Here is a 57,671-nt window from a genome sequence, read left to right as displayed (position 1 = left end):
GGTGTGTACTATTTAGCCAGGTAAGCCTGTTTTATCAGGTGAAAAAACAGACCACAGAAGTGGAACTGTTGCTGTTTTGGGATAATCGTCAAGACCCGGAGAACCTACAGATTTAGGAGAACGAGCTATGACGCTGATGTAGCATAGTATCATCCTAATCGATTCCCTTGATGGCGTTCTTAATATCATTTTGATCCAGGTGCTCATAAATCTGAGTAACCTGAACCGAAGAGTGTCCCATAATCTTTTGAACAATATGGATCGGCACACCCTTGCGAAGCAGGTCCGTAGCGCAAGAATGCCGGAGACCGTGCAGGGTTACAGAGTTGGGGACTTTCTTAGCCAGCTTGACAAACTTCTTGAAGGATCTGGAGAGTGCTCCCGGTGTCATTCCATGGAAACGGTTTAATCCCGTTGAGCTGGGAAATACATAGCCATCACTGGATTCGCCTTGATCTTTATGCCACTGCTCCAGCCACGGTTTAAGGGGCTCGCGAATGGGGACCACTCGTTCTTTCCCCGACTTGGTGATGTTACCGTTCGAATTGGTGATGCGTATATGTCCCAGGTCGTCCGGATCCTTGGGATTCCCTTTCAGGTCCACATCATTCCAGGTCAGGTTTGTCGCCTCGCTTGCCCGGAGTCCACAGTAATACATGGTGTTGATCATCGGCTTGAACCACAGGCGCATTTGGTGAGGTTTGGTCACAAATCCCTTTTTCTTTTGCTCCTCGTAAAACTTGTCGAAGGCTTTAAACACTTCGTCCAGCTCTTCACGTGTCAGGGTTTTCTGAGCGATTTTCTCCGGGATCTTGGGCGGTTTTATATCTTTGGTGATGTTTTCCTTCAGGATTCCCTTTTTGTGCATCCATCGGAAGAAAACTTTGTAGTGGCGCAGGTAACTGGCCTGGGTTGCTACAGCGATATCTTTCCTAAAGCAGAATTCACGGATATCCTGCTCGGTGATCTCCGTGACCGGCATCGTTTTGCCCAGGTAATCCATCAGCATGTTCATGTGTCGCCGGTAGTTGTCCTTCGTCTTGGCGTTAGCCTGACTTCGCTGCTCAATAAATTGATTGGCCGCTTTATGCAGCGGGATGTATCTACCGCGTAAACTCTGTCGCTTCTTCTCGGCTTCCTTCTGAGGCGTCCACCCGTTAAACGGATCGATCTCACCGCGATGGTATTTGTCTTCATATTCAATCTGTAACCGCTGTGCCTCTCTTTTGAGGGTAGTACCCAGGCTAAAGGCTTTCCGTTTTCTCTTGCCATTCTCAGTTTTGAAAAAGCGAATGTAATATACGTCACCTCTTTTCTTAAGACTTGCCATAAAATTTTGAAATTAGTTATGGTTGGTGCGAGCATCCTGGTGGGTACAGTTTGTACCCACTGAAAAGAAGTGCAGAGAACAAATCAAATTGAACTGTACATCAAGATGAATTGTGGTAACTGCCCAACTTTTGTACCCACTGGTGTACCCACTATTTACGAAAACCGGGAATAAAAGGGAAGAGCCGTCACAAAGAAAGTTTCTTGATGGCAGGGTAAAACACCTCTAAAAATGCCGTTTAAATGGGGATAAGGGCAATTTTAGAGGGGTTGAAAGGAGGGAAAAGAAAAGTGGGCCCGGCAGGATTTGAACCTGCGACCAATCGATTATGAGTCGACTGCTCTAACCACTGAGCTACGGGCCCTGAAAAAGGCTTCTAAATTAACGGTTTTTAGCTCAAAACAAAAGTACCCGAGGCCGGACTCGAACCGGCACGGAGGTTTAGCCCCCAAGGGATTTTAAGTCCCTCGCGTCTACCAATTCCGCCACTCGGGCACGTGAATCACGCATTTGTCGGGCAGAGACTTCGGTTGAGTATACGCTTTAGCTTCCATACCGTACTTCCTATGACCCTGACGAGCCTCATCGGGAACGATTCGAAAACCAAGTTCTGCCAACACTATTTAAATGAGCAGTAAAATTTCGAGACTGCAAATATAAGATATAAAGAATTACTTCTACAATGTAATTTCGTGATTTTACTGATCATGTATACCGTGGAAACATACTTGATAAGAGATAATTATCAGGGTTGTACACCTGTTAAATCCTCTGCGAATGGATGGTTGTTTATCTGGCAACAGTTTGACCTTCTTGCGACTGAGGCTCATATGAGTACCAACGAATGTTTTGAGGTCTTCCATCGGGTAGTTCAGGTTTTCTCTCCATTCGTGAAGCAGGTGGAACCGCTGTAAATCTGTATTCTCAAAATATAGTGAATTTCATTGTTGAGACGGTTGATGAAATGTTATGTTGGGCTTTCTCAAAAAGAAATATCCAAAACACGATGAATAGCCGGTATTTGTTGGAATATCAAAAAAGTCCGGGGGGTTGTGCTTGAAATTTAACCCAAAAGATCAATTTTAAAACAGGAAAGCTTCAATTTTGCTTCAAAATAGTTCCTTATAATTCGTTGCATGAAATTATTGATAGTTGAAGATAATAAAGATCTGCTGGACAACATCCTGACCTATCTTGAGAGAGAAGGGTATATATGTGAGGCAGCAACAGACTACGAGCAGGGATTCGATAAGATTATGTCCCACAGCTACGATATCGTGCTGATCGATATTATGCTGCCCGAAGGCAACGGGCTGCAACTGCTGCAGGAACTTAAGTCAGTCAATAAAGAGGCCGGCTCCATTATCATTTCTGCAAAGAATTCACTTGATGACAAAGTCAAGGGACTCGAGCTCGGGGCCGACGACTACCTGACGAAACCCTTTCACCTGTCTGAACTGCATGCACGCATCAAGGCGGTGAACCGTCGTAAAAACCTGGGCGGCGACGAGATCATCCGGGTCAACGAAATTAAGATCAATACCGACACCATGGAAGTGACCGTGGATGGCGAGCCGGTAGATCTGACGCCAAAAGAATATGACCTGCTCGTTTATTTTTCAGCCAATAAAAACCGGGTGCTTTCAAAGCAGACCATCGCCGAACACCTGTGGGGAGACTATGTAGATCATCTTGACAACCTGGATTTTGTGTATCAACATATTAAGAACCTGCGCAAAAAAATGGTGAATGCCGGTGCGGGCGACTACATCGAATCTATTTACGGAATTGGATATAAATTTAAGATCGCACCCTGATGAAGCTGGTAAACAAATTTATTTTGATATACCTCCTGGTCACAATAATTGTGCTTTCGGCCGGGGGAATTATCTCATACTACCTTATTAAGGATGAGATCGACACCGAGCTTCGCTGGCGGTATATGGACCGCATCAACCGGGTCAGTTACCTGATTGAAGAGGGGCGCGGCCAGGATTTTGGATTCGACAGCACCCAGGTGGTCGAAAAGTTTCAAGACCGCAACCTGGTGATCAAGGAGCTGGAGGACCGGGTGGAAGAACGGGTTATCGCCTCCGACACCATGGCATGGCACCCGCACCTGAAGCGGATGGAGCATAATGTTAAAGTTTCGGCCTACCGCAATATTGACGGACGATCCTACTTTATTTCCACCTGGGGCGGGCTGGTAGAATCGGATGATATCATTGAAGCGGTAGTGAAAACGCTTTTATGGATCCTGGGACTGCAGGTCGTGGGTGCAGTGGGCGTAGGATTTCTGGTTTCAGGGCGGCTGTTCAAACCGTTCCGCGACACGCTGGAAAAGATCAGGGATTTCAAGCTTCACCAGCGCGAACCGATTGAGGCGGAGGAGACCAGCATCAAAGAGTTTGATGAGCTGAACCGATTTGTTAACGCCATGACCACCAAGGCAATTTCAGACTACCAAAACCTGAAGGAATTTGCTGAAAATGCCTCACATGAGCTGCAGACGCCGCTTTCTATTGCACAGGGGAAACTGGAGCTGCTGACCGAGACCGATCTCAATTCGGAGCAATTTAAGTACGTGGAATCGGCACAGTCGGCCATCCGAAAACTTTCCAAGCTGAGTGAGTCGCTGGGATTACTTACCAAGATAGAAAATCATGAATTCAGCAATTCCCAAAAGGTAAACTTTACAAAGCTGGTCAAAGACAGCCTGGATACGTTTGATGAGTTGATCACCTTAAACGGGGTCAGCGTCACATCCGAGCTGAATGAAGAGGTGGAAGTGCGGATGCACCCGGTATTGGCGGATATACTCTGGACCAACCTGTTTCAAAATGCGATAAAACACAATGTGACCGGGGGCGGCATCGATATCAGCCTCAATAACGAGCGTCTGCTTATTTCCAATACCGGCAAGCCGCTGAAGGTCGATCCCAGTGACCTCTTCAAACGGTTTAAAAAGGCGGATCAAAGCACCAGTTCCATCGGACTGGGCCTCTCCATTGTCAAGAGGATCGCCAACCAGTCCAACCTCGATATCTCTTACACCTATACTGACGAGGATCATCTTCACACGATCCGGGTGGATTTCCCCACCAATGATGAAAGTCAGTAACCCGTATTTCTGCAATTATCCAGGTTGTACTCTCGTAACCTGTTGGCAAGCAGTTCGTTGTAAGATATTTAAACTGTTCACCAAGTCGCCGGCCGACGAAGGGTTGAGCTCTTTTGCAACCATGTAATTCTCCATGAGGTATGAGGGTGTACAGAGTATCAACCGATCCGCCGGATAGCCCCTGAACTTGTGATTCATATTGTTATATTCCGTCGAAATATTTATTTCCAACAGGGAAATTCTCCCATACTTGCAATACGCAATGCGAAAAAAGCGGGTATGTCTCAAAGGAGAATTTAACTTTAACATTAACCTCAAAAAAACAGGCGGCTTACGGCCATTTAAAATCAAGGAATTTATGGGATTATTCAGGAAACTTGGTGAATGTCAGCTAACGAATTATCTGTATCCGGTACTGCTGTTATGGTTTCTGCCTTCGGTTTTATGCGCGCAGGGCAACCAGCCAAAAAAGGAAATTGAAGCTCATCAACTGGAGTCGGATGCCGATTTTGTGTTCGATGGCCATGTGAACGAAGATTTTTGGCACCGGATTGAACCCGCTTCGGGATTTCGACAGCAGGAGCCCAACGAGGGAGCAGCCGCAACCGAGCGTACCGAAGTGCGGATCGCCTACGACGAGGAATATTTGTATCTCGGGGTGATTTTATATGACAGCAACCCCTCGGGGATCAAAGCGTACCAGAAGAGACGGGATGTGCGCATCGTTTCTGATGAACGTTTTACCTGGATTTTTGATACGTTTAACGACCAGCGGAGTGCCTACTTCCTGGAAATAAATCCGAACGGCCTGCGCACCGACGGGTTGATCAGCACCGGTCAGGGCAACGAAATCAACCTGAACTGGGACGGTATCTGGGATGCCCGGACCGTGATCGGGGAATTTGGCTGGTCGGCGGAAATCAGAATTCCGTTCCGGACCTTTAATTTTGATGCCGACAGCGACCGCTGGGGGGCTAACTTCATGCGGGTGATACGCCGTAAAAATGAAACGGCACTCTGGACCGGCCATCGCAGAAACCAGGGGATCGACCGGCCGCAGAACGCCGGGGTCCTAACCGGATTGAAAGGGGCTTCCCAGGGTTTGGGCCTGGAGGTCGTACCGTTTGGAATTGTAAATACCAGCGAAGAACGGTTGCCCGGCGGCAGTGGAACCGATACCGATACCAACGTGGATGGCGGCTTCGACGTTAATTACAGTATTACTCCCAGTCTGAAAGCATCAGTGACATTTAATACCGATTTTGCGGAAGCGGAAGTAGACCAGCGGCAGGTGAACTTGACCCGCTTTCCACTGCAGTTCCCCGAACAGCGTGACTTTTTCCTGGAGGGGGCCAATATCTACGAATTTGCCCCGAGCAGCAGGGTTAATCCCTATTTCAGCCGGCGAATTGGCCTGCAGGACGGAGCGCCGATCCCGATTACCTACGGGGCCCGGGTTCTGGGCAATGCAGGAAATTACAACATGGCGCTGCTGCATGTGCGAACCGGGCAGAAGGGTTCGGTAAAACCGGAAAATTTTTCGGTGGCACGCATAAAGCGAAATGTCGGTTCAGAAAGCACCGTCGGAATGATTTACACCCGCCGGTCAACCCAGGAGAGTGAATCGCTGACCCCGGCGCTGCGAGACCGGCACACCCTGGGCGTGGATATGGAACTGGGGACCTCGAACTTCAGGGGAAGTGACAACCTTCAGTTTCAGGCCTTTTTTGTGTTTCACAACTCTCCCTATCTCGCAGATGACGGCACCAATATTTGGGATCGCTCCTCCAGGGGATTTCGGCTGAACTACCCGAATCAACCCTGGGCGGGCCATGTATCCTACCGCGAATTTGGCCGCGCATTTGAACCCGCGGTAGGCTTTACCCCGCGCAACGCCTTTCGGCGGCTGCAACCCTCGGTCGAATATTCACCGCAGTTTACCGAGAGCGACCTGGTCCAGCAGATCGACTGGGAATTCCGGTTTGAGCATCTGACTGATCTCGATTTTGAGCTGCTCACCCAGGAACACCGGCTTACGCTGTTTGATATCACATTTATGACCGGCGATGTGCTGGAGTTTGATGTGGCCCGCAATTTTGAGCGCCTGGTAGAACCGTTTGATATAAAGCGGGATGGATCCATTGTTATTCCGGTGGACGAATACGTGACCTGGAGTGCAGAAGCGGCCCTGGAAACGGCTTCATACCGCAGGGTTTCTGCCGAGTTGAACTTTTCAAGCGGGGGCTTCTGGTCCGGCACTCAAACCGAATACGGGGGGGAGATAACGGTACGCCCATATCCGGGAATTGAGCTGGCGCCGGAGTACATTCATACCGATGTGGATCTTGCCCAGGGGAACTTTTCAACGGACCTGTTCCGGTTTGAGGCCAATATCGATTTGACGACCTCTCTTTTTATTACCAGTAATATCCAGTATGACAACCTGAGCGACCGGCTGGCGATGAACAATCGCCTGCGCTGGATCATAACGCCGGGTTCCGACATGTACCTGGTATACAATCACAGCTGGATCGGCGACCCGATGGATCGCTTTTTACGGCAGCAGTTCCAAACGCTCCAGCGCGCGGGGGCCATAAAGGTGAGCTATACGCACCGTTTTTAAACCGGTGGTTCCCTTTAATTATGCCGGGGTTTCATAACAAAAAAGTCGGGAACGCGGCCTTCCCTGTGCCGTTTAAATATTTGGAAATCTAGCTTAGTGAACTTAAACTAACGCAAAGCATTAGTACCCATGATACCAATTTTAAATAAGGAGAATATATCTATGGATAACATAAAGAGAGTACTGACAGTCTTGGCCGGCGTATTGCTTATCAGCTCTATGGTCCCGCAGAACGCAGAAGCCCAGTGGGGAATCGGGGCTTCGTATGAAGTAAGGGACGAGGAACCTCAGAACGGATTTGGGGTGCGCATTGAACGCGGAATTTTGAACAAATTACCGATTGTTCAGCTGGGACTCCGTGCCCACTTCAGCAATTTCAGCGAAGAAAACCAGGTGGACTACCAAAACAGGACCGGCTCATTCAGCCAGGAAATCAAGGACTATGATTTTGGACTGACAGCTCTGGGCGGGGTCTCCGTCGGATTCCTCAAGCCATACGTGGGAGTGGGGCTGGGCTCCAATACGGTTGATATGGATGTGCCGGACGACGCCTCTGTAGAAGCCGTGGAAGAGAGCAGCTTGTACTGGAACGCATTGGTCGGCGCTGAGGTAAGTGCCATCCCCTTGTTGAAACCGTTTGTGGAATATCGCTACACGAACGTAAACAAGGATTTTTTCCAGGATGCCCGTGACCTGAATGTGCCGGCCCCGTCATCATCCAACGGTCGGATTGTTTTTGGCGTGCTGCTAAAGTTTTAGACGGTTTCCAACATTTACCGGGAGGCGGACGTTATCTACTACGTCCGCCTTTTTTGTATCATCCCTTATGACCCCGAGGGGGGAGGTGTGGCAAGATAGGCGCAGACTCAATTGGTATTTAAATGGATAGATGGTTTAATTAAATTCTTGAACGATGTTCGTTGTTGTACAACTATAGAAATGAGATAGAAGAGTCGATTATAGATGTCTGAGGTCAAAACGACATATAGCCAGGATCTGGATGCATACGAGCTGGATCCCGCACAGCAGGATGATCTGAATCAGCTGCTGGAGCTTTGTCATCAGCATATCGAATCTACCGACGACCAGATGGTGACCAAGGCATTCAAGCTCTGCTACCTCTCGCACAAAGGGGTAAACCGGGCCTCGGGTGAGCCTTTTTACTACCACCCGGTGTCGGTTGCCAAAATTGTGGCCTCCGAGATCAATATTGACGATGTATCGGTTGCGGCCTCTCTTCTGCATGACACGGTTGAAGATACCGAGGTTACCCTCGACGATATTGAACGGGAGTTCGGGGAGGTGGTGGCTCACCTGATTGACGGCGTCACAAAGATTTCAGGCGTATTCAAGAGTCGCGATACAAAGCAGGCCGAGACGTTCATGAAGCTTCTGTTGTCGATGGCCGAAGATCTGCGGGTGGTGCTGATCAAGTTTGCCGACCGGCTCCACAACATGCGCACAATCCAGCATCTGCCGCGAGAAAAGCAGCTCAAAATCGCAACTGAAACCCGGGAGCTCTATGCTCCGCTGGCTCACCGGTTTGGCCTGTTCAATATCAAGAGCGAACTTGAAGATCTCTGTTTCAAGGTTATAGATCCCAACTCGTACAAGTTTATCGCCCGCAAGCTGAGGGAGAAGAAGGAGGCGCGGGAGGCGTTTATCGAAGAGTTTATGCAGCCTATAGAAGAGGAGCTGGCCAAAGAAGGATTTAAATTTGAGATCAAAGGGCGCCCCAAGCATATTTATTCCATCTTCAAGAAGATGCAGCGGCAGCAGAAGCCGTTTGAGGAGATTTATGACCTGTTTGCAATACGGGTAATTTTGGAGGATCCGCATAAAAAAGAAGATTGCTGGAGGGTCTATTCCATTATTACAGACTGGTATACTCCCATCCCCAAGCGTTTTCGGGATTTTATCTCGGTGCCCAAGGCCAACGGGTACCAGTCGCTGCACACCACGGTGATCACTAAAACTGGCCGCAAGGTAGAGGTGCAGATCCGTACCCGGAAGATGGATGACATTGCTGAACGGGGGCTGGCCGCCCACTGGAAGTACAAGGAGGGCAAAGATGGTTCAGAAACCCTCGACAAGTTTGTGCACTGGGTGCGGGATGTGCTTGAAAATCCGCGTCCGGACGAGGCCAAGGAGTTCGTAAAAGATTTTCAGCTCAATCTCTACCAGGATGAAATCTACGTGTTTACCCCGGACGGGGAGCTGCGTACCCTGCCACAGGGTGCGACCCCGATCGATTTTGCTTTTGATATTCACAGCGAGGTTGGGGAACGGGCCATGGCGGCCAAAATTAACGGCAAAATGGCCCCGTTGCGGCAAAAGCTGGAGATAGGTGACCAGGTTGAAATTATTACCGGCAATAAAATCAACCTGAATCCCGACTGGATTAATGACGTCGTCACACACAAGGCGAAATCGCGCATTCGCCAGTACATCAAGCAAAAAGAGCGCAAAGTGGCGGAAGAGGGCCGCGAATTGTGGGAAAAACGGGCTGAGCGGGGCAACATCGAAATTAATGAACAGGAACTGATGCGTGTAGCCCACAAGCACAACTTTGATACCACCCAGAAGATGTTTTACGAGATCGGCCGGGGCCTGTTCGATGTAAACGAGCTGTATGATACCGCTAAACAGCTTACCAGCAAGGGACGTATTGAAGAGGATGAAAAGGATACTCCCGAACAGCGGCCCCTGAGCGAAGAGGAGATCCAGGAAACATATTTTAGTGCGGCCCGTTCTGTAAGTGACAGTAAATCACTGGTTATAAACGGCGAGTTAACCGATGTCAAATATTCGTATGCCAACTGCTGCAACCCCATTCCCGGCGACGACGTGATCGGATTCATAAGTCGTGACGGGGATGTTAAAATACACCGTTCCAACTGTAAAAATGTGCATCATCTTATACAAACTGACGGAGAACGCGTAGTGGATGTGGCATGGGCCAAAAATATCGATACGAAATTTCTCGGCGCCGTGAAGATTATCGGTGAAGACCGGGTCGGACTTGTCAACGATTTGACAGACGTGGTTTCCAAGTCACTCAAGACAAATATGCAAAGTATAAACGTCAGCAGCGACAGCGGAATGTTTGAAGGATTACTTACCGTGTATGTAGATGATATTGAACATCTTGATAAGATCATCTCGAAATTACTTAAAGTGGAGGGGGTTAAGAGCGCATTCAGATATGAATAAATTCTAATGATTTTAGGGATATTTCCCCGCGATTTTATTTTTATATCTGTAGTAAAAACAATAAGTTTCCTCTCGTTTTTTTAAGAATATTAGAAAAAATTAAAAAACGAACTAAATACTAACTCCGGAAATCTTGACCGATTTTTAATCATGATTACATACACAAAAAGAGATCTTGTTCGTCGAGTGGCTGAAGATATGGACGAGCCGATGGTTCAATCTGAACCATGGGTGGAGGCTGTACTGGTGGCAATTCGAGAGACTATGATGAAAGCTGATCCTGAGTGCAGGATTGAATTGAGGGATTTTGGTGTTTTTGAGGTAAAGAAAACCAAGGCCAAACCCAAAGCTCGCAATCCCAAAACAAATGAGGTTATTTACGTACCCCCTCATCGCAAAACACATTTTAAACCCAGCAAGTTGATGAAGGAATTTCTGAAGCAACCGCTGGAAGAAGAGGAACCGGAAGAAGCCGAAGGCTAAGTGTTGACAGAATACGGTAGAATAATTGGAATAGATGTAGGAACGAAGTGTACCGGGCTTGCCCGCACGGATTTATTGCGCACAAGTGCCAACCCCATCGGTACCTATGACAGTCGCCAGGTTTTTGATGAACTGGAGCGGCTTATATACAGCAAGGATGAGCAGGTGATTAAACTGGTGGTCGGCTGGCCGCTGACACCTGATGGCAATGAAGGAAATGCTACCGAGCGTGTTGAAAAGTTTATCACCAAGCTGCGTACACGATTCCCCAATATAGATATCGAGAAAATGGACGAGCGGTACACCTCCAAGGAAGCGGTCCAGGCGATGATCGAGGCGGGTGTCCCCAAGATGAAGCGTCGCGAAAAAGAGCGGATCGATCAGGCGGCGGCCGCCATTATACTGCAAAAATACCTTCAAGTATCGGAGTACTGATATGGCAATTTTACCAATCGTCACATATGATGATGATATTCTTCGGGAGGAGGCCCAGCCGGTTACTGAAGACTCAGAAGAGCTGCAAGCGCTGGTCGATGATATGTTTGAAACGATGTATAATGCGGACGGAGTGGGCCTTGCGGCTCCCCAGGTTGGCAAGCTGTTGCGGGTATTTGTAGCGGATGTGGATCCCATGATAGAGCAGGATGAACGGGATATCCCGAAATACGGACCGCTCGCCATGATAAATCCCGAAATCGTTGAAACCAGTGCGGAGGAGCTCGAAATGGAGGAGGGCTGTCTGAGCATACCGGGCGTCAATGCCGCCGTAAAACGAGCAGCCCGTATAAAAGTCCGTTATTTGGATCGCGATTTCAAAGAGCAGGAGCTCGACCTGGACGGGTGGCCCGCGCGGGTGGTACAGCACGAGAAAGATCATTTGGATGGCGTGCTGTTCCTGGAACACCTTTCTTTCTTCAAGCAAAAGCTGCTGAGTGCCAAGCTCAATGAGATTGCAAAAGGGCAAAAGGAGACCGAATACCCCCTGGCACCCAAAACGCAGCTCCGGGAAAAGGGATAAACGCCTTCCGACAGTGAACCTGCCTCATCCCGAATGATGCCTGACCGTGGAGCCGCCCCGGGCATATCATAAGGTTCGTGAAACAAAAATGTGAAGATGGCCAGATCTGTCACTCCTTCTTAGATTGCGCTCTATAATTATTTGAAAAACGATCCGGTCCGGAATTTCGAAAATGTCGAAATTGAGCAAAAACACGGTTTTGCAAAATTTTCTTAAAGGGACCTTTACAGAACCTGCTATTTTGCTGGGAGGTAGCTTACCACCGACCGTATCGACCTTTTAAACGGGAGTACAACTCCCTCAGAACGAGGAATTGAGGATTATTGTAAAATCTTCTTAAAATAAATAAGTGACCAATGCGAATAGTGTTCATGGGATCCCCGGAGTTTGCCCTTCCCAGCCTTGAAAAACTTCATGCTTCGGCACACGAAATAGTGTCGGTGGTCAGCAATGTGGACAAGCGGCGCGGCCGGGGGGGAGGGGCCAGTCCCACTCCCGTAAAGGCGCGGGCTCTGGAAATGGGTCTGTCGGTGATTGAAGTTCAGGACCTGTCGGCGGCCTCTTTTGTTCAAGAGCTGCAGACCCTGAATGCTGACCTGTTTGTGGTTGTGGCCTTTCGCATTCTTCCCCCCGCTGTTCTTGACATTCCAGCGAAGGGGGCGATCAACCTGCATGCTTCCCTGTTACCCAAATACCGTGGAGCAGCGCCTATTCACTGGGCGATCATCAACGGGGAGGAGGAGACCGGGTGCACCGTTTTTTTCCTGAATGAAAAGGTTGATACCGGGCGCATCATCAAGCAGGAGCGCACGCCGGTGGGTATCAATGAAACGACGGGAGACCTCTATGAAAGACTCAAAGTTCTGGGTGGCGATCTTTTGCTGGAGACGGTCAATGAAATCGAAAACGAAACCTACAGTACAGAGGTCCAGGACCACAGCAAGGCCACGCCGGCCCCGAAGTTGCATACAGAAGACTGCCGGGTCAATTTCAAAGAGCCGGCGATCAAGGTGCACAACAAGATACGCGGTCTGAGCCCGTTCCCAACCGCCTGGGCAGAACTGGATGATCTGAAGTTTAATATGTACCGGTCTGAGCTGGGGCCGGATAACGAGTCGCTAAAACCCGGAGAGCTCCGGATGGTTAAAGACAAGCTGCTTGTTGGATGCGACGACGGCACGGTGGAGCTTAAGGAGGTGCAAATTGCAGGCAAACGCCGGATGAGCGGCAAAGATTTCATGAACGGTTACAGCGGAATAGGTGTACTACACTAGTGAACGATCTCCTGACCGAATAGGGCAAATATCCGGGGATATAGTCGCGGATATTCGTATCGTAATCCGTTTTTAGTGAGAGAAAAAAGACTGACGCGGGTTTATTCCCTTTGATGAAGGAAAAACACGAGTTTTGACACGGTACAATTTTTTTGGATTCTATTGTATTCTGCTTGACTAATTACCCAGATATTTGGATATACCTGTCGACTTGTATTACCGCATAAAATTGATACTAAATTTTGTTTATTATGGCACTTTCACCACTACTTCAGGCCGCGAAAGAAGGCAATTTATCCCAGTTGAAAAAAAGGTTGAGTGAAGGAATAGATATTAATGAAACCAGTAAAAATGGTTCCTCAGCCTTGATTTTGGCCGCCCAGGAGAACCAGGCTGAAATCGTCAGGTACTTGTTGGAGAACGGGGCCGATCCCAACCTGTCGACTTCCATGGGGGCGACGGCGCTGAACCGGGCGGCGGAGAACGGCAATATTGAGATCCTGCAACTGCTGCTTGATCACGGCGCGGAAGTAGTGGGAGGGGTACCTCTGGTTGTGGCGGCACGTGAAGGGCATCTAAAAGCCGTGAAACTGTTAGTTGAGCATGGTGCGGATGTCAACGCCAGGCAGCGATGGGGGCAAACCGCGCTCATGCAGTCTGCGCGAGAAGGCCACTCAATGATTGTCAAATTTTTAATTGAGAAGGGGGCCAACGTAAGGCTGCGCGACCGAAATGGAGATACTGCGCTGTCTATTGCGCTGGATAACGACCAGCAGGAAATTGCCAACCAGCTCAAGAGGGCGGGGGCTACCGAGGTCAACAAAAAAGTGAATGCCGGAAACCCGGATGACGGGGAAGATGATGAGGATGTTGCGTCCGACTTTGAGGATATCCTGGATGACGACACAATGCCCGGGGATGTAGACCTGGATGATGAATGACACCACCTCTTTCTGGTGTTGGAACCTGCTGTGAATTAATGTAAAAGCGGGGAACCGACCAATTTGTAATACAAAATAGTTATTGAAAATTGAACAATGGAATGATACTTTTCGACCGACTTGCACGGAAAGGATATTGATTATAATGATTTACTCAGGAAACGAACCAAGAATAAAGGATAAGAAAGGTTATACTATTTATGGCTAAAACTAAGGTAGGAATTAACGGATTTGGACGCATCGGGCGCCTGGTGGCTCGTTCTATACTGGCCTATCACGAAGATGAAATTGAAATTGTGGGCATTAATGATCTGACCGACGCGAATACGTTGGCCCACCTTTTCAAATACGATTCGGTTCACGGAACTTATCAGGGCGAAGTAAGTGCCACCGAAGACAGTATTACGATTGATGGGCACAAAATTGGAATTTCTTCTGAACGCAATCCCGCAGATCTGAAATGGGATGAGCGCGGAGCGCAAGTGGTGGTTGAATCCACTGGTTTTTTCCGTACCAAGGAAGACGCCTCAAAACACCTGGAGGCCGGGGCTGAAAAAGTAATTATCTCTGCACCTGCCCGCGGCGGTGATGTTAAAACCATCGTGCTCGGCGTCAATGACGATGAGATCAACGACGATACCAAGGTATTTTCCAACGCCAGCTGTACCACCAACTGCCTGGCGCCAATGGCCAAGGTACTCAACGACAGCTTTGGTCTGACCAAGGGATTTATCACAACTATTCACGCCTACACCAGCAGCCAGCAGATTGTTGACGGTCCGCACAAAGACCTTCGTCGTGGCCGAACTGCCGCGCACAACATTGTGCCAACCACCACCGGAGCGGCCAAGGCGGTGGGGCTCGTACTTCCCGAGCTGGACGGCAAGCTGGACGGCAGCGCGGTCCGCGTTCCAGTGCCGGATGGATCACTGACAGATTTTACGGCAACCCTGGAAAAAGACGTGACGGTTGAAGAAATTCACGAGGCGTTCAAAGCTGCTGCCGAAGGACCGATGAAAGGGGTGCTGGAGTATACCGAGGAGGAGTTCGTCTCAACGGACATTCTGGGTAACCCGCACTCATGCATCTATGACAGTGGCTTTACCAAGGCCGAAGGAAACCTGGTTAAGCTCCTCGGATGGTATGACAATGAAGCTGGATATTCCGCCCGAACAGCTGATTTGATTACCAAAATCAGTTAATTTAATTTTCTTTACTGGTGCGGCAAACTCGTGGAGTGGGCCGCACCTACTACATATATCGTTATTTAGATCGGGACGTAGCGCAGTCCGGTAGCGCACTTCGTTCGGGACGAAGGGGTCGCTGGTTCAAATCCAGTCGTCCCGACTAATCATACAAGGTCAGGCTTTCGGGTCTGGCCTTTTCTTTTACAATGTAACCCTGGTATCATGATCGATTGGAAAAAAATACACAGCTACGCCCTGAAGGGAAGTCCTGAACCGCCGCGCCGTGTGGAGAAAACGGAAGAAGAGTGGAGGGAACAGCTTTCTGAAGAACAGTTCATGGTTACCCGGAAGAGCGGTACCGAAAAGCCATTTTCCGGTGAATACTGTGAATCGCACAGGCCGGGACTGTACGCCTGTGTCTGCTGCGGTACGGAGCTGTTCGATTCTACCGAAAAGTTTGATTCAGGAACCGGCTGGCCGAGTTTTACTGAGCCCGTTGTAGACAATGTGGTTCGCTACGAAGAGGATAACAGCCACGGCATGCACCGTATAGAAGTGCTCTGCAATGTTTGTGATGCCCACCTCGGCCACGTTTTTCCAGATGGACCGGAACCTACCGGCTTGCGATACTGCATAAATTCGGCCTCTCTCAAACTGGTAGAATAAAAAGTGCGACGCACCTTTACGGTACGTCGCACATGTGGTAAAGCATATAAAAATAGTAGTATGCTTAATATTGCGGCACGCTTTCATCAATCTCCTCAGACCAGGCCAGGATACCGCCTTTTAGATTATAAAGGTTGTCGAAACCGTATTTCTCCCTGAGTTTTTTGATCGCATCTGCGCTGCGCTGACCGCTGCGGCAGTGTACCACGACTTTCTTTTGGCGATCGATTTTGTCAGCCTGGTCAAGAATATGATCCAGGGGGATCAGCTCGCCGCCGATTTCCGCAATTTCTGCTTCATAGGGTTCGCGCACGTCAATAAGTTGGACGTCCTCCCCGTTGTCAACCCAAGACTTGTATTCGGCGACGGTTACTTCCGGTACTTCAGATTCCTGCTGCTCATCTTCCTCTTCACCCAGCGGCGGCAGCCCGCAGAACTCCTGGTAGTCGATCAGTTCCGTAATTTCGGGATCGTCTCCGGTAAGAGGATTATCCGGGTTTTTCTGCACTTTTACAGTGCGGGTGCTGAAATTGAGCGCATCAAACAGAAACAACTTTCCGGCAAGAAGCTCACCAATACCGGTAATTACCTTGATTACCTCGCTGGCCTGTATACAACCGATGATGCCGGGCAGCACTCCCAGAACTCCGGCTTCCGCACAGCTGGGCACCAGGCCGGGAGGCGGAGGTTCAGGAAAAAGGTCGCGGTAATTGGGGCCGCGGTTCCCCTCCTTGTCCAAGTAATTAAATACGGAAACCTGGCCTTCAAACTGAAAGATGGAACCGTGCACGTTGGGTTTGTCCAGCATAACACAGGCATCATTTATCAAATACCGGGTGGGGAAATTGTCCGTGCCGTCGGCTATAACATCGTAATCTTCGATAATTTCGAGCGCATTGTCGCTTGTTAGGCGCGTTTCATGCACGTTGATGGTGATATGGGGATTAATCTCCCGGAGGCGCTCTTTGGCGACCTCCACCTTTTTACGTCCAACATCAGACGCACCAAACAGCACCTGACGGTGCAGGTTGCTCGCTTCAATAACATCAAAATCCACAAGGCCGATGGTACCTACGCCCGCGGCTGCCAGGTACTGCAGCATCGGGGCTCCGAGTCCACCGGTTCCGACTGCCAGCACGCTGGCGGCTTTTAATTTTTTTTGTCCCTCCATGCCAAATTCGGGGATGGAGAGATGCCGGCTGTAGTGCCCCAGCTCTTCTGGTGAAAATTCCATGTTTTGCCAGTCTTTCATAGCGGTTATTTCCTTAATCCTTCAACTCACAGTTTGTAAATAGTAATAAATTCAGCAATCAGCATTCCCGGTTTATCGATTCATGATTCAACAACCGCCCGCGATAGCGGGAACAATACTGACTTCGGTATCCTTGGCCAGTTCAACAGAGCCGTTTTCATTGGGATCGACTTCATCATCTCCGATATAGACCTTGATGAATGAGCGGACATTCCCGTCATCATCCAGCAGATTGCTTTTTACATCGGGATATTCTTCTATAAGCTGTTGTATGGCACCCGAAAGTGTATCCTCGGTTGTGATGAAACTGCGATTTTGGTCAGTAAATTTTCGCAACGGGGTTGGAATTATAATCTTAGCCATGATTGAACATCAGTTTTTTAAGTTATCTGGTTTTCTTTAGTCTCGTGAATTTCAACAGTTTCTTCCTCAAACTGACGCGAATCGTTCAGTTGCCAGGACCGCGTATTTTCCGCTTCTCCTTCCCGGACAGAAACAATGATATAGGAAAAATAGGGCATTGCCACTTTCCGGTCGTGCTCGGAGGGTTCGGCCGGATGATCGGGATGAGAATGGTACACCCCCAGCAGATCCAGGTCGTTGTTAATGGCAAAACGTTCGGCATCGCGATAATCTTTTGGGTCTATTTGAAAGCGCCGGCGTTGATCACCCTCCCGGGCATTGTTGACTCGTTGGGCCAGCGTGATCTTACGCACACTGTCTTCGCGTCCGTAGAAGAACCCGCAACACTCGTTGGGATAATATTCTTCTGCATGCTCCAGCATTTCGTTTAACGCAGTTTGTTCTATAACGACCTTCATTCGATATTTTATTGCTGTTTGAATAGTTGATTCATGACTTCACCATATTTGCTGCCGTCATCGGGAAAGATAGTTACAATGACTCCCTCATCCAGCTCTTCTGCAAGGTCCAGCGCCCCGGCAAGATTGGCCGCAGAAGACGGGCTTATAAGCAATCCCTCTTTACGGGCTACCATTTTGATGATTTCGTGTGCTCGTTCAGTAGAGACAGTGCGCATCTGGTCGGCAACCGAATCATCATAAATGCCCGGCGTATGGGCTGTTTCAAGATGTTTCCAGCCTTCCAGTCCATGCATGGCCAGTTCCGGTTGCAGGCCGATCAGTTCGATTTTACTGTTGTACTCTTTTAGGCGCCGTCCGGTACCGGTAAATGTACCGGTCGTGCCGAGTCCGGCAACAAAATGGGTGACCTCATATCCAGACTGTTCGAGAATTTCGGGTGCGGTGGTATAGTAATGAGACTTCCAGTTACTCGGGTTGCTGTACTGGTCGGCGTAATAATATTTTTCCGGTTCCTCCTCAAACAGGGCCTCGGCGATTTCCTGCGCTTCGTCGGTACTGCCGGTACGGGAAGTGTATTTGATGTTTACCCCCAGTGCCGTAAGGATCTGCTTGCGTTCCTCTGAAGCGTTTTCAGGCAGGCACAACGTCACAGGAATACCCAGGGCGGCCCCGATATGTGCATAGGCGATACCGGTATTTCCGCTGCTGGCATCAAGCAGGTGTTTATCCGGCGTTAAATCGCCTCTGCGTATGGCATCCCGTACAATGCGATACGCGGGACGGGCCTTGACACTGCCTCCGAATTGCTGCCACTCCAGCTTGGCAAATACCTTGACGTCGGTATTTGGATTGACATTGGAAATAGGGAACAGGGGGGTACCCCCGATAAAGGAGCTCAGCTTGTCACTGCGTTGACCGAGATCTTTGTCTGAGTGTTCTAGTAATTTCAGAGCGTTCATAATTAAATCAAGTTGTTGCTAATTTATTGCCAGAATTGCTAAATACAGGTTCCTGCGTCCACTGCTCCGTGGAATCTGATGTTGTTACCGGTAATGTGGATGGAAAATGCAGGGCAGAGTCTATTCCGGTAACGAGATACAACAACAGCAACAACAACACGCGCAGTGATTACGTGGCTGAAGGAGGGAGAATAATTTGTTCTGTACTGTTGTCACTGTATCCATAATTATTTTGCTGACATTTTATAATGTCAGATTGCGTTAAAAGTAAGAAAAAAAAAGATATATACAATGGGTAAAACCGGTGGTAAAGACCAGATCGGTAGTTATTGCTTTATTGAATCAATTGCCTGCATGCAGTTTTGATGCCATAAACATGGCAATATCATTCAAAAGAGCATAATAAAACTCCCGAAAACAGTAACGATGGGATAAAAAAAATCGTTCAAATGGGTACCGCAGTGGGCAACGCGTGTAAAAGTTTAAAAATTAATGTTGATTTATACCGGCAGGGTTGTTATCCTAGGCTTGCAGATAAGCAAAGACCTAATTTTTTTGCAAATGAGTTCACAAAATTACATTCACAACTTTTCAGTACGCGCACAGATGGACATCTGCTGTAGCTGTTGTTGTATGAATACTGCAAAAGGTAGTGGATGTAATATGCTTACATAGGTGTAAAGAAACTGAACCAAAGCCCACTACCTGAAGCAGGTGGTGGGCTTTTTTGTTTTCTGCCCCTCCATCCTGCTTCAAACGGGTTTTGTAAAATGGCAATTCAACCCTAACTAATAAAACAGATAAATCAATCATGTCAGAAGTATTAACTAATAGTAAAGTACTCGTATCAACCGATTGGGCCGCCGACCATCTTAACGATGAAGGTGTCCGTTTCGTAGAAGTGGATGTTGATACGGAAGCGTATGAATCGGGACATATTCCCGGAGCCGTAGGATGGAACTGGAAAGAGGAGCTGCAGGATCAACTGCGCAGAACGATCGCTTCAAAAGAGGATTTTGAAGCACTGTTGCAGAATTCCGGCGTATCCAATGACACTACGCTGGTGCTCTACGGAGATAACAATAACTGGTTTGCCGCGTGGGCTTACTGGCTGCTAAAATATTACGGCCACGAAGATGTAAAAATTCTCGATGGCGGCCGTAAGAAGTGGGAAGCTGAGGATCGCGAACTTACGACGGAGGTTCCGGAGTATGAGAAAGCAGACTACACCATTACCGGTGCCAAAGAGGAATACCGTGCATACCGTGACGATATCAAGGAGCAGCTCGAAAGTGATAACTTCGGCCTCGTGGATGTACGCTCACCGGATGAATTCCAGGGCAAAATTCTGGCACCTCCGGGTCTGAATGAGCTTTCGCAGCGAGCGGGCCACATTCCGGGCGCTTCCAATATTCCCTGGTCAAAAGCGGTAAATGAAGATGGTACCTTCAAGAGCAAGGAAGAGCTGAAGGAGATCTACGAAAACGAAGGCATAACGCCAGATAAGGATATTGTAGCTTACTGCCGCATTGGGGAACGCTCGGCTCATTCCTGGTTTGTACTCAATGAGCTGCTCGAATATCCGAATGTAAAAAACTACGACGGGTCATGGACCGAGTGGGGCAATCTTATTGATGCTCCGATTGAACGGTAACCATAACTTGCTTTTAAACTGATAAGAACATCCTTTATGCCAAGACGAAAAAAGACAAAAAGTAAGATTGAGGTCATAAAGGAGAACAGCGATTATCTGCGGGCGCCTCTTGCTGAAGAAGTGGGAAACGATTCTTCCCACTTCGGCAAGGAGGCTATCCAGGTGCTGAAATTTCACGGCACCTACCAGCAGGATGATCGCGATCTCCGGGAAGGCAGAGACCGCCATTATATCTTTATGATCCGCGGCCGGCTGCCCGGCGGCAAAATGACCGCTGACCAATATCTGGCTATCGACGACATAGCTGATAATTACGCCGATGGTACCCTGCGTGTCACGACACGACAGGCCTTTCAACTCCACGGCGTAATAAAACAGGAGTTAAAAGAGACGCTGCAGGAGATCAACAATTCGCTCATCACCACCCTGGGGGCCTGTGGCGATATTGTGCGGAATGTAATGGCCACGCCCGCCCCCGATATCGACGGGCGGCAAAAAAAGGTGCAGGATTTTGCCGATGAACTTTCTGATATTCTTCTGCCCGCCAGCAAGGCCTATCACGAGGTGTGGCTGAATGGAGACAAGGTCTATTCCGGGAAGGAAGAGGTTGAGGAGAAAGAGCCGCTCTACGGCCACAGCTACCTTCCCCGAAAATTCAAGATCGGGATTGCACTGCCGCGTGATAACAGCGTTGACATCTATACCCAGGATATCGGCCTGGTCGCCCTCTTCGATGACCGTAATGAAATTGAAGGGTTTAATATTACAGTCGGAGGCGGCATGGGCATGAACCACCGCAAGGAAAATACATTTCCGCGCCTGGGAGATGATCTCGGGTATGTTCCCAAAGAGAAGGTGGTCGAGGTTGTCAAGGCGATTATCGGCATCCAGCGGGATCACGGCAACCGGAAGAATCGCAAGCAGGCCCGCATGAAGTATCTTATCCACAAATGGGGGCTGGATAAATTTGAAGAGGAGCTGGTATCACGCCTCGGGTACGAGCTGGAACCGTTCCGCGAGCTTCCCCCGTTTGATCTCGACCTTTATCTCGGGTGGAATCAACAGTCGGATGGCGATTGGTTCCTGGGGCTTTCCATTGAAAACGGCCGTATAAAAGATGACGGCGCGCTTCAGTTGAAAACGGCGCTCCGAAAAGTGGTCCGAAAATATAACGCCGGGGTTCGCTTGACGCCCAACCACAACGTAATACTGACCGGCTTTGACGAGGACGAAAAAGAAGAGGTAGAAGATATTTTTCACGATCACGGGGTTCTGCTGCACGATGAAATTGCCAACGTGATCAAATATTCGATGGCCTGCCCGGCACTGCCTACCTGTGGATTGGCCATCACCGAATCTGAACGCGCGCTTCCCGATATTATCCGGGAGCTGGATAGCGTGCTGCAGGAACTCGGCCTTGAGGAGGAAAAGCTTTCCGTACGCATGACGGGATGCCCCAACGGTTGTTCCCGTCCTTATGTAGCCGATATCGGCTTCGTGGGTCGTTCCCTCGACAAATACACGATCTTTATCGGCGGCAATCCCGAGGGAACCCGGTTGAATAAGGAGTACAAGGACTTGGTAGACCGCGAAAACCTGGTCGACGAAATCCGTCCATTGCTGAAGCACTTCAAAGAAAACCGGTCCAACGGTGAAACCTTCAGCGATTTCTGGAACCGGGTTGGGATAGAGGAAACCGAACAAGTTCCCGCATAACATGAATAGATTTAATTATGAGTGAACAAAAATACCCGGCGTACGGCAAAGTTTATCTGGTGGGAGCAGGCCCGGGCGATCCGGAACTGATCACGGTGAAGGGCTCCAACATTTTACAGGAGGCCGATGTGATTGTCTACGACCGCCTGGCCAACCCGGAACTGCTTTCCATCACCTCTGAGGAATCAGAGCATATCTACGTGGGCAAGAGACCGGGTAAACCCTCAGTTTCTCAAAAACAGATCAACCATATTCTGGTGACCAAGGCACGTGAAGGTAAAAAGGTGGCGCGACTGAAGGGGGGAGACTCCTTCGTTTTTGGTCGCGGCGGTGAAGAGTGCATCGCTCTTAAGGCAGCCAATGTTCGATATGAAGTGGTGCCCGGAATCAGTTCGGCCCTGGCCGCCCCGGCCTATGCCGGCATCCCGGTGACCCATCGCAAGGTGGCCCGTTCATTTACGGTGGTCACTGGCCACACAATTAAGAAAAGCGATTCTTTTGAGAACTGGTGCCACCTGGTCAATTCCGACACCCTTGTTATACTGATGGGAATGCGAAATTTGCATAAAATCACCGAACAACTGGTCCGCCTGGGACGGAGCGAAGATACCCCGGTGGCTGTCATCCAGAACGCCACATACGGCGATCAAAAAGTAGTCAGGGGCACGCTGGAAACTATAGCAGAGGAAGCAGAGGGGTTGTCTTCCCCAGCCACAATTGTTGTGGGCGAACTGGCTTCCCAAAGCAGAGAGCTGAGCTGGTTCCAGGCCGATACCGGAGAAACAGGCGTTGCCAGGGAAGATCACATTCTTACAAATTTTGCAGGATAACCAACAACTAATGCAATGCAGGATTTAAAAGAGCCGATAACATTTTTACAACAGAATTTAACGCAGGAACTGCTAGATAACCTCAACCAGCAGTTCGAAGAGGCCAGTCCCGACCGGATACTTTCCTGGGGTTTTCAAACCTTTGGTACGGAGATGGTATTGGGTACGGGATTCGGCCCTTCGGGAGTATTCCTGATCGACCGGTTGCAACGAACCGGTATCGATATACCGATTTTTTACCTGGATACCCACCTGTTTTTCGAGGAAACATATGAGTTGCGGGACCGGCTGGAAGCCCGGTACAACATCGACATAACGCGGGTGAGTACCGACCTGTCGCTGGATGAGCAGGCCGAGCTCTACGGCGAAGAGCTCTGGAACCGGAACCCCAACCGCTGCTGCTACCTTCGAAAGGTGCGTCCCCTGCGTAACTACCTTTCAGATAAGAAGGCCTGGGTAACCGGGGTACGCCGCAGCCAGTCTGAAACCCGCAAGCAGACGAACGTGGTGGAATGGGATCCGGAAAATGAAGTGATCAAAATCAACCCGCTGGCCAACTGGACCGCCGACGAGGTGTGGAGCTATATCAACACCCGCGGGCTGCCCTATAATCCGCTCCACGATGACGGGTACCCCAGCATCGGCTGTATTCCATGTACACAACCGGTGGATGCCGAAGAGGAAGAAGATGAACGCGCGGGCCGGTGGAACGGTTCGGAGAAGACTGAGTGCGGCATCCATCTTCCGACCCAGAACTATAATAAAAGTATGACCGGTTCCTGATGGCATTACACCGATGAAGGTGGAAAAATAAAGACCTCTTTCGGCACATGCGATCCCCGGGTGAGTATTTTATATACCGCTCGGGGACGTATTTTGTATGAACAGCAATCACAGTTTACACCGCATAATCCCATGAAAATGTTCCCGATTTATCTGCGCCGGCTTGATGAACGAAAAACCGTACTCATCGGCGGAGATGAGGAAGCAGAAGAGAAGGTGGAACAGCTCCTGGAGCGTGACGCAAACCTGACGGTGATCAGCCCGCATATTACGGACAGGATGAAACAGCTTGCGGAACAGGAAAAGTTTACCTGGTTGGATCGCGAATACCGGGAGGGCGATCTTGAGGGGGCGTTCATGGCGATCGTCGCAGAGTATGAGGGGAACCTCAACGAACGCGTGTACAACGAGGCGGTTGAGCGGGATATCCTCGTCAATGTGATGGACGACTTGCCCCATGCCAACTTTGCATTTGGATCGATTGTACGGCAGGGACCGTTAACAATTTCTATTTCCACCAGCGGTGCGGCTCCCGCCCTGGCGGTGCGGCTCCGGCAGCGTTTTGAAGAGGAGTTTGGACCGGCGTATGGTCATTTCCTGAAGTTTACGCAGCGCCTGCGCAAGCCGATGGCGAAGGCGCATCCCGATTTTGAGTCCCGCAAAAATATATGGTATGCGTTGATCGATTCCGATGTTATTGAGTATTTTCGCTCGGATCAGCTTTTAAAAGCCTATGAGGAAACGGCACGTATTGTTGGAAGAGATGTAGTCGATGAGGCTTTAAAAGTGGAAAATACGCTCAAAGAAGATTAGATTAACCCATCAGTTTTTTTCGTTTTCAGAACATAAATTTGTAAACCTGTGTGCAGTTTCTGACGATATCATGCTGCATGTGGAAAGAAAATAATCTTAAAAAGATAATTATTACAAAGCATGGCTTATATAGTAGCTGAACCCTGCATTAATTGTAAATACACCAACTGCGCGGCGGTGTGCCCGGTCGATGCATTTCGTGAGGGCCCCAACTTTTTGGTTATCGATCCTTTTGAATGTATCGATTGCGATGCCTGTGTGCCGGAGTGTCCCGTAGAGGCGATCTATCCAGATGATGAGCTTCCAATGGAATGGGAGCACTATATTGATCTGAATGACAAACTGTCTGAAGAATGGATGGATCACCTGATCAACGAGACCACTGACCCGCTGCCGGATGCGGATGAGTGGGCGGAAAAGGAAAAGACGGTGGACATGATCGAAGACTGGGATTAACAGTTGAGAGACCCGGTTATACATTTCGTATCTCGACCGAATTATCCTGTATGAGATTTAAAACCCATCGGACGGCAATGAGCTGCTCGATGGGTTTGTTATATGAAAGAAGGTTTTAAAACCAGGAGTTTTATTCAGGCCAACGCCTGAGCATTTTTAAAACCGCAGTTTATAAGTCCATAAATGAGGATCTCGAATCCAGAAAAATGCTAAAACCGGGCCAGAAAACGATTTTCTAAAGTCCTCTACCAGGCGTTTAAAGAGAGTCCTAATTATATTAACCTGGGTTCGATATAACTTTCAGTTTTAACATTGCTTTTTGGGGCAGGCCTTTATTCTCCCCATCAGGGGAGCATCGCCCAAGGCGGGGGGGTATTCTCTATTTTAGAGGTACAGCTCCCACCCCAATCGCTAAAGCCTAAACCCACGTCACGCTATTGGCCACCCTTCAAGGAGAGACTGTTTTTTTTGCCATTCCAAGGTAACCAGGCATTCTGGTTGAGATAAATATGTCGAACTCAGGTTGTATCAGGCAAATAGAGTACAGTTGCCTGTGCCTGCTTTACATACTGAGAGCATTTTCTACATCCTCAATAATATCCTCGATATCTTCCAGACCCACTGCGATGCGTACCAGGCCGGGCGTGATGTTTACAGCGGCTCGTTCCTCATCGGTCAGCTTGGAATGCGTGGTGGATGCCGGGTGCGTGGCGATAGTCCGTGTATCGCCCAGGTTGGCGGAAAGTGACAGCATCTCCAGGTTATCAAGGAAGCTTTTAGCTCGCTCATAGCCACCCTCGATATTAAAGGCAACAACCCCGCCACCGGCGCTCATCTGTTTTTTGGCCAGCTCGTACTGCGGATGACTTGGCAGGAAAGGATATTTTACCCACTCCACATCCTGGTGGCCTTCAAGAAATTCGGCCAGGGCAAGAGCATTGGAGCAGTGGCGGTCCATGCGGGCGGGCAGCGTTTCAAGGCTTTTGGAAAACAACCAGGCATTAAACGGAGACATCGCCGGACCCGAATGGCGCGTAAAGTTTTCGATCTCATCGATATATCGGGATTTGCCGACGACAGCGCCCCCAATAGCCCGCCCCTGACCGTCAATGAATTTTGTGGCTGAGTGCACGACAATATCTGCACCATAGACCATCGGTTTTTGCAGGTAAGGCGTGGCAAAACAGTTATCTACAATCGTAATCAGGTTATGCTGTTTGGCCAGCTCGCAGGCCCACTCCAGGTCGATCAGGTCGAGCCCCGGATTCGAGGGGGTCTCCAGGAAAAGAACGCGTGTATTGTCCCTAATGAGCGATTCCCATCCATCGGGGTTGTCGATATCGGCGTAGGAGTGGCTGATGCCCCAGCGCGGGAAAATTGAGTTTAGAATCTGGTGACTCGAGCCAAACAGGGAGCGACATGCAAGCAGGTGATCATCCTGGTCGAGCAGAGCTGCCAGGCTGGAGAAGACAGCCGCCATGCCCGAAGCGGTGGCAATGCCGCTTTCCGCCTCCTCCATGTTGCACATCTTGGCGATAAACTCATTGGTATTGGGATTGGAGTAGCGGCTGTAGACGTTGCCTTCCATTTCGTTGGCAAACAGGGCCCGAGCGTGTTCCGCTGAATCAAATATAAAACTCGAAGTCATGAACAGGGGAGTAGAGTGCTCCCGCTGCTCACTTCGTTCCGTTTGGGTGCGTATCGCCTTGGTGCCGGTTTTTTTGGTAGAGTCTGACATAAAAAAGATGTTTATTGAATCGTGTAGCTGTGAGTGATCTCGGATGTTTTTTCCAGGGCTTTTGAAACGGAACAGTATTTATCGATCGACAGATTTATGGCCCGCTCCACTTTTTTGGGATCCAGTTCACCCTCCAAAATATAGTGCATATGGATAGTTTTGAATTCGGAGTAGGTTCCTGTTTTCTGGCGGTCTCCGTCAATTTCCACCGTGATATCTTTCAGCTCCTGTTTCTGTTTTTTGAGAATGCCGATAATATCGATCGTACTGCACCCCCCAATGCCGGCAAGGAGCAGCTGCATCGGACTCATGCCTCCTTCAATGCCCCCTATCGAGCGGGTCCCGTCAATCCTTATGGCTCCCCCTTCTTCATTTTGGGCTTCCATATGCAGTTCTTCCTCAAGCTTGTTAATCGTTATTCTCATAGAAAGTACGAGTTATTCTGGATTGTAAATAAAGTCAGCAGGAAAGTAATAAATGGCCATGGGCATAGAAAGGAAAATACTAAAACATGTACCAAACACAGTACGCATTGTTCAGAGTAAGTTGGAGCCTCATCCCTGTATCGACTGCACCGTAGTGCCGGGAAATTTAACTAATTGGTCTGAAACAGCACCAGGTAAAACAGATCGACAAGTGAGACAGAAAAGAAATCTACCCGACTATCAATCGGGTAGATTAGGTCAGCTAATAGTGGACATCCAGTGATAGATGTCCTCGTGAGTTGAATATTGTATGCCGGTTATCGTATCAAAAAGCTTCTTGGCAAAGGGCCCGATTTCATTTTCATCTGTCACCAGCGTATTTCCCTGGTGGTGGATCGACCCGACCGGGGAGATGACGGCCGCCGTACCCGTTCCGAAGACCTCTTCCAGCGTTTTATTTTTATCCGCCTCAAAGATTTCGTCGATGGTAATAGGTCGCTCATGAACAGGAATATTCCAGTGTTCCGCCAGCTTGATGACCGAATCCCGGGTAATGCCTCCGAGTATGGAGCCGTTCAGCGGGGGGGTGTGCAACTCACCGTCAATTTTAAAGAAGATATTCATTGTGCCCACTTCCTCAATGTATTTGTGCTCCTTGGCATCGAGCCAGATAATCTGGGTGAAGCCCTTCTGTTTCGCTTTTTGGGCCGGCAGCAGGGTGGGACCGTAATTGCAGGCTGTTTTGATAAAACCGGTTCCACCCTTGGCACCCCGAATATAATCATCCGATGTAGTCAGGCTTACCGGGTCAAAGCCCTCCTTGTAATAAGCTCCCACGGGTGAGGTCATAATCAACAGCCGGTAGTGTTCGGCGGGTCGCACGCCCAGGCAGGCATCAGTTGCAAATGCAAGGGGACGGATATAGAGGGCGTTACCATGTTTCTCCGGAACCCATTCCTTGTCGATGGAAACCAGTTTTTTGAGGGCCCTTTTTAGCAAACCGGTATCAACCTGGGGAATGCACATCCGTTCGCAGGAGGTGTTGAGCCGGTCCAGGTGCCGATCCATGCGGAAAAAGCGAATTTCGCCATCTTTTCCCCGGAAAGCCTTCATTCCTTCAAATACGGTTTGCCCGTAGTGAAGAGTCGACATCGCCGGAGAAACTTTCAGGTCTTCAAACGGGATAATCCGGGCATCCTGCCATTCTCCATCCGCGTATTGCAGGCTGAACATGTGATCCGAAAACAGGTCTCCAAATCCCGGATGGTCCAGGTCCACCTCATTCACTCTGCTTGAAGATCGCAGTTGAAGCAAAATTTTGGAGGAATTGGTGTCGGTATCCGTTTGTTTAGCGAACGTTTTGGCTGATGATTGTTTCATAAGAACGTGCCTGGTTGTAAATCAGGATTTAAGTGTTTCATGATAGCACTACCCATCTCGGATGTGCTGACCAAATATTCCTTGGGTGATTTCGTGTAGATATCGCCGGTGCGGAAACCGTCATCCAGCGTAGAGAGTATGGCAGCTTCAATTTCTTGAGCCGCTTCTTCCATATCGAGGGAGTGGCGGCAGAGCATAGCCACCGAGGCGATTGTGGCCAGTGGATTGGCCTTGTTTTGGCCCGCGATATCGGGTGCGGAGCCGTGAACCGGTTCGTACATGGCGTATTCCTCACCGATACTGGCGGAGGGCAGCATGCCGATGGAGCCGGTGATCATCGCCGCCTCGTCACTGAGAATATCTCCAAACATGTTGCCGGTCAGAATTACGTCAAATTGCTTGGGGTAGCGGACCAGCTGCATGGCACAGTTGTCGACCAGGACATGCTCCAGCTCGATTTCCGGCCATTGTTTAGCGGCTTCGATAACGGTTTTTCTCCACAACCTTGAGCTGTCGAGGACATTGGCTTTATCCACATTTGCCACTTTCTTTTTGCGGTGGGTAGCCATTTCAAACGCCTTGTGAGCTATGCGGGAGACATCCCTGGTAGTATATTCCATCGTGTCAACGCCGCGTTCTCCGTCATCGGTTTTCTCAATCAGCCGCGGACGTCCAAAATAAATTCCGCCGGTTAGTTCACGCAGTATCATGATGTCGACGCCTTCTACAATCTCCCGTTTAAGAGTGGAGGCATCTATCAGAGGTTTGTAGACTTTGATGGGACGCAGGTTGGCAAAAAGGTCAAGTTCTTTTCGCAGTCCCAGCAGCGCCGCTTCCGGTCGCCTGTCTTTCGGTTCGTCGTCCCATTGTGGTCCTCCCACGGCACCGAGCAGCACGGCGGGCACCTCCTTGCAGGCCTTCAGCGTTTCTTCAGTCAGGGGGCGCCCATAGCGATCGATGCTGGCCCCGCCGACGTCGAAACTGCGTGTTTTTAGTTTGTACCCATGTCGTTTGCAGACGGCTTTTAAAATTTCAATCCCCTCCTGGGTAACCTCGGGGCCGATACCGTCACCGGGTAGTACAACGATTTCCTTGGTTGCAGTCATGCGATCATCCCCTCTTTTCGTGCGAATTCAAAAATACCACCGGCGTTTACGATTTCAGCAACACTGCCCAGCGGACGAATTTCATAAGTTTCGTCCTGGGTGAGGTTGCGCACTTCTCGCTTGGCGCGGTCGATTTCGAGAACATCGTGGGTTTCTACTTTGGAACTCAGGTCTTCAATACTTTCATACGGAACGACGAACCCTCCGTCGACCGAGTTGCGGTAGAAGATACGGGCAAACGTGGGAGCGATAATTGCCTGAATGCCTGCAATTTTAAGTGAAGCGGGCGCGTGTTCGCGGGAGGAACCACAACCGAAGTTGTGTCCACCTACGATGATATCAAACTCACTTTCAAACTTGTCCTCTTCCACCAGCGGGATGTTTCCCTGGGGAAGCCCGGATTCCGCGTCAGGAACGCCGGAGAGGGCATAGCGCCCGTAAAATTTTCGTTCTTCAGGATCGTCAAGACTGTATACCAGGTGTTCCGCCGGTATAATCTGGTCTGTGTCGATATTTTTACCGAGCACAAACGCTTTTCCTTTAATTATGTCTGAATCTGCCATTAATTGGTTGAATTAGCTTTTAAGTAATTTCGTATTACGTCTTTGATTGTTGAGTTCTTCAACTCTGTACGATTAGTTATGAGTTATTGGTCTATCCGAGTTCAACTCATCGACTACTAATAGCCAATAACAGAAACTAATTGATAAATGCCCGCGGATCGGTGATGCTTCCGGTGACGGCCGAGGCAGCCACAGTGTAGGGCGAAGCGAGGTATACCTGTGCCTGTTTGGAACCCATGCGGCCCGGGTAGTTCCGGTTGGTGCTGGAGATACAGCGCTCTTCGTTGTTCAGCCGGCCAAAGGTATCAGAAGGTCCACCAAGGCAGGCCGCGCAGGAGGCGTTGCCGATGTGGCACCCGGCCTCTTCAAAAATATCCAGCAGCGTTCTGCCATTCACTTTGGTCGTCTTCAGGCCGTCTTTGATCTCAGTCGTGGCCGGAACGATAAAGGTTTCCAGCTTTAATTCCTGTCCGTCAATAATTTCAGCAGCAGCCACAAAATCGGACAATTTTCCACCGGTACATGAACCGATATAGGCGCGGTCGAGCTCCGTGCCTTCGAGCTCTTCGGCGGTGGCCTTGTTATCCGGGCTGTGCGGTTTGGCTACCATCGGTACCAGCTTGTCGAGCTGGTAGGTGTACTCGCTGTGGTAGTTGGCGTCTTCATCACTGTAGACCGGTTCAAACGGCTTGTCGGTGCGTTCTTTTACATACGCTTCAGTTTTTTCATCCGGTTCAACCACGCCATTTTTACCGCCGGCTTCAATCACCATGTTGGTGATGGTCATGCGGTCTTCCATCGTCATGGCACTGATACCTTCGCCGGCGAATTCCATCGTTCGGTACGTGGCGCCATCCACGCCGATATCCCCGATAATTTGCAGGATGATATCCTTGGCCATCAGGTACTCCGGCATTTTGTTGCCTTCAAATACGAACCGCATCGTTTCGGGTACTTTTACCCAAAGCTTGCCGGTGCCCATGATAAAAGCGGCATCGGTGTTCCCGATTCCCGTGGCAAACTGCCCGAAGGCGCCGGCCGTACAAGTGTGGGAGTCGGTCCCGAACAGAACCTCACCCGGACGGGTGAAGCCCTCTTCAGGAAGCGCGATATGACAAACTCCTTTATAGTCGTCCGATCCTACATCATAGTAGTAGGGGAGATCCTGGTCGGCGGCAAACGCCCGCAGGATGTCGACATTGCGGTTGGCATATTTGTCTTTGGTAAAGATATAGTGGTCGGGGATAATAACAAGCTTCTCTTTATCCCAGACCCGGGCATCTTCGCCGAATTCGTTTCTGAAAATGGAGATGGAGGGCGGCCCGCACACGTCGTGGGTCATCAAGACGTCCACATCAACCCAGACACTTTCTCCGGGTTCAACCGAAGAGGCGCCGCTGTGTTTCGCTAATATTTTTTCTGTAAGAGTCATTCCCATGGTAATTCGAACTCTGTAGTTTTATCAGTTATGATTAATATTCCTGGATAGTGTAATTCTTCATTCCCGGGTAACGGTGGTATCGCCGGAAACTTTTTTGTGATTCAGTGTTTCATCCACCAGCATGAGCAGATCACTGTCTGTCACGACCTTTTTCTGGTCGGCAAGCCGGGTTACTTTGGTATAAATCTGATCGAGCTCTTCTTTTACCAGGGAGTACCCGAGATCTTCAAGTTTCTTGTTCAGTGCAAACCGGCCGGAATGTTTGCCAAGCACAATGCGGTTGCCGGTAAGTCCCACCGATTTGGGGGTCATGATTTCGTAGGTCATCGGGTTGTTCAACACTCCGTGTTGATGGATGCCCGCCTCGTGCGCAAACGCGTTTTCGCCGACAATAGCCTTGTTGGGCTGCACCGGGTTGCCGGTGATCTTGGTCAGCAGCTGGCTGGCCGGGTAGAGCTCTTCGGTCACGATATTGGTTTTTTTGCCAATATTGTTTTCGCGGGTGGCCATTGCCATGACTATTTCTTCCAGTGAGGCGTTACCGGCGCGTTCTCCAATTCCGTTGATGGTACATTCAATCTGCTGAGCACCATTCTGCACGGCGACCAGCGAGTTGGCCACAGCCAACCCAAGATCATTGTGGCAGTGCACGCTGATGGTCGCACTGTCGATATTGGGCACGTTTTCCTTAATGCCTTTAATCAGCTCGCCATATTCCCAGGGAAGGGCGTAGCCCACCGTATCGGGCACGTTGATCACTTCAGCCCCGGCGTCGATTACGGCTTCAAAAATTTCGTAGAGAAATTCAGGATCACTGCGCGAGGCATCCTCTGCTGAAAACTCCACTTCGTCGCACAGTGCGTGGGCGTATTCCACCGCTTCCACCGCCGACTCCAGCACTTCCTCGCGCGACTTCTTGAGCTTGTACTGCATATGGATGTCGGACGTGGCGATAAAGGTGTGGATACGGGGTTTTTCAGCAAACTCCAGGGCAGAGGCGGCCCGGTCAATATCCTGCTTCTTGGTCCGGCAGAGCGCGGCAACCGTGCTCTGTTTGATTTTTTTACCGATCTCGCGGACGGTTTCATAGTCACCTTCGGATGCAATTGGAAAACCGGCCTCGATAACATCGGCCTTTAGACGCTCAAGCTGGAGGGCAAGCTTTAATTTTTCTTCCTGGTTCATGCTAAACCCGGGAGATTGTTCTCCATCTCTGAGCGTGGTGTCGAAAATTTGAATTTGGTTTTCCATGATTCTGTGATCTATGACTTAAACTTAATGGTTTAGATTATGCCTCGATTGTTATTTGGTGATTATTTGATCGCTCTTTTTGGGTGATATTGCCGTCAGAAGGCTGTATCGATATAGTTGAATAAAAATATTGATTGCCCTCAACTTGCTTTATTGGCCTGGGTGTCCAGCACTTCCTGACCCTGTTTCATCAAAAAATAGCTGAAGCTGTCAGAAAGCGCCTGCCAGCTCGCTTCAATGATGTTTTCCGATACACCGACAGTTCCCCAGGAATCCTCGCTCCCGGCAGAATCGATCAGCACCCGAACACGTGCGCCGGTGCCATCTTTTTCATTGAGGACCCGCACCTTGTAATCCTGCAGGTGCATATTGTCAATTTCAGGGAAAAACTTGTGAAGCGCCTTGCGCATCGCCCCGTCCAGGGCATTGACCGGTCCATTGCCTTCGGCAGCACAATGTTCGATCTGGTCGCCGACCTTCAGGCGGATGGTGGCCTCTGAACGGGCCCCGCCCGAGACATTTTTTTCTACGATGATGCGAAACCCTTCTAAAGCAAAATATTCCTCCCACGGTTCCGTCATCTTTTTAACCAGCAGTTCGAACGAGGCTTCGGCCGCTTCAAACTGGTATCCCTGGTTTTCAAGTTCTTTCAGTTTCTGAACAATTTGAGGAGCGTCATCTCCGTGTTTGTCCAGTTCAATGCCGAGCTCATCAGATTTGTAGTAGACATTACTCTTTCCGGAGAGGTCTGACACCAGCACCCGCCGCCGGTTTCCGACCTTCTCAGGGACAACATGTTCGTATGTCTGCTCATTTTTCATAATGGCGTTGACATGAATACCGCCCTTGTGGGCAAAAGCGCTGCGCCCGACATAGGGTTGACGGATGTCCGGGCTCACATTGGCCAGTTCGCTGACAAAGTGCGAAAGGGAAGAGAGCTGGTCCATCTTTCCCGGGGGAATGCAGCTGTAATCCTGCTTAAGCTGCAAGTTGGGCACGACTGAGCAAAGGTTTGCATTCCCACATCGTTCTCCGTACCCATTGACGGTCCCCTGCACATGTACACATCCGGCTGCGACCGCGGCCAGGGTATTGGCCACCGCCAGTTCACTGTCGTTGTGAGCGTGGATTCCCAGCCTGGTATCGGTCTGTGCCCGCACTTCCGAGACGATCTGCGTAACCTCGTGGGTCAGCGTTCCCCCGTTGGTATCGCAGAGCACCAGCACATCGGCGCCCGCCTGTTCGGCGGCCTTGAGCGTTTTGACGGCATATTCCGGGTTGTCCTTGTATCCGTCGAAAAAATGTTCGGCATCATAGATAACCTCTTTCCCGTGATTTTTCAGGAAAGCCACGGAATCAGAGATGATGTCGAGGTTATCTTGTGCAGAAATTTTCAACGCCTTTTTTACATGCAGCAACCAGCTTTTGCCGAAAAGAGAGACGGCGGCGGTGTCAGCCCCTACGAGGGCACAAAGGTTGGCATCGTCTTCAGCGGCATTTCCCGCGCGGCACGTGCTGCCAAACGCCACAATCCTGGCATTGTTGAAGCTGTGATGTTTCGCCAGTTCAAAAAACTCCATGTCCTTGGGATTGGAGCCGGGCCATCCCCCTTCGATATAGTCGAATCCAAATTCATCAAGCTTGTGGGCGATACGTATTTTATCCTCGGCAGAAAAAGCGATTTTTTCTCCCTGGGTGCCGTCGCGCAGCGTGGTGTCAAAAATTTGGATATTCGTTGCTGTCATTCTGTTAATGGTTTTGAAGCTGTCTTGAAAACTATTCAGCCGGTTCCGTTTCCCTGTTGCCGATCCAGTCCATCATGGACCGGAGATCTTTTCCAACGGTCTCAATTTTATGGTCACCGAGTTGTGAACGCAGCTTGGTAAGGTTGGGCAGTCCATCCTTGTTCTCCTTGATCCACTCCTCGGCAAAGGAACCATCCTGCACGTCCTTCAACATTTTCTCCATGCGCTTCTTGGTTTCATCATCAATGACATCGGTGCCGCGGGTCAACCCACCATATTCAGCGGTGTCACTGACCGAGTAATACATGCCTTCAATGCCTCCTTCGTACATCAGGTCAACAATCAACTTCAGCTCATGGAGGCACTCGAAATAGGCAATTTCGGGCTGGTAGCCTGCTTCAACCAGTACTTCAAATCCCTTTTTGACCAGCTCGGAAGTACCGCCACAAAGCACGGCCTGTTCCCCAAAAAGGTCGGTTTCGGTCTCTTCTTTAAAAGTGGTTTCAATAACACCGGCGTGGGTTCCGCCAAGTCCCTTGGCATAAGCCAGGGCGGTATCTTTGGCCGACCCGGTATAATCCTGGTGGACAGCCACGAGGCACGGAACGCCTGATCCCTGCTCATACACGCGACGAACCAGGTGACCGGGGCTCTTGGGAGCGATCATGAAAACATCTACGTTTTCTTCCGGTTCAATAGCTCCAAAATGGATGTTGAACCCGTGCGCAAAAGCGAGGGCATTGCCTTCCTCGAGATTGGGTTTTACGTTTTCCTCATAAAAATCGGCCTGGTGCTGGTCGGGGATCAGGATCATAACGATGTCGCCTGCCCGGGCGGCTTCGGCGGGGTTGAGCACTTTGAGACCGGCTTTTTTGGCATTATCCCTTGAGGAACTGCCTTCCCGAAGCCCGACGACCACGTCAACTCCACTCTCTTTCAGGTTAAGGGCGTGTGCATGTCCCTGGCTTCCATACCCCATAATGGCTACAGTTTTATCGGCCAGAAACTGAAGGTCGGCATCATCGTTATAATAGGTCTTCGCTTTCATTAAAATATATCCTGCTTTTAATTATGTGTTGAGTTAATACTGGTTTCTAATAGTGTCTATACTGTTCCGCTGTATTCTCTTTTCAGGGCTACCGTACCGGTTCGGGCCACTTCCGATATTCCAAACGGTTCCATCATGCCGATGAAGGCGTCTACTTTATCGCGGTTGCCCGTCACCTCTATGGAGAGCTTTTCGGGACTGATGTCGATCACCTTGGCACGAAACACCTGGGCTACCTGCATCACCTCGGTACGGCTGGAAGCGGTGGCCGCCACCTTGACCAGGGCAAGCTCGCGTTCCACGAAGTGTTCATACGTCAGGTCGGTGACCTTTACCACGTCGATGATCTTGTTGAGCTGCTTGGTGATCTGCTCAATGATATGTTCGTCGCCGTGCGTGGTAATGGTGATTCGGGCAAGCCCCGATTCCTCTCCCGGTCCAAAACTGACACTGTCGATCTCAAACCCTTTTCCGCTGAAAATTCCAATGATTCTGGAAAGAGCGTTGAGATTATAGTTGACCAGAACCGAGAGGGTATGCTTGTTTTTCGTCTCTGTCTTCCCGTTCTGTGTAGATATCATTCTTCTTCTCCTTCTACCATTTCATTCAATGCTGCTCCCGAGGGTACCATCGGGTAGCAATTTTCATGTTCTTCAACCTGAAAGTCCATAACCACGGGCCGATCATTGATCTTCATCGCTTTTTCGAGCACCTCGGTCATCTCTTTGGGGTTGACAGCCCGCATTCCGATGGCCCCATAACTTTCGGCCAGCTTGACAAAGTCCGGATTTCCCTTCTTGAGGATAGAGTGGCTGTAGCGCTTGTTAAAGAAGAGCTCCTGCCACTGCCGGACCATACCGAGGCAGTTATTGTTCATGATGGCAATTTTCAGCGGCACTTCATATTCCACAGCTGTGGCCAGCTCATAGGCGGTCATCTGGAAGCCGCCGTCTCCGGTGATGCAGACGACCGGACGATCGGGACAGCCAAAGGCAGCACCCATGGCGGCTGGAAATCCGTACCCCATGGTGCCGAGTCCTCCCGAAGAGAGCCAGGAGCGCGGGTGGTTAAAGTTGTAGTGCTGTGCAGCCCACATCTGGTGCTGACCAACATCCGTAACAACAATCGCTTCCCCCTTGGTAATGCGGGAGATCTCCTCAACCATGTGCTGGGGATAGATCGTTTCATCCGATTTGGGGATTCGAAGCGGATGCTCCTTTTTCCACGTTTCGATCGTATTCCACCACTCGCTGGTATCGGGAACGTCGGTCAGTTCATCAATTTGCGGCAGTACGTTTTTGACGTCTCCCACAATGGGAACCTCCACCTCTACATTCTTTCCGATGTTTGAGGGATCAATATCGATATGAATTTTTTGGGAGTGGGGAGAAAATCCATCCAGGCGCCCTGTTACGCGGTCATCAAAGCGAGCGCCGACCGCCAGCAGCACATCACACTCAGTGGTTGCCATGTTGGCATAGTACGTGCCGTGCATGCCCAGCATGCCCAGCGACTGTTTCTTGCTTTCCGGGAAAGCACCGAGCCCCATAAGGGTGGTGGTCACCGGGATGTTAAGGCGCTCGGCCATGGCGGTCAATTCCTCCCATGCTTCGCCGAGGATCGCTCCCCCACCGGCGTAGATCAACGGCTTTTTCGCCTCGCTCAGCAACTTCGCTGCTTTTCGTATCTGGGATTTGTGCCCTTCGGTAACCGGGTTGTAGTTGGGCATCGAAATTTTCTTGAGTCCGCTGTAGCGACCATCCGTGTTCAGCATATCTTTGGGAAGGTCGACCAGTACAGGCCCGGGGCGGCCGCTGGTGGCTACATGAAAGGCCTCTCGAATGACATGCTCCAGCTCATCCACATCCTTCACCAGGTAATTATGCTTGGTGATCGGGCGGGTTATGCCCACGATATCCGCTTCCTGGAAGGCATCATTGCCAATAAGGCTGGAGGGCACCTGCCCGGTAAAAACAACCAGCGGAATGGAGTCCATGGCCGCGGTGGCAATACCGGTAACGGTATTGGTACCGCCCGGACCGGAAGTAACCAGGACTACGCCTGGTTTTCCGGTAGCTCGGGCGTATCCGTCGGCAGCATGTGTTCCGGCTTGTTCGTGTCGAATTAAAACATGCCGGATATCATGACTATCAAAAAGTTTATCGTAAATCGGTAATACAGCTCCCCCCGGATACCCAAAAAGAGTATCTACCTCCAGGTCTTCCAGCGTATTAATCAAAATTTCTGCCCCGTTCATTACGTGCGTTTCCGAGGCCTCAATTGGTTGTTCATCGGTGCCGTGTTCGAGTTTTTGAGCTTTTAAGTGGTTCATATGACCTCGTTAATGTACTTTTCCCGCCAGAGGTCAGAATTTAAGTTAAATCTTTTGTAAAAAGAGCTTGATTTAAGTTCTAACCTCTGGCTGTTTTGGTTAGCTAATTAGTAGATTTAGAATTAGAATGCCAGAAATCAGAACCTGTAGAATGGATAGTACGGCTACAACAATACCTGCTGTTCCGATACTATTGATAAGCTCTACTACAGGAGAGACGGATATAGCTAAAGAGATAGAAAGGGAAGCAACAAGGGAAATCGCTACCAACACGGTGATGGAAAAATCACGATCTGCAGGCCGGGAAACGGCGTTTGCATTGGTGTTGGCGACAACGGTATGTATTGTTTTGTTTCCCAAAAGTAGTTTTTGCTTGCTTTCCAATGAAGCTCTTCAATAATAGGTAACCATTGCTCTGATGTCAAGCAAAAAAGAAAAAAAGTATCAAAAAAATTTCTCTTGTAAAGTTTGACGATTATTATAGCTTTAGACTTTCCTTTTCCACTGTATATTGTAGAACTATTTTAATACCCTTGACGGTTGCGTTAACAGAAATTGGTTATTAAAGAATATTCTGAATTTTATGGCTGAAAAACTCAATAAATACAGTTCCCGACTTACACAGGAAGAATCACAGGTTGGCTCACGCGCCATGCTCTACGGTGCCGGTCTTGACGACGAAGATATGGACAAGGCCCAGGTGGGTATCGCCAGCACGGGCTGGGAGGGCAATCCCTGCAACATGCACCTGAACGGGCTGGCGGAGCAGATACGCGACAGTGTTTGGGATGCCGGACTGGTTGGCTTTGTGTTCCACAGTATTGGGGTTAGCGATGGAATTTCGATGGGAACGCAGGGAATGAAATATTCACTTCAGTCCCGCGATATCATCGCAGATTCAATTGAAACCGTTATGCGGGCCCAATGGTACGATGCCAATATTTCGGTGGTGGGCTGCGACAAGAACATGCCGGGTTCGGTGATGGCGATGGCGCGGTTTAACCGCCCCTCTATCATGGTATACGGGGGAACGATCCGTCCTGGAAAGTGGAAAGGGGAGGATCTGAATATTGTATCGGCATTTGAATCGTATGGCGAATACCTTTCTGAGAATATTGACAAGGATGAACTCAACAACGTGATCAAGCATGCGTGTCCCGGAGCGGGAGCTTGTGGTGGGATGTATACAGCGAATACGATGGCTTCAGCCATAGAAACCATGGGAATGAGCCTGCCGTTCAGTTCATCGATTCCGGCCACTCATCAGCAAAAAATGGAGGAGTGCCGGCGGGCTGGCAAGGCGGTCCTGAACTTGCTGGAGCAGGATCTGAAACCGCGGGATATCATCACCAGGGAGTCGCTGACCAACGCGGTACGGATGATTGTGGCGCTGGGGGGATCGACCAATGCCGTCATGCATATGCTGGCTATTGCCCATGCGGCCGAGGTGGATTTCACTATTGACGATTTCCAGGAGATCAGCAACGACACCCCGTTTATTGCTGATCTTAAACCCAGTGGCAAGTATGTGATGGAGGATCTCTTCAACGTGGGAGGGGTGCCGGCCGTGCAGAAGCTGTTGCTGGAGGAAGGATACCTGAACGGAGATTGTATTACGGTGACGGGTAAAACGCTGGCTGAAAATGTAGCCGAAGTTCCCGGTTTGCTGAAGGAACAAAATATTATTCAACCGATATCGGATCCGATTAAGGAGACCGGTCACCTGCAGGTGCTCTATGGAAATCTTGCTCCTGAAGGGGCCGTGGCGAAAATAACCGGGAAAGAGGGATTGCGCTTTGAAGGATCTGCAAAGGTGTTTGAGTCTGAAGAAGAGAGCCTGAAAGCGATTCAGAATGGAAAAGTGCAGGCGGGCGATGTGGTTGTAATCCGCTACGAGGGCCCAAAAGGCGGACCCGGAATGCGTGAAATGTTGTCTATTACGGCTGCCATCATGGGTGCGGGACTCGGTAAGGAGGTGGCCCTGATCACCGATGGTCGCTTTTCCGGCGGATCACACGGGTTTGTCATCGGCCACGTAACTCCTGAAGCCCAGGTGGGCGGACCCATTGCACTGCTCGAGGACGGAGACCCGATTGTTATTGATGCTGAGGAGCGGGTCCTGCAGATTGACATCCCGGAGCAGGAGCTGGAGGCGCGTCGCGAAAAATGGGAGGCTCCGCCGCTTAAAGTAAACAGCGGGGCCCTGTATAAATATGCACTGCTGGTCTCCTCGGCTTCTGAGGGGTGCGTAACTGACAAACTCCCGTATGAGGTTGTCGATCCGGTTGAGCGGAAGAAAAGTGTAGCAGATTAACAAGAGATCTTTGCAAAACCTCTGTTTTTACCCAATCCCGGGTTTTTACCCTTAATGGAAGTTGGTTTCATCCGGGATACAGGCCATTGGGCCCGGCCGACCAGCGCGGGGTAGGTGAGCTATGGAATCTTTCACTCAACGCCAGCTGGGCTGTACCGGAGGAACGTTCATTATCCTGCTGTTATACAATGAATTACACAAATACGGGGTGCACCCGGTCTTCCGGGACTACCATCACAAGTAAATCAAGTCAATAGACAAAGAGTAGAGAATTATGGAGGTCAGCTTTGGGCAATCAACCTGAAAAATTTACTCCCTATGTTCGACCGGAAGACGATCTCCCCCAGATAACAATCAAGGCCGTAATTTTGGGGATTCTGTTGTCGGCTATCCTGGCAGGGGCAAATGCCTATTTGGGGCTGAAGGTGGGGATGACCGTTTCAGCCTCGATACCGGCTGCCGTTATCTCTATGGCGGTGCTTCGGCTGTTCAGGGAGTCGAATATCCTGGAAAATAATATTGTGCAAACGGCCGCTTCGGCCGGCGAATCGCTGGCGGCCGGGGTGATTTTCACATTGCCGGCGCTGATTTTACTGCAGTACTGGACTGATTTCCCATTTATAGATACCATGGCCATTGCCCTGTTTGGAGGCGTACTGGGAGTGCTTTTTACCATCCCCTTGCGACGAGCGCTTATCATTGAGCAGGGGTTGAAGTTTCCGGAGGGGATAGCCACCGGAGAGGTGCTGAAGGCCGGTTCCGAGGGCGGCAAGGGTATCAAATATATATTATGGGCGGGCTTGTTTGGTGGATTGTATAAACTGGGTCAAACAGGATTCAAACTTTTTTCCGGTTCTGTTTCCGGCTCAGTTACCGCCGGTCGGTCTGTTTTTGGGATGGGAACCGAGCTCTCTGTGGCCTTGTTGGGAGTGGGATATATCGTTGGACTGAATATTGCAGTCCTTGTATTTTCCGGCGGACTTATTTCCTGGCTGTTTGGAATTCCGATCTATACAGCGCTGGCTGATCCGGAAGTTCTGAAGCAGGTCACCGGGAGCGCAACCGGCTATACCGCCGCGCTGGAAGTCTGGAGCCAGAAGATCCGCTATATGGGAGTGGGGGCTATGGTGGTTGGTGGCATTTGGGCGCTTGTTTCACTGGCAAAACCGCTGGTGGATGGCATCAAGTCATCCTGGGAGGCGGTCAAAAAAGTCCGTGCGGGTGAGGGGATCGATATACCACGAACTGAGCAGGATGCCCCGATCAATTATGTTCTGTGGGGGGTAATCGGCCTTGCTGTCCCGATTTTTATCGTGTTTACGCAAGTGATTGATACGGCCCATCTGCCGGTCAGCAGCGGACTGTATTGGACAACAATGGCGATTGGAACCCTGTTTTCACTGGTGGCCGGTTTCCTGTTTTCCTCGGTGGCCGGCTATATGGCGGGTCTGGTAGGCTCCTCCAACAACCCGATTTCAGGGGTCACGATTGCAACAATTCTCGCCACGGCCTTGATACTGTTGGCACTGCTGGGAACACAACTGGAATTCGGTGTCGACACCGAGCGGGCCGGGGCTGCTGCCGCAGCGGTTGTAGTTGGTGCGATGGTCGCCTGTGCCGCAGCCATCGCCGGGGATAATATGCAGGATTTGAAAGCGGGACAACTGGTTGGGGCCACCCCCTACAAGCAGCAGATTATGCAGGTGGTCGGGGTTATTGCGTCGGCGCTGGTGATTGCCCCCATCCTGAGCTTGTTATTTAACGCCTACGGCATGGGCGGGGTTTTCCCAAGGGAGGGAATGAACCCTGAGGAGATGCTCAGTGCCCCCCAGGCCACCCTGATGCAGTCGGTGGCGGAGGGCGTGTTTGCCCAGAACCTGGAATGGACCATGATCATTATAGGATGTGTGATAGCGATAGCGATTATCCTTTTTGATAAATACCTGGAGGCCCGCGGTTCTGATTTCAGGGCCCCGGTGCTGGCGGTAGCTGTGGGAATATATCTGCCACTGGAGCTGACGGTGCCGATCTTTATCGGGGGACTGATTGCCTGGTATGCCGGTAAAAGAATTGCTGGCAGGGCTGCCCGGGAGGGGAAAGATCCTGAAGAAGCACAAGAACTGGGTGAGCGCCGCGGGCTGCTGTTTTCATCCGGACTTATCACCGGGGAAGCCTTAATCGGTATTATTCTCGCCATTCCTTTTGCCCTGCAGGAAAGCACCGACGCGCTGCGCCTTGTACCGGAGTCATTCGTTCCCTACGCCGACTGGCTGGGTGCGATTGCCGGTATGCTCTTTATTGTCTGGCTCTATAAAATTGTAACCCGGAAATAGCTATAAATGACAGAATAGAACAGCATGGCCGGGCAATGCCGAATAACTAAATATTACCCGAGGTGCTTGTGGTTCCCCTTGTTGTGGCGTTTTTTAAGTTTTTTAACCACTTTTTTGAGTGATATCCCCTTTTCCACCATCAGGACCATCAGGTGAAAAACCAGGTCGGCCACTTCTCCGACAAATTTTTTCTTTTTGTCATTTTTTGCTTCGATGACCGTTTCCACGGCTTCTTCACCCACCTTTTGGGCCATTTTGTCGATCCCTTTTTTGAAGAGGTAGGTAGTATATGAATCTTCCGGCAGGTTGGCTTTACGGTCTTTAATCAAATCTTCAAGCTCTTTCAGGAACGCGTACCGCTCTTTTTTGGGACGAAATTCTTTTTCGTGGAAACAGGAGGTGTTTCCCGTGTGGCAGGTCGGTCCCTGGGGATGGGCAAAAATCAGCAGCGTATCATTGTCACAGTCGGCCTGGATCTCAACCAGGTCGAGGTAGTTTTCGGACGTCTCTCCCTTGGTCCACAGGCGTTCTTTGCTGCGGCTGTAAAACGTGACCCGCCGCTGTTCAATCGTTTTTTTTAGTGCGGGTTTGTTCATATAGCCGAGCATCAGGACCTGGTAGGTATCGGCGTCCTGTATGATTGCGGGAACGATTCCATCCCCCTTGTTAAAATCTATTTTATCGATGTCCATCTGGCAAGTAAAAAAATTAAGCTGTCGGTTTTACAATTATTCCGGTGAGAAAGTACACAATTAACGGCGGAATTAATACCGGGGTTGCCACAGCATCAGGGCAGGATCCCGTGATGTTTGGGAGGTTCCATTCTACGGTACGATCCGCACGGGGATATCCTCGTTGTTAAAAGAAGCTTTGAGATCTTTGATATCGATTTCCTGGAAGTGAAAGATACTGGCAGCCAGCACAGCATCGGCAGCCCCTTCCCGGATGGCCTCTATACAGTGCTGGATGGTTCCGGCGCCACCACTCGCGATGACGGGGATACGCACCTCTTTATTCACTTTGCGGAGAAGATCCACGTCAAATCCCGATTTGGTTCCGTCGCGGTCCATGCTGGTCAGCAGTATTTCTCCCGCACCCCGTTGCTCCACCTCTTTCATCCATTGCAGGGCGTCCTTTCCGGTATCTTCCGTGCCTCCTTTGATAAATACCGACCAGGAGTCGCCCTTGCGTTTGGCGTCTACGGCAGCAACGATGCACTGGGCTCCAAACCGCTCGGATGCCCGGTTGATGAGATCCGGGTTTTTAACGATGGCACTGTTCAGTGAAACCTTGTCGGCCCCGGCATGCAGTATCTCCTCGATCTCATCCAGCTTGCGGATGCCCCCTCCCACGGTAAAGGGAATATCGATTTCACGGGCGATCCGCCGAACCAGCTGAACCAATGTTTTTCGCTTTTCCTGGGTGGCGGTAATATCCAGAAATACGAGTTCATCCGCGCCTTCATCGGCATATCGCCTGGCAAGTTCAACAGGGTCGCCGGCATCCCGCAGATCTACGAAGTTGACTCCTTTGACCGTTCTGCCGTCTTTGATGTCTAAACATGGTATAATGCGTTTAGCAAGCATATGATCCTAATTTTTGGAAGATTTTTCGTGGTAAATATAGCCATTTGCGTCAACATATCTGAATACCGGAGGAGGTTAAAATGAAGCTATTTAAACCACATTTAAATAAACCGCTTGACTGGAATTTTTTTTCAGGGTTAAATAAAATATACTCTAATCCAAAACAAAAACGGGAGGTTGTTATGAGTAAACCAGTTGAATGTCCGGAATGTGGCGCAACCGCAGTAGAACCTTGCCACAAAGAACCTGTAAGTGATTGCGTCAGAGAAGAGAACAAGTAAAATAATAAATAACCAACCTTGTGGCCCCGGACTTTCCGGGGCTTTTTTTATTTTCCTTTCTCCTAAACCGTTGTAGCCCCTGCTGTTACACCAGTCAATTTGTAACAAGTACTGAAGACAGCACTCTTGTGAATAAACGGCTTACTACCCAAAAATGGGACCGCACCATGCAGGTTCTCACGGGAAGGATTACGTCTGTTGGGCTAGTACCTTGGCAATAACAAAATTTCGCTATGACGCTTAAAATTTTCGGGGAATTCGTAAGTAAAATTGTACTGGCTGTTGTTGAGTTTGTTGTAAAATGTGGTGCCGTTTTGGCTTCTCTTTTAACCCTGGGGTCACAGGGCTCATTTGCAGATAGAGTGTTGTACAGCTTCAGTGCCTTTCCAGCCCTGTTGGAGCATATTTCCGAGGTATCCGCGCAACTTAGAAATATGGAAAGCACGATTCCCGATTATACCACGCTGTCGCCGGCTGAGTTTGCCGACCTTCACGGAACAGGTGCCTTCGACAGCATAATGCTGATCCTGAATGGGGCCACAAAATTTTTAGTGGCTGTACACCGGAATTTGGAAGCGGCTCCGCTCACTACGTTGGCGGCAGCCGGCACAATGTTTTGCAGCATCTTTGCAGTCAGCGTGTTACTGGGATTTATACGACGTGCCGGCGAAGATTCGGTTTGGATCCGGGCAGAGAGGAGGCTCTGGAAAAAGCTGACGAAGCAGGAGAAACGGGAACCGGAGGATAAACTTGAAACAGCAGCACCGCCGGGAGGGAAAAGCAGCAATATTGAGTCAGAGCCAGAGCCAGAGCCTGATGCCGGGGACGGGGAAGGGGAAGGGATGGGGCCGGGCGAGCGTGAGAAGTCGCCGGATCCATCAGCTTCAACTACATCCGGATCTCCATCTCTGGCCGTGGAGGGAGTACGGGGAGATGCTTCGGACCTTCCGGTCGATACCCGAGCGGATGATTTCAAAGAGAAGCAATCAACAGTGTCCACCACCGATGATCAGCAGTCAAAAACGGGTGATCTCGAATCGGCAAAAGGGGACAAGCGGGCGGAAGAACCGGGGACAAAAGGAACGGCTCTACTTGCATCAGAAGAAGAGATCCACACTGAAAGTAAACTGGAAGAAGAACTGGCTAATGCGGGAAAAGCTAAAGCCGGCGATTCCCAAAGCGACTTGGAATCCCCACAGGAGTATAGCCTGCAGGAATACCTGGAGAGGGCGCGGTCGTCCGGCTGATATCCTTGGTCAGACAATTTTCAGCGGGCGACATTGGATAACCTCGAAAAATTAAAATGGCTTAGATACGCTTTCTTTATTAAGTTCGCTCGTTCGAAAAAAAATGTAATGATACGATTCAAAACGATTTGAATGGGTTCTGAAGACGCCAGGCTACAGATCTTTGAAGATACCAAGCAGAAAATTCAGGAGCAGGGTTTTACCATCATTGACCAGGACCGGGAGCGCCCCTGGGGGGGATTTTTTGTAATTAAAGAGTCCGAGGCTCCGCAATTCGCCGATACCTATTTTGAGGGTGTGCCGGTGGATGAACTCAAGATTGCAGGAAAATTGAGTCCCAAAATTTTGATTGTGGAGCCGGAAAAGCGGCTTTCCTGGCAATACCATCATCGGCGGGCAGAAATCTGGAAAGTGATTGAGGGACCCGTCGGTGTGATGAGGAGCGATACCGACAAGCAGGGACCGGTTGAGACGTTTGATACCGGGGATCTTGTAAAGCTGAAGCAGGGAGAGCGCCACCGGTTGGTCGGGCTGAAAAACTGGGGCGTACTTGCTGAAATTTGGCAACACACCGATGCCCAAAACCCCTCCGATGAAGATGACATCGTCCGTGTACAGGACGATTTCGGGCGGTAGTACGTGTACGCGTTCAGCGGTTGGGGGACAAGGTTTTCAATAAATCGGGGAAAGCCCCCTGTAGCACCGGAGAATCGGGATAAATAAATTTGGGTCAGATTTTAAGTAAAATCGGCCAGCTGCTCCAGCGAAATTTTGCCTTCGTAATACGCACGACCCACCACAACAGATCCAATACCGGTTTTCTGCAATTCAAGCAGGTCGGAGTAGCTGCCCACGCCGCCTGAAGCGATAAAATCAAGATCGGGGAACTGCTGCATCAGGGATCGGTATAGGTCGATGTTGGGGCCTTCAAGGGTCCCGTCCCGGCTGATGTCTGTGGTGAGTACATGCCTGAGACCGTGCTTGATCATGGGTTTCAAAAAGTCGTTGAGCGAGTCGTCGGAGGTCTCTTCCCAGCCGGCATACGCTACTTTTCCTTCTTTCAGGTCCATGCCCAGGATCGCTCGTTCCGCCCGTTCCCCGATGAGCTTGAGCCAGTCCGCCGGTTTTCGCACCGCCATGGAGCTGCAGATAACACGGTCGATCCCCCTTTTTAACAACATGTCAGCATCTTCATAACTTCGGATGCCTCCGCCGGTCTGTACGGACAACCCGGTATTTTCAATGATGGAGGAGATCTGTTTCAGATTGACAAATTCGCCCTGCCGGGCTCCATTCAGGTCTACGACATGAATATGGGAAAACCCCGCTTTTTTGAACTTTTGAGCCTCATCCAGCGGATTGTCATTGTAAATGGTAGCCTGGTCATAATCTCCTTTGTGGAGTCGTACAACCTGGCCGTTCAGCAGGTCAATGGCGGGTATTACCTTCACGATATGGTATATTGGTTGTTGAGTTAAAAATTTGAAGAACCAAAGGTAAAGAAAATTTAACTTTAATTTTCTTTACCCTTGATATACCAGAGGTATAATTGTTTCCTTTAACTACTTTAGAATTAACAGCGTTATTGATATGAAACACGCGGGAACTCTTGTTGTATTCTTCCTACTCACGGTAACGGGCGCCCTGGCCCAGCAAACGGCCAAAGGCACGGTCTTTGAAGATGCCAACGGGAACGGGCAAAAAGAGAGGGGGGAGAGCGGAGTAGCTTCTGTGGCTGTCTCCAACGGTCGGGATGTGGTACTCACGGATGACCGGGGGCGCTACACGTTGCCGGTAGATGACGACGACATCCTTTTCGTGATTAAACCCTCGGGCTACAAGCTGCCGACAGATGATCAAAACCTGCCACAGTTTTATTATATCCACAAGCCCGCGGGATCGCCGGAGCTGGAATACGCCGGTGTGGAGCCGACGGGACCGCTGCCGGAATCGGTGGATTTCCCGTTGATAAAGACCGAAAAAAAGCAGCAGTTCAGGATGCTGGTGTTTGGGGATCCCCAGCCGTATACCGAGCAGCAGGTCGAGTATTTTGACCGCGACATCGTCTCTGAAGTAGCGGGAATTGAAGGCTACGATATGGGAATTACCCTCGGCGATATCGTGGGTGACGATCTCGACCTGTTTGCCCCCTACATCCAGTCGGTGGCCCGGGCGGGCATTCCCTGGTTCCATGTATACGGCAACCATGACATGAACTTTGATGCGGAATCCGACCGGTTCGCCGACGAGACGTTCGAGCGCGTTTTTGGTTCCGCTACCTATTCTTTCAACCACGGGCAGGTCCATTTTATCGTGCTGGACGATGTGGTATACCCGCGTAGCGACGGAAAATCGGGCTATATCGGTGGATTCACCGACGAGCAGCTCACATTTATAGAAAATGATCTGAAACACGTATCCAGAGACAAGCTGGTGGTGCTGGCGTTTCATATTCCTCTCATCGTACCGGAAGGTCGTAGCACGTTCCGTATTGAAGACAGGAGCCGGCTGTTTGACCTGCTGAAGGAGTACCCGCATACCCTGTCGCTGTCGGCCCACACGCATATTCAGCAATTTGCGTTTTATGGGGAAGATAGAGGCTGGCACCGGGAAAATCCCCATATTCACTACAATGTGGGTACGACCTCCGGCGACTGGTGGTCGGGCGTACCGGATGAGCGCGGTATTCCTCCCACCCTGATGCGCGACGGCACCCCCAACGGCTATGCCATCATTAATTTTACCGGCAACGAGTTTACACTGGATTACCGGGCGGCGGGTTATGAGGAGTCGTACCGCATGAGTATCTGGGGTCCCAAAGTTGTTCCCCAGGACAGCTGGCACGGCGCTGAGATTTTTGTGAATTATTTTATGGGTTCAGAGAAGACCAGGGTGGAGTACAACGTTGCGAACAGCGGGTGGCGACCTATGGGCAAGGTTGAGGAAAGCGATCCGTATGTGGCACAGCTCCGGGAAAAATGGGATACTTCGGAATCTCAGCTTGCGGGAAAACGCCCTTCGAATCCGGTAACATCCACACATCTGTGGAGTGTTGGCGTGCCGAATAACCTCCCCACAGGAAAGCATACTGTTCAGATCCGGGTCACCGACATGTTTGGACGAACGTTCTACGGTACGTTTGACTATGAGGTCGTGCGGCCGGGGGGCAACTGAGGAGTTGGAACGTGAGCGGAACATCCATATAGTCTTGCGCCATGGGTAGCAGGTTCCCTGTAATGCGTAATAAAGGCGCAATGTTACCCCTCACCTGGTGAAAAGATACGGTTCTAAAAAATTAATCTTGACACAAAATCATAAAGCCACCACTCTCTTGTCCGGATATCGACCCGGGAGATGCCAATACAATCAGCTACAGCAAGAGCAGCTTTGGCGGCCCCTCGTTGACCGGAAATGTTAGACCTCTTCAGGTCGGGGACAAGGGCAAACAGCGGTGCGGGATATCTTCTATGTTGAATTTCCAATGGCCGACCCGGAAAATGGATTCGGTACCGGGGAATGGGATGGTATGTCCGGCTTTGAAAAGGTTGAAGTGGCAGATGGATCGTATCGTGTGTTACCGGAGTTGCGTGCATAGTTAGTTCAACTACAGTGCCGGACCCTGGTATAAAATCAACCGCAGGTCAATTGGAGCACAAGACAATGACTGCGATCTGGTACTTACTGTTATAGCGGTAAACACATGGAATAGATTTGGCAGCAGTGTAGTGGAAGCTCCTTCAAGAAAGTGTGGGAATACCTGTATTTGCCCTCCCGCTAATATAGGTATATACAATACAATCCCGTATGGTAAGCAGTCTGTGCGGAAGAATTTTTAAAAATGTGGAACATATGAAACCCGCCATTATGGATAAAGAAAAGGAAGAACTTCACTGGTTTGAAAAGCTCCCGAAAAAGAAGCGTGAGCAGCGGAAACGGCGCGCAAACAATGATGGTAACCCAGCCTCCGGCAACCGGCAGCAGCCGGCAGTCAAGAAAGAAGTCAACCTGGTAAAATTTGTAAACGAGGTTGAGCAGTGGATCGACGAGGTGTCAGCATACCTGAAGACCGGGGATCGCAAAGATTGGGCGTGGAATGCACTGCGGGGCGTACTCCACGGTCTGCGGGACCGGGTGCCCCCGGCAGAAGTTTTCCAGCTGTCTGCCCAATTCCCGATGCTTATTCGCGGGCTGTTTTTGGAAGGATATCAGCTTGGCAATAAACCGGAAAAATTTAATCGCAGCGAGCTGGAAACGCGGATCGATATGGCAGTGGGCCCGGCAGTTGATTTTGATTCTGAGGCCGCCTTCAAAGCCGTACTGCTGGTGTTATACGACCATGTGAGCGAGGGAGAGCTGCAAGATGTCTACGCTACACTGCCCAAAGATATTCGTCAGCTTTGGGACAGCAGCCTGGAGAAACATTCCGTCTGAGTGGGCGTTGAAAATACAGAATCGGGTGAAACAGCGGTTTTACTAAGACCACTACAATAAAAAGGAGAAAGCTATGGAACCAACAGAAGAGAATGAGAAATCCATGACAAAGGCCAAAAAAATGACTAAACGATCCAAACGTGAGGAGTATATCGAAAAACTCTCAGCGCAGCTCAAAAAATGGGATACAGAGCTCGAAGAGTTGGAGGATAAGAGCGAAAAGCAGGTGGAAAAAATGAAGGCGGGTTTTGCCAAAAGGATGGAAGCGCTCAAAACCAGCCGGGATCAGCTCCGGGAGAAGATGCATCGCCTCGAGGAGGTGGGAGAAGCGGCATTCAGCGATCTCCGAAAAGATGCGGAAAAGCTGTGGAAGGATACTAAAAAAGGATTTGAAGCGCTCAGGAAAGAACTCAAAAAATAAAGCAGAATCTCCCAGGTGGGGCTGTTGAAAAACTTGCTATTTTGTTGAGAGGTAGTTGTATCACCGACCTTGGTGGGGGGGGATATCCCCCCTCAGAACGAGGAGTTGAGGGTTTTGCGAAGGCCCTCTCAAGAGAGGGCTAACGGATGATGCCGTCTCATTGGAGCTGGCATCGGTTTTATGTGATGAAGCGATATCCCGGAGAGATTGAAATGGGTGAACATGCCGGAATCGGGCAAAACAACGGTTCTTCAAGGTCCTCATAAAATAATTCAGGATCCTGCAATAATTCCACGATTTGAGCGTAAGAAACAGACTGGAAACCCGGTCTTATAAATACGGGAATCGTGCTGCTCCTTTTGAACACAAGCGGGACATTACCGGATCAAAGGGAACAACACACAGGATGTGTGCCTGGCGAAAAGGATATACTGACGAAACAACGACATACGAGAGGTCCCCCCTTGAAATTTAACAAATACTATTTTCGACAAGCGAAGCGGCTCCTGTGGATCGCATGTATGCTCCTTCTTGCGACAGAAACCGCAGATGCCCAATATTTTGGGTTTGGCAAAAACAGGGTACAGTACAACAGCTTCGACTGGCGATATATTCAGTCCGATCATTTTGACGTGCATTATTACGATCCCCTCAACTATGAACTGGCCGACTTTACGGTGCGTACGCTCGAATCCTCACTGAAGCAGCTTAATGAGGATTTCAACCACGAAATCGCGAACCGGATCCGGGTTATTATCTATGATTCCCACAACGATTTTTCCCAGACCAACGTCGTGAACCTGCCTATAGATGCGCAGGGCATCGGCGGGGTTACGGATCTGTACAAAAACCGGATCACGATGCCGTTCAGCGGCAACTACACCGAATTTCGCAGCACCCTGCACCATGAACTGCTGCACGCCGTATTCAACGACATGTTTTACGGTGGCAGCATTCAGTCGATCATCAGCAATAATGTGCAGCTTATCTTTCCCAACTGGTTTGATGAAGGGCTGGCGGAATATGTGTCGAACGGCTGGGATACCAACACGGATATGTGGATCCGGGACGCTGTCATCAACGACTACCTGCCGGACCTGCCGCAGCTGGGGGGCTATTTTGCCTACCGCGGGGGACAGTCGCTCTGGAATTTTATCGTGGAGGAATACGGCCGGGCAAAAATCGGGGAGATCCTCCAGATCATCAAGACCCGGCGCAGCGTGGAGGTCGGATTCGAGCAGGCACTGGGACTCTCCATAGAGCAGCTTAATGACCGGTGGAAAGATTACTACCGCAAGCGTTACCTGCCGGAAGTGGCGGAACGGGAAAATATCCGGAATTTTGCCACGCATGTGACGGAATGGACCCGTGATAACACCTACAATACGAGTCCCGCTATTTCGCCGCAGGGCGACAAGATCGCCATGATTACCAACGACCGGGGTTATTTTGATGTCGTGGTTATCAGCGCCATTACAGGCAACAAGTTGAAAACGCTGATCAGGGGAAGCGACAACATCAATTTCGAGGAGTTAAATATCCTGAATCCCAACCTGAGCTGGTCGCCGGACGGTTCAAAATTAACCTTGTCGGCCAAATCGAAGGGGGCGGATGACCTGGCTATTGTGGATTACGAGACCGGTGAGATACAGAAGATCAAGTTCCCGCGCCTCGATGCGATAGGCTCGGTCTCCTGGTCGCCGGACGGACAGAAAATTGCGTTTGACGGGAATATCGGTCCCTACCAGGATATCTTTATCTACAACCTGCAAACCCGCGAGTTTATGAATCTGACCAACGATGTGATATCCGACATGGAACCCGTCTGGAGCAGCGATTCCCGGTCGGTGTATTTTGTCTCGGCCCGCGGCGACAATGTGGAGCTCAACAGTTTTAAGGAAAATTACCGCCTGTTGCTGAGCAACGACCTCTATTCTACCGATATCTACCGCGTGGAACTGGGAGCGTCGAGGGCGGTCAGGCTGACCAAAACACCGCAGTGGTCGGAACGGCAACCGATAACCACGCGGGACGGACGGCTGGTCTTTATATCGGATCAGAACGGGATTCCGAATATCTACCGGATGAACCTGGATGACCGAACGACGGCTCCGCTGACCAACCTGCAGTCGGGTGTCATGCAGATATCAATAAGTGCCGACGGCAGCCGGCTGGCGGTGAACTCGGTGGATGAAGGTACGCTGGATATCTTTTTGATCACCTCTCCCTTCCAGCGTATGCAGGAACGCGAGCTAACGCCGAATGAGTGGGCCCTGCGTCGACAACGAGAATCGGAAATTGAACGGGTCCCGGCCACGCTGTATGTCCGCCAGATGTTCGGTGCCCCGGTCGCCCGTGCCGAGACGGTCAGTGATGATCCGTTGCTGCCGGCAGAATCTGTGGATGTTCCCGAAGCTGAGCAGCCGGTGCCGGAAGCGGAACCACAACCGGAGCAGGCCCCCGCCGATACCACAGGGGATGATACAATTGATTTCCGTAATTATGTATTTTCGCCCGAAGTGGAGCAGGATACGGCATTCGCCAATAAATACCTCGATGCCCAGCGGTTTTCTCCTCCAAACAGCATAACCGATGACGGGCGATATCAACCAAAAGCGTATCGCCTGCAGTTTACCACCGACTACACCTATGCCGGCGGCTCTTTTTCCACCTATTACGGGACGTACGGGCTGGTACAGGTGGTATTCAGCGATCTCCTGGGAGATCATCAAATTACCTTTGGCAGCAACCTGGTGTTTGACCTGCGCAACAGCGACTATTTTCTCTCCTACGGGTACTTCAAACGGCGAACCAACTGGCTGGCCAGCTTCTTTCATTCGTCCACCAACTATCAGACCTTCAGCGGACAGCTTTACAGGTTCCGCTCCATGGGCGGGGGCATAACGGCCCAATACCCGATTGACAAGTTCCGCAGGGTTGACTTTAACATGAGCGCGCTCTCCATCAACCGGGACTATACGATCCTGGGATACAACTTTTCAGATAACAGGGCCACCACCTTTCTGTACCCTCAGGCCACGTACACGGTAGACCGGACGCTGCCCGGATTCATTACGCCGGTGGGTGGGCACCGGTACGCAGTAGGACTATCGGGAAGTCCCCCCGTAATCGGCGAAAAGCTGGAGTTTGTATCGATGATGGCTGACTATCGCAAGTATTTCAACCTGCGCTATGGATACTCATTTGCGGTACGTGGTTCAGGGGCTGTTTCGATCGGGGGCGACTCGCAGACCTATTTTATGGGTGGCATGCTGGGGTGGATCAACCAGCGCTGGTCCGGCAACTCCATTCCTATCGACAAGCTGGCTGAAACGTTCCTGACGCTCCCGGCGCTCCCCCTTCGCGGGCATGAATACAATACCCTCTATGGCGACAAGTTTTCCCTGATCAATGCCGAGTTCAGGTTCCCCCTGTTTGCCGCCATCCTGCCGGGCCCCATCCCGTTTCTCCCGCTGTACAATATGACCGGGGTCGCCTTCCTCGATGCCGGTATGGCCTGGGGAAAGGATATTCCGCTGGAATATTTTGACCTGACCGGCAACACAAACAGCGTTACGCTGAATGATGCCGATCTTAACGTGAAAGTGGCCGAAGAGGTTCAGTATTATTTGACCGGTGACGGGCAGCTGGGAACCGGCACGCCCCCCTCCGGTGCCAGTACCTTCAACGCCATTGACGGGGACATACTGATCGGCGCGGGATTTGGTATCAGAACCATATTGCTGGGACTTCCCTTCCGCTATGATGTAGGGTGGCCCTATTACCGGGATGGATTCGCGGGAAAACCGATACACTATTTTTCCATCGGTATCGACTTCTGATGGTTGGTGCAGGGGCATGGGCTAAAAATTGCTACCCTGCCCTTCCCGGCCTTGAATGGGGCGCGGAGGCCGAAGCAGGCGTTTGTGGATGTTGCACCGGTGATGGCTTTGATAGCGGGCAACCGGCGTGACGGACCATCAACATCCACGCCTGCACAGGCTGCAGCGGGTGCCCCATTCATCGCCTTGATCTTTTCCGTCCCTTTTGGGTCAAGCCAAAAGGGACACCTCGGTTGGGGAAAACAGTCTCCTGTTTCATAATTCAGGCTTCTTAATCATCTTTCCTTGTTTTTAGGGAAAAAAGAAAAAAAATCGGCCGATCTATCACCTGTAAATCCACACGGGTAGCCCCGTGTTTGCAGCTAATAAAAATAGCAGCCAGTAACGGAATTAGTGATGAGAAAGGATGTTGATATCCGCTTTCAGGTATAGCTTCCCATCCTCTATGATGACTTCGCTGTCAATTACCTCAAAAATCTCTTTTTTGTGCAGAGGCAGGGGAAGTTCCAATGATGAAATTGCATCCGGCTTGTTGTCGGGGTGTCCACCCTCATCTTCCCATCGTTGCAGATCCGCCAGGTCCTCCGGGGTAATAGAGGATTGGTCCAGCTTAATTTTGATGTTTTTATACCGTGGTTTCATATCAGGAGTATTTGTTAAAAAGCATGAGTTCCCAGTGAATAAAAATATCTGATCTGCGCGATGTTACAGTAAGAGATCCCGGACGATGTTTGTAGGGAAAAGGAGGCAGCGGGGAAATCATCAAGCTTAAGCTGCCGCATCTCCTCCGCCGGGAGCCAAGAGACTTTACGGCTGTTGAATACCCCGTTGTGCCACAACACTTTCCAGTTCCAGACTCCTGATCTTCAGGGATCTTTGCAGAGCCTGCTATAGGTGGTTGTACTACCGACCGTATTGACCTTTAAATGGGAGTGCAACTCCCTCGGAACGGTTTTGCAAAGCCCTCATTCATTCAGCACAAGGAGTGGAACCTTGGTATAATAGCTGAGCTCTTTGGTATGATCTTTCTTAAGCAGGGCTTCGATCCTTTTCTTCTTGTAGCGAACCAGCACGAGCAGCCCCATTCGGTGATCAGTGAGATAGTCGGCCACCCCCGCCAGGAACTCTTTCTGGATGACTATGTCGAATTGGATGGGGCGGTCCCGGTTTCCCGTCTTTTCCCTGACCAGGTCCCTGAATCCCCGGAATTTGATTTCGGTCTGCATGTCGCGGTCTGCCGCCACGTGCAGTACATTCAAATCTGCGTTAAACGTGTCGGCCCATTCGATGGTTTGCTTGAGGGCCGCCCAGTCACCTGAACGAAAATCAGTGGCAAAAGTCATCGGGTCAAAGGTCGCCTGCGTGCTGTTCTCGGGAATCGCCAGAACTGGTATGCTCGATTCAAGGATCACGTGAGAGGCGATACTGCCATAAAGAATGCGGTTCATTTTAGATCTGCCCTTGGTCCCCATCACGACAAGATCAAAATCCTTGGAATTGGCGTGTTCGAGGATCGAGGATACAACGTTTCCGTTTTGAAGCACAAGGTCCACCTGGAGCTCACTGTATCGTTCAGATTTGCGGATGGAATCAGCCGTTTTTTCCAGGAGTGTACGCGCTTTCTGCGAATGGCTTTTGGGGAGTCCGCCGGAGTCATGCGGGATATAGGAGGGGGCCTCAATGACGTGGAACAGGGTGATTGCAGCCCCGGTCTGGCTGGCCAGTTCGAGGGCAAAAGACAGGGCGTTTTCGGCATTGTCAGAAAAATCGGTCGGAAACAAGATGCGGTTAAGTTGTAGCATAATGAAGGTCCCGTATAACAGGTTGAAGGTTACTCTTTGGCATGTGGAGCTTAAATCACTTGGTCTTGTGGTCTCCCATCATCACCAGCAGTGGCACTTTCGTATAGAATCCCATCTCCTTGGAGAAGCTGCGGGAGACCAGCGATTCCCAAAATGTCTTTTTATACCGCACCATCGCCAGCAGGTCAACCGGATGCTTGTCCAGGTAATCGGCAATACCGCTGAAAAAATCGAACTCCCGGACCAGGTCAAAGGATAAATCGGCTTCCGGGTGCGTTTCCCTGACCAAGTCCCGGAACCCCCTGAATTTAATCTCCGTCTCCAGGCTCTGGTCAACCGCGACATGAACCACCTTGAGGTTTGATTTAAAAAGCCGGGCCAGGCTGAGAACTTCATTCAGGGTGTTCAGGTCATCTTCGTGAAAGTCGGTCGTAAATACGATCTGCTTAAACTGGTTGAATGTGCTGCCTTCAGGTATGGCCAGCACCGGAATATTGGAGTGCAGGATCGTTTCGGTTGTAAAACTGCCGAAAAGCAGTTTCCGTGATCCGGTGGCCCCCTTGGTCCCCATGACGATGAGACCGGCATCGCTGCTGCGGGCCTCATCGAGGATATTTACCACCGGGTGACCAGGCAGCAGCTTGGTGTCGATTTTGAGTTGTTTGAACCGTTCATTGCGTCTCAGCCCGGCAACCAGCTGCTCAAAAAGTTCCGATACTTTTTCAGTAAGTTTCTCCTTGTCATGGGCATGCATCGGGGCAAAATCAAAGGGTTCTTCCAGGCAATACAAAAGGGATAGCCGGGCCTCTGTCTTGAGTGCCAGCTCAGCGGCAAACGGCAGGGCCTGGTTTGCATTCTCGGAAAAATCGGTCGGAAAAAAAATAGTGTCAATATCTGCAAGCATGACAGAATCTCTTCTTAAATGATTTGCGAGTATCTGTTTTGGCATATAAGGTATTGAAGCTTTGCAGAACCTGATCCTTTGTTGGGAGGTAGTTGTACCACCGACCTTCTTTAGCACATAAAGCGGGTGTAGAACTCCCTCCGAACGGTGCTTTGAATGTTTTGCAAAGGCCTCTATCCCGGATTTCTCACGAGTATGTTGGATAAATATCATGTAACTTCATGGATGACCATAACTTATACTATTTTTACTGCCAAATTATCATTACAGTCTGTAACAGGCTGCGAAATGGGCCTTTCAGCTGCGTTGAAGGACAAATCACCTGCTCAACGTACCAA

51 protein-coding genes, 3 tRNA genes and 1 pseudogene (1 of these 55 running past the window's edge) are annotated in these 57,671 nt (G+C 50.2%); 31 read left to right on the top strand and 24 right to left on the bottom strand.

Annotated elements, in window-relative coordinates:
* A protein-coding gene (locus ACG2F4_RS15310) for a type II toxin-antitoxin system RelE/ParE family toxin (RefSeq protein WP_395261756.1) crosses the window boundary here: on the top strand, positions 1-116 show its 3' end. Its footprint begins 184 nt before the window's first position; 116 of the gene's 300 nt are visible here — the last part of the coding sequence; its start codon lies off the left edge, out of view; it ends in the stop codon at positions 114-116.
* A 38-nt stretch (positions 117-154) separates the two neighbouring features.
* Here the strand turns inward: ACG2F4_RS15310 and ACG2F4_RS15305 are convergent, their stop codons facing one another.
* The 3 genes from ACG2F4_RS15305 to ACG2F4_RS15295 all read right to left on the bottom strand — a co-directional run bounded on the left by ACG2F4_RS15305 (position 155) and on the right by ACG2F4_RS15295 (position 1,825).
* Positions 155-1,330, bottom strand: coding sequence for a tyrosine-type recombinase/integrase (locus tag ACG2F4_RS15305; protein WP_395261755.1), 1,176 nt, complete (start codon positions 1,328-1,330; stop codon positions 155-157).
* Between the two features lie 291 nt (positions 1,331-1,621).
* Positions 1,622-1,694 (bottom strand) — tRNA-Ile (locus tag ACG2F4_RS15300).
* A gap of 44 nt (positions 1,695-1,738) precedes the next feature.
* Positions 1,739-1,825 (bottom strand) — tRNA-Leu (locus ACG2F4_RS15295).
* Positions 1,826-2,466: 641 nt separating this feature from the next.
* Between ACG2F4_RS15295 and ACG2F4_RS15290 the strand changes: the two genes are divergently transcribed.
* The 13 genes from ACG2F4_RS15290 (at position 2,467) to msrB (ending at position 15,856) form a co-directional block, all read left to right on the top strand.
* A complete protein-coding gene (locus ACG2F4_RS15290) occupies positions 2,467-3,147 on the top strand; it encodes a response regulator transcription factor (protein ID WP_395261754.1) in 681 nt (226 codons plus the stop codon).
* A gap of 23 nt (positions 3,148-3,170) precedes the next feature.
* Complete coding sequence (locus ACG2F4_RS15285; protein ID WP_395261753.1) at positions 3,171-4,451, top strand: sensor histidine kinase; 1,281 nt, start codon at positions 3,171-3,173, stop codon at positions 4,449-4,451.
* A gap of 358 nt (positions 4,452-4,809) precedes the next feature.
* The gene (locus ACG2F4_RS15280; RefSeq protein ID WP_395261752.1) at positions 4,810-7,074 is read left to right on the top strand and encodes a DUF5916 domain-containing protein; all 2,265 of its coding nucleotides are present in this window, start codon (positions 4,810-4,812) and stop codon (positions 7,072-7,074) included.
* A gap of 162 nt (positions 7,075-7,236) precedes the next feature.
* On the top strand, positions 7,237-7,833 hold the full coding sequence (locus tag ACG2F4_RS15275; protein WP_395261751.1) for an outer membrane beta-barrel protein: 597 nt from the start codon (positions 7,237-7,239) through the stop codon (positions 7,831-7,833).
* Positions 7,834-8,037: 204 nt separating this feature from the next.
* Positions 8,038-10,287: a RelA/SpoT family protein gene (locus ACG2F4_RS15270; protein WP_395261750.1), complete on the top strand. Its 2,250-nt coding sequence runs from the start codon at positions 8,038-8,040 to the stop codon at positions 10,285-10,287.
* A 150-nt stretch (positions 10,288-10,437) separates the two neighbouring features.
* A complete protein-coding gene (locus tag ACG2F4_RS15265) occupies positions 10,438-10,770 on the top strand; it encodes an HU family DNA-binding protein (protein WP_395261749.1) in 333 nt (110 codons plus the stop codon).
* On the top strand, positions 10,771-11,205 hold the full coding sequence (gene ruvX, locus ACG2F4_RS15260) for a Holliday junction resolvase RuvX (protein ID WP_395261748.1): 435 nt from the start codon (positions 10,771-10,773) through the stop codon (positions 11,203-11,205).
* 1 nt (position 11,206) lies between these two features.
* Complete coding sequence (def, locus tag ACG2F4_RS15255; protein ID WP_395261747.1) at positions 11,207-11,788, top strand: peptide deformylase; 582 nt, start codon at positions 11,207-11,209, stop codon at positions 11,786-11,788.
* A gap of 356 nt (positions 11,789-12,144) precedes the next feature.
* Positions 12,145-13,062 carry a methionyl-tRNA formyltransferase gene (fmt, locus tag ACG2F4_RS15250; RefSeq protein ID WP_395261746.1) on the top strand — a complete coding sequence of 306 codons (918 nt, stop codon included), beginning with the start codon at positions 12,145-12,147 and terminating at the stop codon, positions 13,060-13,062.
* Positions 13,063-13,313: 251 nt separating this feature from the next.
* Entirely contained in the window at positions 13,314-14,003 is a 690-nt protein-coding gene (locus ACG2F4_RS15245; RefSeq protein ID WP_395261745.1) for an ankyrin repeat domain-containing protein, read from the top strand.
* A gap of 200 nt (positions 14,004-14,203) precedes the next feature.
* Positions 14,204-15,205 (top strand): type I glyceraldehyde-3-phosphate dehydrogenase, encoded by a 1,002-nt coding sequence (gap, locus tag ACG2F4_RS15240; protein ID WP_395261744.1) that lies wholly within the window; start codon positions 14,204-14,206, stop codon positions 15,203-15,205.
* Positions 15,206-15,276: 71 nt separating this feature from the next.
* A tRNA-Pro gene (locus ACG2F4_RS15235) sits at positions 15,277-15,350 on the top strand.
* Between the two features lie 62 nt (positions 15,351-15,412).
* The gene (gene msrB, locus ACG2F4_RS15230) at positions 15,413-15,856 is read left to right on the top strand and encodes a peptide-methionine (R)-S-oxide reductase MsrB (protein ID WP_395261743.1); all 444 of its coding nucleotides are present in this window, start codon (positions 15,413-15,415) and stop codon (positions 15,854-15,856) included.
* Positions 15,857-15,920: 64 nt separating this feature from the next.
* Here the strand turns inward: msrB and moeB are convergent, their stop codons facing one another.
* From moeB to ACG2F4_RS15210, 4 genes are all read right to left on the bottom strand, one after another.
* Positions 15,921-17,090: a molybdopterin-synthase adenylyltransferase MoeB gene (moeB, locus tag ACG2F4_RS15225; protein ID WP_395261742.1), complete on the bottom strand. Its 1,170-nt coding sequence runs from the start codon at positions 17,088-17,090 to the stop codon at positions 15,921-15,923.
* 105 nt (positions 17,091-17,195) lie between these two features.
* A complete protein-coding gene (locus ACG2F4_RS15220) occupies positions 17,196-17,471 on the bottom strand; it encodes a MoaD/ThiS family protein (RefSeq protein WP_395261741.1) in 276 nt (91 codons plus the stop codon).
* 17 nt (positions 17,472-17,488) lie between these two features.
* Entirely contained in the window at positions 17,489-17,929 is a 441-nt protein-coding gene (locus ACG2F4_RS15215) for a Mov34/MPN/PAD-1 family protein (RefSeq protein WP_395261740.1), read from the bottom strand.
* Positions 17,930-17,937: 8 nt separating this feature from the next.
* Positions 17,938-18,891, bottom strand: a complete 954-nt coding sequence (locus ACG2F4_RS15210; RefSeq protein WP_395261739.1) for a PLP-dependent cysteine synthase family protein — start codon at positions 18,889-18,891, stop codon at positions 17,938-17,940.
* Positions 18,892-19,702: 811 nt separating this feature from the next.
* On the opposite strand from ACG2F4_RS15210, the gene ACG2F4_RS15205 reads away from it, so the two are divergent.
* The 6 genes from ACG2F4_RS15205 to ACG2F4_RS15180 all read left to right on the top strand — a co-directional run bounded on the left by ACG2F4_RS15205 (position 19,703) and on the right by ACG2F4_RS15180 (position 25,143).
* A complete protein-coding gene (locus tag ACG2F4_RS15205) occupies positions 19,703-20,545 on the top strand; it encodes a sulfurtransferase (RefSeq protein ID WP_395261738.1) in 843 nt (280 codons plus the stop codon).
* 36 nt (positions 20,546-20,581) lie between these two features.
* Complete coding sequence (locus ACG2F4_RS15200; protein ID WP_395261737.1) at positions 20,582-22,261, top strand: NADPH-dependent assimilatory sulfite reductase hemoprotein subunit; 1,680 nt, start codon at positions 20,582-20,584, stop codon at positions 22,259-22,261.
* A gap of 17 nt (positions 22,262-22,278) precedes the next feature.
* A complete protein-coding gene (gene cobA / locus ACG2F4_RS15195; protein WP_395261736.1) occupies positions 22,279-23,091 on the top strand; it encodes a uroporphyrinogen-III C-methyltransferase in 813 nt (270 codons plus the stop codon).
* 15 nt (positions 23,092-23,106) lie between these two features.
* A complete protein-coding gene (locus tag ACG2F4_RS15190; protein WP_395261735.1) occupies positions 23,107-23,874 on the top strand; it encodes a phosphoadenylyl-sulfate reductase in 768 nt (255 codons plus the stop codon).
* Between the two features lie 60 nt (positions 23,875-23,934).
* Complete coding sequence (locus ACG2F4_RS15185; RefSeq protein ID WP_395261734.1) at positions 23,935-24,687, top strand: bifunctional precorrin-2 dehydrogenase/sirohydrochlorin ferrochelatase; 753 nt, start codon at positions 23,935-23,937, stop codon at positions 24,685-24,687.
* A 120-nt stretch (positions 24,688-24,807) separates the two neighbouring features.
* Complete coding sequence (locus ACG2F4_RS15180; protein ID WP_395261733.1) at positions 24,808-25,143, top strand: ferredoxin family protein; 336 nt, start codon at positions 24,808-24,810, stop codon at positions 25,141-25,143.
* Positions 25,144-25,705: 562 nt separating this feature from the next.
* Here the strand turns inward: ACG2F4_RS15180 and ACG2F4_RS15175 are convergent.
* The 11 genes and pseudogenes from ACG2F4_RS15175 to ilvB form a co-directional block, all read right to left on the bottom strand.
* Positions 25,706-26,881, bottom strand: coding sequence for a trans-sulfuration enzyme family protein (locus ACG2F4_RS15175; RefSeq protein ID WP_395261732.1), 1,176 nt, complete (start codon positions 26,879-26,881; stop codon positions 25,706-25,708).
* A gap of 11 nt (positions 26,882-26,892) precedes the next feature.
* Positions 26,893-27,306, bottom strand: a complete 414-nt coding sequence (locus ACG2F4_RS15170; protein WP_395261731.1) for an OsmC family protein — start codon at positions 27,304-27,306, stop codon at positions 26,893-26,895.
* A gap of 258 nt (positions 27,307-27,564) precedes the next feature.
* Positions 27,565-28,686 (bottom strand): branched-chain amino acid aminotransferase, encoded by a 1,122-nt coding sequence (locus ACG2F4_RS15165; RefSeq protein WP_395261730.1) that lies wholly within the window; start codon positions 28,684-28,686, stop codon positions 27,565-27,567.
* Positions 28,683-29,792, bottom strand: coding sequence for a 3-isopropylmalate dehydrogenase (gene leuB / locus ACG2F4_RS15160; protein WP_395261729.1), 1,110 nt, complete (start codon positions 29,790-29,792; stop codon positions 28,683-28,685). Before leuB ends, ACG2F4_RS15165 begins: the two co-directional genes overlap by 4 nt.
* On the bottom strand, positions 29,789-30,355 hold the full coding sequence (locus ACG2F4_RS15155; RefSeq protein ID WP_395261728.1) for a 3-isopropylmalate dehydratase: 567 nt from the start codon (positions 30,353-30,355) through the stop codon (positions 29,789-29,791). The genes leuB and ACG2F4_RS15155 overlap by 4 nt, the downstream gene beginning before the upstream one ends.
* 136 nt (positions 30,356-30,491) lie before the next feature.
* Positions 30,492-31,793, bottom strand: a complete 1,302-nt coding sequence (locus ACG2F4_RS15150) for an aconitase/3-isopropylmalate dehydratase large subunit family protein (protein WP_395261727.1) — start codon at positions 31,791-31,793, stop codon at positions 30,492-30,494.
* A 105-nt stretch (positions 31,794-31,898) separates the two neighbouring features.
* Positions 31,899-33,047 (bottom strand): annotated as a pseudogene (locus ACG2F4_RS15145) (2-isopropylmalate synthase); the annotation flags it as partial.
* Positions 33,048-33,187: 140 nt separating this feature from the next.
* Positions 33,188-34,792, bottom strand: coding sequence for a citramalate synthase (gene cimA / locus ACG2F4_RS15140; RefSeq protein WP_395261726.1), 1,605 nt, complete (start codon positions 34,790-34,792; stop codon positions 33,188-33,190).
* 31 nt (positions 34,793-34,823) lie between these two features.
* Positions 34,824-35,840, bottom strand: a complete 1,017-nt coding sequence (gene ilvC, locus ACG2F4_RS15135; RefSeq protein ID WP_395261725.1) for a ketol-acid reductoisomerase — start codon at positions 35,838-35,840, stop codon at positions 34,824-34,826.
* A 56-nt stretch (positions 35,841-35,896) separates the two neighbouring features.
* A complete protein-coding gene (ilvN, locus tag ACG2F4_RS15130) occupies positions 35,897-36,421 on the bottom strand; it encodes an acetolactate synthase small subunit (protein WP_395261724.1) in 525 nt (174 codons plus the stop codon).
* The gene (gene ilvB, locus ACG2F4_RS15125; RefSeq protein WP_395261762.1) at positions 36,418-38,097 is read right to left on the bottom strand and encodes a biosynthetic-type acetolactate synthase large subunit; all 1,680 of its coding nucleotides are present in this window, start codon (positions 38,095-38,097) and stop codon (positions 36,418-36,420) included. Before ilvB ends, ilvN begins: the two co-directional genes overlap by 4 nt.
* Positions 38,098-38,323: 226 nt before the next feature.
* Here ilvB and ACG2F4_RS15120 point away from each other — a divergent pair, with 226 nt between their 5' ends.
* The 3 genes from ACG2F4_RS15120 (at position 38,324) to ACG2F4_RS15110 (ending at position 42,819) form a co-directional block, all read left to right on the top strand.
* Positions 38,324-38,572 (top strand): hypothetical protein, encoded by a 249-nt coding sequence (locus ACG2F4_RS15120; RefSeq protein ID WP_395261723.1) that lies wholly within the window; start codon positions 38,324-38,326, stop codon positions 38,570-38,572.
* A 183-nt stretch (positions 38,573-38,755) separates the two neighbouring features.
* On the top strand, positions 38,756-40,486 hold the full coding sequence (ilvD, locus tag ACG2F4_RS15115; RefSeq protein WP_395261722.1) for a dihydroxy-acid dehydratase: 1,731 nt from the start codon (positions 38,756-38,758) through the stop codon (positions 40,484-40,486).
* A gap of 287 nt (positions 40,487-40,773) precedes the next feature.
* Positions 40,774-42,819 (top strand): OPT family oligopeptide transporter, encoded by a 2,046-nt coding sequence (locus ACG2F4_RS15110; RefSeq protein WP_395261721.1) that lies wholly within the window; start codon positions 40,774-40,776, stop codon positions 42,817-42,819.
* A gap of 53 nt (positions 42,820-42,872) precedes the next feature.
* Here the strand turns inward: ACG2F4_RS15110 and hisIE are convergent, their stop codons facing one another.
* Positions 42,873-43,511 (bottom strand): bifunctional phosphoribosyl-AMP cyclohydrolase/phosphoribosyl-ATP diphosphatase HisIE, encoded by a 639-nt coding sequence (hisIE, locus tag ACG2F4_RS15105; RefSeq protein ID WP_395261720.1) that lies wholly within the window; start codon positions 43,509-43,511, stop codon positions 42,873-42,875.
* A gap of 132 nt (positions 43,512-43,643) precedes the next feature.
* Positions 43,644-44,405 carry an imidazole glycerol phosphate synthase subunit HisF gene (gene hisF, locus ACG2F4_RS15100; RefSeq protein WP_395261719.1) on the bottom strand — a complete coding sequence of 254 codons (762 nt, stop codon included), beginning with the start codon at positions 44,403-44,405 and terminating at the stop codon, positions 43,644-43,646.
* A gap of 80 nt (positions 44,406-44,485) precedes the next feature.
* Here hisF and ACG2F4_RS15095 point away from each other — a divergent pair, with 80 nt between their 5' ends.
* The 3 genes from ACG2F4_RS15095 (at position 44,486) to ACG2F4_RS15085 (ending at position 46,569) form a co-directional block, all read left to right on the top strand.
* Entirely contained in the window at positions 44,486-44,686 is a 201-nt protein-coding gene (locus tag ACG2F4_RS15095; protein ID WP_395261718.1) for a hypothetical protein, read from the top strand.
* A 233-nt stretch (positions 44,687-44,919) separates the two neighbouring features.
* The gene (locus ACG2F4_RS15090) at positions 44,920-45,933 is read left to right on the top strand and encodes a hypothetical protein (RefSeq protein ID WP_395261717.1); all 1,014 of its coding nucleotides are present in this window, start codon (positions 44,920-44,922) and stop codon (positions 45,931-45,933) included.
* A gap of 132 nt (positions 45,934-46,065) precedes the next feature.
* Entirely contained in the window at positions 46,066-46,569 is a 504-nt protein-coding gene (locus tag ACG2F4_RS15085) for a phosphoheptose isomerase (RefSeq protein ID WP_395261716.1), read from the top strand.
* Positions 46,570-46,670: 101 nt separating this feature from the next.
* Here ACG2F4_RS15085 and hisA read toward each other — a convergent pair whose 3' ends face one another.
* On the bottom strand, positions 46,671-47,384 hold the full coding sequence (gene hisA, locus ACG2F4_RS15080) for a 1-(5-phosphoribosyl)-5-[(5-phosphoribosylamino)methylideneamino]imidazole-4-carboxamide isomerase (RefSeq protein ID WP_395261715.1): 714 nt from the start codon (positions 47,382-47,384) through the stop codon (positions 46,671-46,673).
* A 139-nt stretch (positions 47,385-47,523) separates the two neighbouring features.
* Here hisA and ACG2F4_RS15075 point away from each other — a divergent pair, with 139 nt between their 5' ends.
* The 5 genes from ACG2F4_RS15075 to ACG2F4_RS15055 all read left to right on the top strand — a co-directional run bounded on the left by ACG2F4_RS15075 (position 47,524) and on the right by ACG2F4_RS15055 (position 54,627).
* Positions 47,524-49,107, top strand: coding sequence for a calcineurin-like phosphoesterase C-terminal domain-containing protein (locus ACG2F4_RS15075; protein WP_395261714.1), 1,584 nt, complete (start codon positions 47,524-47,526; stop codon positions 49,105-49,107).
* Between the two features lie 277 nt (positions 49,108-49,384).
* On the top strand, positions 49,385-49,528 hold the full coding sequence (locus tag ACG2F4_RS15070) for a hypothetical protein (RefSeq protein ID WP_395261713.1): 144 nt from the start codon (positions 49,385-49,387) through the stop codon (positions 49,526-49,528).
* A 269-nt stretch (positions 49,529-49,797) separates the two neighbouring features.
* Complete coding sequence (locus ACG2F4_RS15065) at positions 49,798-50,364, top strand: DUF2267 domain-containing protein (RefSeq protein WP_395261712.1); 567 nt, start codon at positions 49,798-49,800, stop codon at positions 50,362-50,364.
* Positions 50,365-50,437: 73 nt separating this feature from the next.
* The gene (locus ACG2F4_RS15060; protein WP_395261711.1) at positions 50,438-50,785 is read left to right on the top strand and encodes a hypothetical protein; all 348 of its coding nucleotides are present in this window, start codon (positions 50,438-50,440) and stop codon (positions 50,783-50,785) included.
* A gap of 464 nt (positions 50,786-51,249) precedes the next feature.
* Positions 51,250-54,627 (top strand): peptidase MA family metallohydrolase, encoded by a 3,378-nt coding sequence (locus tag ACG2F4_RS15055; protein ID WP_395261710.1) that lies wholly within the window; start codon positions 51,250-51,252, stop codon positions 54,625-54,627.
* 390 nt (positions 54,628-55,017) lie between these two features.
* On the opposite strand, the gene ACG2F4_RS15050 is transcribed toward ACG2F4_RS15055, so the two are convergent.
* The 3 genes from ACG2F4_RS15050 to ACG2F4_RS15040 all read right to left on the bottom strand — a co-directional run bounded on the left by ACG2F4_RS15050 (position 55,018) and on the right by ACG2F4_RS15040 (position 57,333).
* Complete coding sequence (locus ACG2F4_RS15050; protein WP_395261709.1) at positions 55,018-55,269, bottom strand: hypothetical protein; 252 nt, start codon at positions 55,267-55,269, stop codon at positions 55,018-55,020.
* Between the two features lie 323 nt (positions 55,270-55,592).
* Complete coding sequence (locus ACG2F4_RS15045; protein ID WP_395261708.1) at positions 55,593-56,429, bottom strand: universal stress protein; 837 nt, start codon at positions 56,427-56,429, stop codon at positions 55,593-55,595.
* 55 nt (positions 56,430-56,484) lie between these two features.
* Positions 56,485-57,333, bottom strand: a complete 849-nt coding sequence (locus ACG2F4_RS15040) for a universal stress protein (protein ID WP_395261707.1) — start codon at positions 57,331-57,333, stop codon at positions 56,485-56,487.
* Positions 57,334-57,671 lie beyond the last annotated feature (338 nt).

The sequence above is a fragment of the Halalkalibaculum sp. DA3122 genome (genome assembly GCF_043951865.1).
In the GTDB taxonomy this organism is placed as follows: Bacteria; Bacteroidota; Rhodothermia; order Balneolales; family Balneolaceae; genus JAMQKA01.
This window is presented reverse-complemented; position numbering and strand designations above follow the sequence as displayed.

Coding starts and splice junctions, on each gene's coding strand:
- ACG2F4_RS15305 (WP_395261755.1), bottom strand. CDS start 1,330: ATGGCAAGTCTTAAGAAAAGAGGTGACGTATATTACATTCGCTTTTTC.
- ACG2F4_RS15290 (WP_395261754.1), top strand. CDS start 2,467: ATGAAATTATTGATAGTTGAAGATAATAAAGATCTGCTGGACAACATC.
- ACG2F4_RS15280 (WP_395261752.1), top strand. CDS start 4,810: ATGGGATTATTCAGGAAACTTGGTGAATGTCAGCTAACGAATTATCTG.
- ACG2F4_RS15275 (WP_395261751.1), top strand. CDS start 7,237: ATGGATAACATAAAGAGAGTACTGACAGTCTTGGCCGGCGTATTGCTT.
- ACG2F4_RS15270 (WP_395261750.1), top strand. CDS start 8,038: ATGTCTGAGGTCAAAACGACATATAGCCAGGATCTGGATGCATACGAG.
- ACG2F4_RS15265 (WP_395261749.1), top strand. CDS start 10,438: ATGATTACATACACAAAAAGAGATCTTGTTCGTCGAGTGGCTGAAGAT.
- def (WP_395261747.1), top strand. CDS start 11,207: ATGGCAATTTTACCAATCGTCACATATGATGATGATATTCTTCGGGAG.
- fmt (WP_395261746.1), top strand. CDS start 12,145: ATGCGAATAGTGTTCATGGGATCCCCGGAGTTTGCCCTTCCCAGCCTT.
- ACG2F4_RS15245 (WP_395261745.1), top strand. CDS start 13,314: ATGGCACTTTCACCACTACTTCAGGCCGCGAAAGAAGGCAATTTATCC.
- gap (WP_395261744.1), top strand. CDS start 14,204: ATGGCTAAAACTAAGGTAGGAATTAACGGATTTGGACGCATCGGGCGC.
- msrB (WP_395261743.1), top strand. CDS start 15,413: ATGATCGATTGGAAAAAAATACACAGCTACGCCCTGAAGGGAAGTCCT.
- moeB (WP_395261742.1), bottom strand. CDS start 17,090: ATGGAATTTTCACCAGAAGAGCTGGGGCACTACAGCCGGCATCTCTCC.
- ACG2F4_RS15220 (WP_395261741.1), bottom strand. CDS start 17,471: ATGGCTAAGATTATAATTCCAACCCCGTTGCGAAAATTTACTGACCAA.
- ACG2F4_RS15215 (WP_395261740.1), bottom strand. CDS start 17,929: ATGAAGGTCGTTATAGAACAAACTGCGTTAAACGAAATGCTGGAGCAT.
- ACG2F4_RS15210 (WP_395261739.1), bottom strand. CDS start 18,891: ATGAACGCTCTGAAATTACTAGAACACTCAGACAAAGATCTCGGTCAA.
- ACG2F4_RS15205 (WP_395261738.1), top strand. CDS start 19,703: ATGTCAGAAGTATTAACTAATAGTAAAGTACTCGTATCAACCGATTGG.
- ACG2F4_RS15200 (WP_395261737.1), top strand. CDS start 20,582: ATGCCAAGACGAAAAAAGACAAAAAGTAAGATTGAGGTCATAAAGGAG.
- cobA (WP_395261736.1), top strand. CDS start 22,279: ATGAGTGAACAAAAATACCCGGCGTACGGCAAAGTTTATCTGGTGGGA.
- ACG2F4_RS15190 (WP_395261735.1), top strand. CDS start 23,107: ATGCAGGATTTAAAAGAGCCGATAACATTTTTACAACAGAATTTAACG.
- ACG2F4_RS15180 (WP_395261733.1), top strand. CDS start 24,808: ATGGCTTATATAGTAGCTGAACCCTGCATTAATTGTAAATACACCAAC.
- ACG2F4_RS15175 (WP_395261732.1), bottom strand. CDS start 26,881: ATGTCAGACTCTACCAAAAAAACCGGCACCAAGGCGATACGCACCCAA.
- ACG2F4_RS15170 (WP_395261731.1), bottom strand. CDS start 27,306: ATGAGAATAACGATTAACAAGCTTGAGGAAGAACTGCATATGGAAGCC.
- ACG2F4_RS15165 (WP_395261730.1), bottom strand. CDS start 28,686: ATGAAACAATCATCAGCCAAAACGTTCGCTAAACAAACGGATACCGAC.
- leuB (WP_395261729.1), bottom strand. CDS start 29,792: ATGACTGCAACCAAGGAAATCGTTGTACTACCCGGTGACGGTATCGGC.
- ACG2F4_RS15155 (WP_395261728.1), bottom strand. CDS start 30,355: ATGGCAGATTCAGACATAATTAAAGGAAAAGCGTTTGTGCTCGGTAAA.
- ACG2F4_RS15150 (WP_395261727.1), bottom strand. CDS start 31,793: ATGGGAATGACTCTTACAGAAAAAATATTAGCGAAACACAGCGGCGCC.
- cimA (WP_395261726.1), bottom strand. CDS start 34,792: ATGACAGCAACGAATATCCAAATTTTTGACACCACGCTGCGCGACGGC.
- ilvC (WP_395261725.1), bottom strand. CDS start 35,840: ATGAAAGCGAAGACCTATTATAACGATGATGCCGACCTTCAGTTTCTG.
- ilvN (WP_395261724.1), bottom strand. CDS start 36,421: ATGATATCTACACAGAACGGGAAGACAGAGACGAAAAACAAGCATACC.
- ilvB (WP_395261762.1), bottom strand. CDS start 38,097: ATGAACGGGGCAGAAATTTTGATTAATACGCTGGAAGACCTGGAGGTA.
- ACG2F4_RS15120 (WP_395261723.1), top strand. CDS start 38,324: ATGGATAGTACGGCTACAACAATACCTGCTGTTCCGATACTATTGATA.
- ilvD (WP_395261722.1), top strand. CDS start 38,756: ATGGCTGAAAAACTCAATAAATACAGTTCCCGACTTACACAGGAAGAA.
- hisIE (WP_395261720.1), bottom strand. CDS start 43,511: ATGGACATCGATAAAATAGATTTTAACAAGGGGGATGGAATCGTTCCC.
- hisF (WP_395261719.1), bottom strand. CDS start 44,405: ATGCTTGCTAAACGCATTATACCATGTTTAGACATCAAAGACGGCAGA.
- ACG2F4_RS15095 (WP_395261718.1), top strand. CDS start 44,486: ATGAAGCTATTTAAACCACATTTAAATAAACCGCTTGACTGGAATTTT.
- ACG2F4_RS15090 (WP_395261717.1), top strand. CDS start 44,920: ATGACGCTTAAAATTTTCGGGGAATTCGTAAGTAAAATTGTACTGGCT.
- ACG2F4_RS15085 (WP_395261716.1), top strand. CDS start 46,066: ATGGGTTCTGAAGACGCCAGGCTACAGATCTTTGAAGATACCAAGCAG.
- ACG2F4_RS15075 (WP_395261714.1), top strand. CDS start 47,524: ATGAAACACGCGGGAACTCTTGTTGTATTCTTCCTACTCACGGTAACG.
- ACG2F4_RS15065 (WP_395261712.1), top strand. CDS start 49,798: ATGGATAAAGAAAAGGAAGAACTTCACTGGTTTGAAAAGCTCCCGAAA.
- ACG2F4_RS15060 (WP_395261711.1), top strand. CDS start 50,438: ATGGAACCAACAGAAGAGAATGAGAAATCCATGACAAAGGCCAAAAAA.
- ACG2F4_RS15050 (WP_395261709.1), bottom strand. CDS start 55,269: ATGAAACCACGGTATAAAAACATCAAAATTAAGCTGGACCAATCCTCT.
- ACG2F4_RS15045 (WP_395261708.1), bottom strand. CDS start 56,429: ATGCTACAACTTAACCGCATCTTGTTTCCGACCGATTTTTCTGACAAT.
- ACG2F4_RS15040 (WP_395261707.1), bottom strand. CDS start 57,333: ATGCTTGCAGATATTGACACTATTTTTTTTCCGACCGATTTTTCCGAG.